This is a genomic window from Streptomyces sp. CB02980 (genome assembly GCF_014451325.2).
Taxonomy (GTDB): Bacteria; Actinomycetota; Actinomycetes; order Streptomycetales; family Streptomycetaceae; genus Streptomyces.
Genome location: NZ_JACSCH020000007.1, coordinates 124676 through 178543, shown reverse-complemented (window position 1 = coordinate 178543; position 53868 = coordinate 124676). Strand labels below are relative to the sequence as shown.

At 69.8% G+C, this 53868-nt stretch carries 68 protein-coding genes (2 of these 68 only partly in view); 9 read left to right on the top strand and 59 right to left on the bottom strand.

Annotated features, from left to right (window positions below; translation table 11 throughout):
* Positions 1-1008, top strand: partial view of a methyltransferase domain-containing protein gene (locus E0F75_RS17195; RefSeq protein ID WP_194481055.1) — the 3' portion only. 183 nt of this gene lie to the left of the window's left edge; only the last 1008 of its 1191 coding nucleotides appear in the window; the start codon falls outside the window, past its left edge; its stop codon occupies positions 1006-1008.
* 98 nt (positions 1009-1106) lie between these two features.
* Here the strand turns inward: E0F75_RS17195 and E0F75_RS17190 are convergent, their stop codons facing one another.
* The 8 genes from E0F75_RS17190 to tsaB form a co-directional block, all read right to left on the bottom strand.
* Positions 1107-1742 carry a hypothetical protein gene (locus E0F75_RS17190; RefSeq protein WP_187623383.1) on the bottom strand — a complete coding sequence of 212 codons (636 nt, stop codon included), beginning with the start codon at positions 1740-1742 and terminating at the stop codon, positions 1107-1109.
* 21 nt (positions 1743-1763) lie between these two features.
* Positions 1764-2969 (bottom strand): RNA polymerase sigma factor, encoded by a 1206-nt coding sequence (locus tag E0F75_RS17185; protein WP_187623540.1) that lies wholly within the window; start codon positions 2967-2969, stop codon positions 1764-1766.
* An 82-nt stretch (positions 2970-3051) separates the two neighbouring features.
* Positions 3052-3417, bottom strand: coding sequence for a YciI family protein (locus E0F75_RS17180; RefSeq protein ID WP_187623382.1), 366 nt, complete (start codon positions 3415-3417; stop codon positions 3052-3054).
* Positions 3418-3532: 115 nt separating this feature from the next.
* Complete coding sequence (locus tag E0F75_RS17175) at positions 3533-4381, bottom strand: polysaccharide deacetylase family protein (protein WP_187623381.1); 849 nt, start codon at positions 4379-4381, stop codon at positions 3533-3535.
* 65 nt (positions 4382-4446) lie between these two features.
* Positions 4447-4701, bottom strand: a complete 255-nt coding sequence (locus E0F75_RS17170) for a hypothetical protein (RefSeq protein ID WP_187623380.1) — start codon at positions 4699-4701, stop codon at positions 4447-4449.
* Positions 4698-5813 (bottom strand): tRNA (adenosine(37)-N6)-threonylcarbamoyltransferase complex transferase subunit TsaD, encoded by a 1116-nt coding sequence (gene tsaD / locus E0F75_RS17165; protein WP_030318603.1) that lies wholly within the window; start codon positions 5811-5813, stop codon positions 4698-4700. The genes E0F75_RS17170 and tsaD overlap by 4 nt, the downstream gene beginning before the upstream one ends.
* Positions 5803-6273, bottom strand: a complete 471-nt coding sequence (gene rimI / locus E0F75_RS17160) for a ribosomal protein S18-alanine N-acetyltransferase (protein ID WP_187623539.1) — start codon at positions 6271-6273, stop codon at positions 5803-5805. Before rimI ends, tsaD begins: the two co-directional genes overlap by 11 nt.
* Before the next feature lie 23 nt (positions 6274-6296).
* Complete coding sequence (gene tsaB / locus E0F75_RS17155; RefSeq protein ID WP_187623379.1) at positions 6297-6953, bottom strand: tRNA (adenosine(37)-N6)-threonylcarbamoyltransferase complex dimerization subunit type 1 TsaB; 657 nt, start codon at positions 6951-6953, stop codon at positions 6297-6299.
* A 120-nt stretch (positions 6954-7073) separates the two neighbouring features.
* Here tsaB and E0F75_RS17150 point away from each other — a divergent pair, with 120 nt between their 5' ends.
* Complete coding sequence (locus tag E0F75_RS17150; RefSeq protein WP_187623538.1) at positions 7074-7616, top strand: hypothetical protein; 543 nt, start codon at positions 7074-7076, stop codon at positions 7614-7616.
* Positions 7617-7644: 28 nt separating this feature from the next.
* Here E0F75_RS17150 and E0F75_RS17145 read toward each other — a convergent pair whose 3' ends face one another.
* The 6 genes from E0F75_RS17145 to E0F75_RS17120 form a co-directional block, all read right to left on the bottom strand.
* Positions 7645-7836, bottom strand: a complete 192-nt coding sequence (locus E0F75_RS17145) for a hypothetical protein (protein WP_187623378.1) — start codon at positions 7834-7836, stop codon at positions 7645-7647.
* A gap of 134 nt (positions 7837-7970) precedes the next feature.
* Complete coding sequence (tsaE, locus tag E0F75_RS17140) at positions 7971-8471, bottom strand: tRNA (adenosine(37)-N6)-threonylcarbamoyltransferase complex ATPase subunit type 1 TsaE (RefSeq protein ID WP_187623377.1); 501 nt, start codon at positions 8469-8471, stop codon at positions 7971-7973.
* Between the two features lie 10 nt (positions 8472-8481).
* Positions 8482-9672: an alpha/beta fold hydrolase gene (locus E0F75_RS17135; protein ID WP_187623376.1), complete on the bottom strand. Its 1191-nt coding sequence runs from the start codon at positions 9670-9672 to the stop codon at positions 8482-8484.
* A gap of 10 nt (positions 9673-9682) precedes the next feature.
* Positions 9683-10831, bottom strand: a complete 1149-nt coding sequence (alr, locus tag E0F75_RS17130) for an alanine racemase (RefSeq protein ID WP_187623375.1) — start codon at positions 10829-10831, stop codon at positions 9683-9685.
* A gap of 20 nt (positions 10832-10851) precedes the next feature.
* On the bottom strand, positions 10852-11556 hold the full coding sequence (locus tag E0F75_RS17125) for a L,D-transpeptidase family protein (RefSeq protein WP_374115406.1): 705 nt from the start codon (positions 11554-11556) through the stop codon (positions 10852-10854).
* A 373-nt stretch (positions 11557-11929) separates the two neighbouring features.
* On the bottom strand, positions 11930-13390 hold the full coding sequence (locus E0F75_RS17120; RefSeq protein WP_187623373.1) for an NAD(P)H-hydrate dehydratase: 1461 nt from the start codon (positions 13388-13390) through the stop codon (positions 11930-11932).
* Between the two features lie 170 nt (positions 13391-13560).
* Here E0F75_RS17120 and E0F75_RS17115 point away from each other — a divergent pair, with 170 nt between their 5' ends.
* Positions 13561-14118 carry a hypothetical protein gene (locus E0F75_RS17115; protein ID WP_187623372.1) on the top strand — a complete coding sequence of 186 codons (558 nt, stop codon included), beginning with the start codon at positions 13561-13563 and terminating at the stop codon, positions 14116-14118.
* Positions 14115-15626 carry a YncE family protein gene (locus E0F75_RS17110; protein ID WP_187623371.1) on the top strand — a complete coding sequence of 504 codons (1512 nt, stop codon included), beginning with the start codon at positions 14115-14117 and terminating at the stop codon, positions 15624-15626. Before E0F75_RS17115 ends, E0F75_RS17110 begins: the two co-directional genes overlap by 4 nt.
* Before the next feature lie 145 nt (positions 15627-15771).
* Here E0F75_RS17110 and E0F75_RS17105 read toward each other — a convergent pair whose 3' ends face one another.
* Genes E0F75_RS17105 through E0F75_RS17095 form a run of 3 tightly spaced genes read right to left on the bottom strand, consistent with a single transcriptional unit; the run spans position 15772 to position 18810 of the window.
* The gene (locus E0F75_RS17105) at positions 15772-16140 is read right to left on the bottom strand and encodes a holo-ACP synthase (protein ID WP_187623370.1); all 369 of its coding nucleotides are present in this window, start codon (positions 16138-16140) and stop codon (positions 15772-15774) included.
* A gap of 24 nt (positions 16141-16164) precedes the next feature.
* Complete coding sequence (gene glmS, locus E0F75_RS17100) at positions 16165-18012, bottom strand: glutamine--fructose-6-phosphate transaminase (isomerizing) (protein WP_187623369.1); 1848 nt, start codon at positions 18010-18012, stop codon at positions 16165-16167.
* A 39-nt stretch (positions 18013-18051) separates the two neighbouring features.
* Positions 18052-18810 carry a hypothetical protein gene (locus E0F75_RS17095; RefSeq protein ID WP_229312707.1) on the bottom strand — a complete coding sequence of 253 codons (759 nt, stop codon included), beginning with the start codon at positions 18808-18810 and terminating at the stop codon, positions 18052-18054.
* 210 nt (positions 18811-19020) lie between these two features.
* Here E0F75_RS17095 and coaA point away from each other — a divergent pair, with 210 nt between their 5' ends.
* Positions 19021-19989, top strand: coding sequence for a type I pantothenate kinase (gene coaA, locus E0F75_RS17090; protein WP_187623367.1), 969 nt, complete (start codon positions 19021-19023; stop codon positions 19987-19989).
* Positions 19990-19991: 2 nt separating this feature from the next.
* Positions 19992-20951 carry a DUF389 domain-containing protein gene (locus E0F75_RS17085; protein WP_187623366.1) on the top strand — a complete coding sequence of 320 codons (960 nt, stop codon included), beginning with the start codon at positions 19992-19994 and terminating at the stop codon, positions 20949-20951.
* 67 nt (positions 20952-21018) lie between these two features.
* Here E0F75_RS17085 and glmM read toward each other — a convergent pair whose 3' ends face one another.
* The 4 genes from glmM to E0F75_RS17065 form a co-directional block, all read right to left on the bottom strand.
* On the bottom strand, positions 21019-22377 hold the full coding sequence (gene glmM / locus E0F75_RS17080) for a phosphoglucosamine mutase (RefSeq protein WP_187623365.1): 1359 nt from the start codon (positions 22375-22377) through the stop codon (positions 21019-21021).
* A gap of 134 nt (positions 22378-22511) precedes the next feature.
* Positions 22512-23024: a 30S ribosomal protein S9 gene (gene rpsI, locus E0F75_RS17075; protein ID WP_015035601.1), complete on the bottom strand. Its 513-nt coding sequence runs from the start codon at positions 23022-23024 to the stop codon at positions 22512-22514.
* Between the two features lie 44 nt (positions 23025-23068).
* Complete coding sequence (rplM, locus tag E0F75_RS17070) at positions 23069-23512, bottom strand: 50S ribosomal protein L13 (RefSeq protein WP_030318630.1); 444 nt, start codon at positions 23510-23512, stop codon at positions 23069-23071.
* A gap of 393 nt (positions 23513-23905) precedes the next feature.
* Positions 23906-25528: an ABC-F family ATP-binding cassette domain-containing protein gene (locus tag E0F75_RS17065; protein WP_187623364.1), complete on the bottom strand. Its 1623-nt coding sequence runs from the start codon at positions 25526-25528 to the stop codon at positions 23906-23908.
* 56 nt (positions 25529-25584) lie between these two features.
* Between E0F75_RS17065 and E0F75_RS17060 the strand changes: the two genes are divergently transcribed.
* The gene (locus E0F75_RS17060) at positions 25585-26589 is read left to right on the top strand and encodes a hypothetical protein (protein WP_187623363.1); all 1005 of its coding nucleotides are present in this window, start codon (positions 25585-25587) and stop codon (positions 26587-26589) included.
* Here E0F75_RS17060 and truA read toward each other — a convergent pair.
* The 33 genes from truA to E0F75_RS16895 form a co-directional block, all read right to left on the bottom strand.
* On the bottom strand, positions 26560-27417 hold the full coding sequence (gene truA, locus E0F75_RS17055) for a tRNA pseudouridine(38-40) synthase TruA (protein ID WP_187623362.1): 858 nt from the start codon (positions 27415-27417) through the stop codon (positions 26560-26562). The genes E0F75_RS17060 and truA overlap by 30 nt on opposite strands.
* Positions 27418-27503: 86 nt before the next feature.
* Positions 27504-27968 carry a 50S ribosomal protein L17 gene (rplQ, locus tag E0F75_RS17050; protein ID WP_015035596.1) on the bottom strand — a complete coding sequence of 155 codons (465 nt, stop codon included), beginning with the start codon at positions 27966-27968 and terminating at the stop codon, positions 27504-27506.
* A gap of 142 nt (positions 27969-28110) precedes the next feature.
* Positions 28111-29133 (bottom strand): DNA-directed RNA polymerase subunit alpha, encoded by a 1023-nt coding sequence (locus E0F75_RS17045; RefSeq protein ID WP_003966937.1) that lies wholly within the window; start codon positions 29131-29133, stop codon positions 28111-28113.
* A gap of 127 nt (positions 29134-29260) precedes the next feature.
* A complete protein-coding gene (rpsK, locus tag E0F75_RS17040) occupies positions 29261-29665 on the bottom strand; it encodes a 30S ribosomal protein S11 (RefSeq protein ID WP_006376016.1) in 405 nt (134 codons plus the stop codon).
* 66 nt (positions 29666-29731) lie between these two features.
* Positions 29732-30112, bottom strand: a complete 381-nt coding sequence (gene rpsM, locus E0F75_RS17035; protein WP_015035595.1) for a 30S ribosomal protein S13 — start codon at positions 30110-30112, stop codon at positions 29732-29734.
* 191 nt (positions 30113-30303) lie between these two features.
* Positions 30304-30417 (bottom strand): 50S ribosomal protein L36, encoded by a 114-nt coding sequence (rpmJ, locus tag E0F75_RS17030; RefSeq protein WP_003956441.1) that lies wholly within the window; start codon positions 30415-30417, stop codon positions 30304-30306.
* A gap of 62 nt (positions 30418-30479) precedes the next feature.
* Entirely contained in the window at positions 30480-30701 is a 222-nt protein-coding gene (infA, locus tag E0F75_RS17025; protein ID WP_003956442.1) for a translation initiation factor IF-1, read from the bottom strand.
* Positions 30702-31044: 343 nt separating this feature from the next.
* Positions 31045-31896, bottom strand: coding sequence for a type I methionyl aminopeptidase (gene map, locus E0F75_RS17020; protein WP_030318640.1), 852 nt, complete (start codon positions 31894-31896; stop codon positions 31045-31047).
* Positions 31897-31992: 96 nt separating this feature from the next.
* Complete coding sequence (locus E0F75_RS17015; RefSeq protein ID WP_187623361.1) at positions 31993-32640, bottom strand: adenylate kinase; 648 nt, start codon at positions 32638-32640, stop codon at positions 31993-31995.
* Positions 32640-33959 (bottom strand): preprotein translocase subunit SecY, encoded by a 1320-nt coding sequence (gene secY / locus E0F75_RS17010; RefSeq protein ID WP_073910637.1) that lies wholly within the window; start codon positions 33957-33959, stop codon positions 32640-32642. The genes E0F75_RS17015 and secY overlap by 1 nt, the downstream gene beginning before the upstream one ends.
* Positions 33960-34172: 213 nt before the next feature.
* Positions 34173-34628, bottom strand: coding sequence for a 50S ribosomal protein L15 (gene rplO / locus E0F75_RS17005; protein ID WP_187623360.1), 456 nt, complete (start codon positions 34626-34628; stop codon positions 34173-34175).
* Position 34629: 1 nt separating this feature from the next.
* Positions 34630-34812, bottom strand: a complete 183-nt coding sequence (gene rpmD, locus E0F75_RS17000; RefSeq protein WP_015035589.1) for a 50S ribosomal protein L30 — start codon at positions 34810-34812, stop codon at positions 34630-34632.
* Positions 34812-35414 carry a 30S ribosomal protein S5 gene (rpsE, locus tag E0F75_RS16995; protein WP_017239585.1) on the bottom strand — a complete coding sequence of 201 codons (603 nt, stop codon included), beginning with the start codon at positions 35412-35414 and terminating at the stop codon, positions 34812-34814. The genes rpmD and rpsE overlap by 1 nt, the downstream gene beginning before the upstream one ends.
* Before the next feature lie 46 nt (positions 35415-35460).
* Positions 35461-35844, bottom strand: a complete 384-nt coding sequence (gene rplR / locus E0F75_RS16990; RefSeq protein ID WP_015035587.1) for a 50S ribosomal protein L18 — start codon at positions 35842-35844, stop codon at positions 35461-35463.
* Positions 35845-35847: 3 nt separating this feature from the next.
* Entirely contained in the window at positions 35848-36387 is a 540-nt protein-coding gene (rplF, locus tag E0F75_RS16985; RefSeq protein ID WP_187623359.1) for a 50S ribosomal protein L6, read from the bottom strand.
* 21 nt (positions 36388-36408) lie between these two features.
* A complete protein-coding gene (gene rpsH, locus E0F75_RS16980) occupies positions 36409-36807 on the bottom strand; it encodes a 30S ribosomal protein S8 (RefSeq protein ID WP_015035585.1) in 399 nt (132 codons plus the stop codon).
* Positions 36808-37013: 206 nt separating this feature from the next.
* Positions 37014-37199, bottom strand: a complete 186-nt coding sequence (locus tag E0F75_RS16975) for a type Z 30S ribosomal protein S14 (protein WP_003948630.1) — start codon at positions 37197-37199, stop codon at positions 37014-37016.
* Positions 37200-37204: 5 nt separating this feature from the next.
* Positions 37205-37762: a 50S ribosomal protein L5 gene (gene rplE / locus E0F75_RS16970; protein ID WP_106975815.1), complete on the bottom strand. Its 558-nt coding sequence runs from the start codon at positions 37760-37762 to the stop codon at positions 37205-37207.
* The gene (gene rplX / locus E0F75_RS16965; protein WP_024755412.1) at positions 37759-38070 is read right to left on the bottom strand and encodes a 50S ribosomal protein L24; all 312 of its coding nucleotides are present in this window, start codon (positions 38068-38070) and stop codon (positions 37759-37761) included. The genes rplE and rplX overlap by 4 nt, the downstream gene beginning before the upstream one ends.
* A gap of 2 nt (positions 38071-38072) precedes the next feature.
* On the bottom strand, positions 38073-38441 hold the full coding sequence (gene rplN, locus E0F75_RS16960; RefSeq protein ID WP_003956455.1) for a 50S ribosomal protein L14: 369 nt from the start codon (positions 38439-38441) through the stop codon (positions 38073-38075).
* Positions 38442-38577: 136 nt separating this feature from the next.
* Positions 38578-38859: a 30S ribosomal protein S17 gene (gene rpsQ / locus E0F75_RS16955; protein WP_015035582.1), complete on the bottom strand. Its 282-nt coding sequence runs from the start codon at positions 38857-38859 to the stop codon at positions 38578-38580.
* Positions 38859-39083, bottom strand: coding sequence for a 50S ribosomal protein L29 (gene rpmC / locus E0F75_RS16950; RefSeq protein WP_017239580.1), 225 nt, complete (start codon positions 39081-39083; stop codon positions 38859-38861). The genes rpsQ and rpmC overlap by 1 nt, the downstream gene beginning before the upstream one ends.
* Positions 39083-39502, bottom strand: a complete 420-nt coding sequence (gene rplP / locus E0F75_RS16945; RefSeq protein WP_015035580.1) for a 50S ribosomal protein L16 — start codon at positions 39500-39502, stop codon at positions 39083-39085. Before rplP ends, rpmC begins: the two co-directional genes overlap by 1 nt.
* Positions 39503-39507: 5 nt before the next feature.
* A complete protein-coding gene (gene rpsC / locus E0F75_RS16940) occupies positions 39508-40356 on the bottom strand; it encodes a 30S ribosomal protein S3 (RefSeq protein ID WP_017239578.1) in 849 nt (282 codons plus the stop codon).
* Positions 40356-40703, bottom strand: a complete 348-nt coding sequence (rplV, locus tag E0F75_RS16935; RefSeq protein WP_187623358.1) for a 50S ribosomal protein L22 — start codon at positions 40701-40703, stop codon at positions 40356-40358. The genes rpsC and rplV overlap by 1 nt, the downstream gene beginning before the upstream one ends.
* A 43-nt stretch (positions 40704-40746) precedes the next feature.
* Complete coding sequence (gene rpsS / locus E0F75_RS16930) at positions 40747-41028, bottom strand: 30S ribosomal protein S19 (protein WP_024755409.1); 282 nt, start codon at positions 41026-41028, stop codon at positions 40747-40749.
* Positions 41029-41040: 12 nt separating this feature from the next.
* Positions 41041-41877 (bottom strand): 50S ribosomal protein L2, encoded by an 837-nt coding sequence (rplB, locus tag E0F75_RS16925; protein ID WP_030318653.1) that lies wholly within the window; start codon positions 41875-41877, stop codon positions 41041-41043.
* Positions 41878-41917: 40 nt separating this feature from the next.
* A complete protein-coding gene (rplW, locus tag E0F75_RS16920) occupies positions 41918-42241 on the bottom strand; it encodes a 50S ribosomal protein L23 (protein WP_015035575.1) in 324 nt (107 codons plus the stop codon).
* Positions 42241-42891 (bottom strand): 50S ribosomal protein L4, encoded by a 651-nt coding sequence (gene rplD, locus E0F75_RS16915; RefSeq protein WP_187623357.1) that lies wholly within the window; start codon positions 42889-42891, stop codon positions 42241-42243. Before rplD ends, rplW begins: the two co-directional genes overlap by 1 nt.
* A 7-nt stretch (positions 42892-42898) precedes the next feature.
* Positions 42899-43543, bottom strand: coding sequence for a 50S ribosomal protein L3 (gene rplC, locus E0F75_RS16910; protein WP_024755405.1), 645 nt, complete (start codon positions 43541-43543; stop codon positions 42899-42901).
* A gap of 11 nt (positions 43544-43554) precedes the next feature.
* Positions 43555-43863: a 30S ribosomal protein S10 gene (gene rpsJ, locus E0F75_RS16905; protein ID WP_003948644.1), complete on the bottom strand. Its 309-nt coding sequence runs from the start codon at positions 43861-43863 to the stop codon at positions 43555-43557.
* Positions 43864-44308: 445 nt separating this feature from the next.
* Positions 44309-45550 (bottom strand): RNA polymerase sigma factor, encoded by a 1242-nt coding sequence (locus tag E0F75_RS16900; RefSeq protein ID WP_187623356.1) that lies wholly within the window; start codon positions 45548-45550, stop codon positions 44309-44311.
* Complete coding sequence (locus E0F75_RS16895; RefSeq protein WP_187623355.1) at positions 45547-45909, bottom strand: YciI family protein; 363 nt, start codon at positions 45907-45909, stop codon at positions 45547-45549. The genes E0F75_RS16900 and E0F75_RS16895 overlap by 4 nt, the downstream gene beginning before the upstream one ends.
* Before the next feature lie 231 nt (positions 45910-46140).
* On the opposite strand from E0F75_RS16895, the gene E0F75_RS16890 reads away from it, so the two are divergent.
* Positions 46141-48120, top strand: a complete 1980-nt coding sequence (locus tag E0F75_RS16890) for a PIG-L family deacetylase (RefSeq protein ID WP_187623354.1) — start codon at positions 46141-46143, stop codon at positions 48118-48120.
* An 86-nt stretch (positions 48121-48206) separates the two neighbouring features.
* On the opposite strand, the gene tuf is transcribed toward E0F75_RS16890, so the two are convergent.
* From tuf to E0F75_RS16865, 5 genes are all read right to left on the bottom strand, one after another.
* Entirely contained in the window at positions 48207-49400 is a 1194-nt protein-coding gene (gene tuf, locus E0F75_RS16885) for an elongation factor Tu (protein ID WP_030213992.1), read from the bottom strand.
* A gap of 150 nt (positions 49401-49550) precedes the next feature.
* The gene (gene fusA / locus E0F75_RS16880) at positions 49551-51680 is read right to left on the bottom strand and encodes an elongation factor G (protein WP_187623353.1); all 2130 of its coding nucleotides are present in this window, start codon (positions 51678-51680) and stop codon (positions 49551-49553) included.
* A 39-nt stretch (positions 51681-51719) separates the two neighbouring features.
* Positions 51720-52190 (bottom strand): 30S ribosomal protein S7, encoded by a 471-nt coding sequence (gene rpsG / locus E0F75_RS16875; protein ID WP_015035567.1) that lies wholly within the window; start codon positions 52188-52190, stop codon positions 51720-51722.
* Between the two features lie 2 nt (positions 52191-52192).
* Positions 52193-52564, bottom strand: coding sequence for a 30S ribosomal protein S12 (gene rpsL, locus E0F75_RS16870; RefSeq protein WP_003948652.1), 372 nt, complete (start codon positions 52562-52564; stop codon positions 52193-52195).
* A gap of 346 nt (positions 52565-52910) precedes the next feature.
* On the bottom strand, positions 52911-53360 hold the full coding sequence (locus E0F75_RS16865) for a helix-turn-helix transcriptional regulator (RefSeq protein ID WP_187623352.1): 450 nt from the start codon (positions 53358-53360) through the stop codon (positions 52911-52913).
* A gap of 235 nt (positions 53361-53595) precedes the next feature.
* On the opposite strand from E0F75_RS16865, the gene E0F75_RS16860 reads away from it, so the two are divergent.
* Positions 53596-53868 carry the 5' portion of a WhiB family transcriptional regulator gene (locus E0F75_RS16860; protein WP_229312706.1) on the top strand. It continues 27 nt past the right edge of the window, so the window shows 273 of its 300 coding nt (coding positions 1-273); it begins with the start codon at positions 53596-53598; its stop codon lies off the right edge, out of view.

Below are 53868 nucleotides of genomic sequence, written 5' to 3'. Positions count from 1 at the left end.
GCGGTGGCGAAGTTCGGCGCGGAGGACGCGTACCGGATGTACTTCACGCCGAACGGCGTCGAGCAGTCGACGCGCGCCTCGGTCGGCACCTACCGGGCCGGCCGGATGAAGGCGCTCGGGGTCCGGAGCGTCGCGGACCTCTGCTCCGGGATCGGCGGCGACGCGATCGCGCTCGCCCGCGCCGGGATCTCGGTCCTCGCCGTGGACCGCGACCCGCTGACGGCCGAGGTCGCCCGCGCCAACGCCGAGGCGCTCGGCCTCACGGAGCTCATCGAGGTGCGGTGCGCGGACGTCACCGAGATCGACACCGCTCCGTACGACGCGGTCTTCGTCGACCCGGCGCGGCGCGGCGGCCGGGGCAGGATCTTCGACCCCGAGGCGTACTCCCCGCCGCTCTCCTGGGCGGTCGAGGCGGCCCGCAAGGCCCCGCACGCGGCGCTCAAGGTGGCCCCGGGCATCCCGCACGAGGCGGTCCCGACGGAGGCCGAGGCCGAGTGGATCTCGGACGGCGGGGACGTCAAGGAGGCCGTCCTCTGGTTCGGCACGGAACCGGGCGCCCGCCGTGCCACCCTGCTCCCCTCCGGCGCCGGCCTCGTCGGCCGCGGCCTCCCCGACCCGGCGGTCCGCCCGGTCGGCCGCTACCTCTACGAGCCGGACGGCGCGGTCATCCGCGCGCACCTCGTCGCCGAGGTGGCGGAGGAGCTGGCCGGTGGCCTGATCGACGAGACGATCGCGTACATCACGGCGGACGGGCTGGTCCCGACGCCGTACGCCGCCGCGTACGAGATCACCGACGAACTCCCCTTCAACCTCAAGAAGTTGAAGGCCCTGCTGAGGGAGCGCGAGGTCGGCACCCTGACGGTGAAGAAGCGCGGCTCGGCGGTCGAACCCGAGGAGATCCGCCGCAAGGTGAAGCCGAAGGGCCCGAACGCGGCGACGGTCCTGCTCACCCGGGTCGCGGGAGCCCCGACGATGCTGATCGGCCGCCCGGCGGGCGGCGGGCGCTGACCCCACCGCTCACCCCCGCCCGGGACGAGGCCGGCAGGCCGCCCGCGGCCCCGCTCAGGACGCGCCGCGCGGCGGCCGGGGCGTCCGGGACGACCTGCTCAGGAAGCGGCTGACGGCCCGCGGCCCGTCAGCCGCACCGCGAAGCGGTAGTGCCCTATGGCCTTCACCAGACCCGTCAGGCCGGTGACCCAGAGGATCAGGGCGACGCCCATGCCGTAGGCGACCAGGCCGTAGCCGTCGTTGCGGCTGACGCCCGCCGGGACCGCGAAGCCCATCCAGAGGCCGAAGCCGCTCATCGCGAAGGACAGCAGCAGCCAGCAGGCGCTCAGGACGGGGGCGCGCAGCCGGGCGTCCGTCGGGCCGTGCCGGTCCAGCTCCGCCCACTGCACGAGACGCTCGCGGACCGTCCGGTCGAGCCGCAGGCTGCGGATCGTCAGCCACACGACCGGGACGAGGACCCCGATGCCGAGGACCGCCGTGACGAGCCCGGTCATCAGCATCAGCAGGTCGGGGACGGGCTGTCCCATCGAGGTGAGCAGGACGCCGACCAGCCCCCAGCCCAGCTGGAGCAGGAAGAACCAGAGCAGGAACATCGCGAGCCGCGCGCCCCCGAGCAGCCGCCTGCCGAGCTCGTCCAGGGCCCGCGCCCGGTCGGCGAGCCGCGCGTCCCGGTCGGGCCAGCTCCGGATCTCGGCGGGCGGGGGCGGCGGGGGCAACGGGTTACGCGGGGACATGCCAAGCACCCTAAGGGCGCGTCACGTCACGTCCAACTCCCGCGCCTTCCCCCGCAGCAGCGCCCGTTCGCTCTCGTTGCGGGTGAGGTCCGCCGCCCGCTCGAACTCCGCCCGCGCCTCCTCCGCCCGTCCGAGGCGGGCCAGCAGGTCGCCGCGGACGCTCGGCAGCAAGTGGTAGCGGGCCAGGTCCGGTTCGGCGGCGAGGGCGTCGACGATCGGCAGGGCCGCCGCGGGGCCCTCGGCCATCGACACGGCGACCGCGCGGTTCAGCTCGACGACCGGCGAGGGGGCCAGGGCGCCCAGCTTCCCGTACAGCGCGGCGATCGTCGCCCAGTCCGTCTCCTCGTACGAGGCGGCCCGCGCGTGGAGGGCGGCGATCGCGGCCTGGAGGGCGTACGGCCCGTACGAGCGCCCGTCCCCGGCGCGTTCGAGCGCGGCGTATCCGCGCCGGATGAGGAGCCGGTTCCAGCGCCGCCGGTCCTGCGCGGCGAGCAGCACCGGCCGCCCGTCGGGCCCGGTCCTGGCCGCCGTCCGGGAGGCCTGGAGCTCCAACAGGGCGACGAGCCCCTGCGCTTCGCCCTCCTGCGGGACGAGCGCGGCGAGGACGCGGGCGAGCCGCAGCGCGTCCTCGCAGAGGCCCGGCCGCAGCAGGTCGTCGCCGGCGGTCGCCGCGTACCCCTCGTTGAAGATCAGGTAGACGACCTCCAGGACGGAGCCGAGCCGGGCCGCCCGGTCCTCTCCGTACGGCACCTCGAACTCCACGCCCGCCTTCGCGAGCGCCCGCTTGGCGCGGGTGATCCGGGCCGCGACGGTCGCCTCCGGCACGAGGAAGGCGCGGGCGATCTCGTCCGTCCGGAGCCCGCCGACGAGCCGCAGGGTGAGGGCGGCGCGGGCCTCCGCGGAGAGCACCGGGTGGCAGGCGGTGAAGATCAGCCGCAGCACGTCGTCGTCGATGTCCCCGGGGCCCGAGGGCTCGGGATCGTACGACTCCTCCGTGAGCGTGCGGCCGACCTCCGCGAGCTTCCGCGCGTACGTCTCGCGTCGCCGCACCAGGTCGACGGCCCGGTGCTTGGCGGCGGCCGTCAGCCAGGCTCCCGGCCGCTCCGGGACGCCTGTCCGCGGCCACTGCTCGAGCGCGGCGACGAGCGCGTCCTGGGCGATCTCCTCGGCGATGCCGACGTCGCGGACGATCCGCGCCACCGTGGCGATGATCCGCGCCGACTCCATCCGGAAGACCGTCTCCAGCGTCTCCTCGACCGTCTGTGCCGTCACGTCTCACATGACAGCACAGGTACGGCTCCGGAAGCGGTCAGCCCTCCGGCATCTCCTCGACCTCGCGGACCTCGAGCCCGACCTTCCACTGCGGCGGGTGCACGGCGAGGAACCGCTTCCCCCACTCGACGGCCTCGGCCATGTCCTTGCACTGGAGCATCGCGTAGCCGCCGACGACCTCCTTGGTCTCGGTGAACGGTCCGTCGGTGAACGACAGCTTCCCGTCCGACCAGGTGATCCGGGTGGACTCGGAGGTCGGCCTGAGCCCGGCGGTGTCCACCATGGCCCCGGCCTTGGTGATCTCCTCGAACAGCGCGCCCATCCGCTCCTCGAAGCCGGGGTCGGCGCTCTCCATGTCGATGGTGTTCTCCTCGATGCGAACGAGGGACAGGAAGCGGGGCATGACGACTCCTCGATGATGCGGTGGCGGGGCCGTTCCCCGCCTTCCACACATACGTCGAACGGGAGAAGCCCGCATCGACCGACTCGCGAGAAAATCTCTTCCCGACGTGGTCGGCTCAGACGTAGTCCTCCAGGCGCGCCACCGTGAAGCCCTGCTCCTGGATGCGTCGGAGCATCGTCGCCGTCATCTCGGTCATCGTCCGGCCCTTGAGCTCGGACGGGCCGCGGAAGTGGGCCAGGATGATGTCGCCGGGGTGCAGCTTCTTGTCGGCGCGCTGGTACTGCATGTTCTTGATCTGCATGGACTCGCGCCACAGCACGATCGCGTCGACGCCGCACGTGCCCGCCGCCGCGCGCGTCGCCTCGTTCCAGTTGCCGTAGGGCGGGCGGAAGAGGCGCGGGGTCGTGCCGTACCGCTTCGCGAGCTTCGTCTGCTGGCCGCATATCTCCCGGCGCTGGGCGTCCTGGGAGAGGGTGTGCAGGTCGGGGTGGGTGAGGGTGTGGTTGGCGAGCCCGTGGCCCTGGGCGACGAGCGGGGTGAAGTACCCGTAGTCGGCGCGGACGACCGAGTCCGTGAGGAACATCGTGACCGGGATCCCGAGGTCCTTCATCATCCGCACGAACGCGGGGTCCTTCTCCGCGCCGTCGTCGATCGTGATGAAGACGATCTTCTCGGTGGTGGGTATGTCGCTGATGACGGGGACCGGGCCGCCCGGCTTGCGCGTCACCGGCTTGACCGCCGGTGGGGCGGGCGGGGCCGGGAAGGGCTTGAGGCCCCAGCGGCGGTACGCGGCGGCGGCCGCGACCCCGGGCGCCTCGGGCGCCCTGTGCCCGGCGGACGGGTCGGCCGCGGGTGCGTTCGTCTTCGCCGGGGCGGCGGCGGGACCGGGCTGCTCCGCCCCGCAGCCGGTCACCAGGAGAGCGGCGGCGGTCAGCGCCGCCCACAGCGCGATCGTCTTCTTCACGCGCTGTGGGATGCCGGATTCGATCGAAAGGTTGCTCTACTTTCGATCGCGTGTCGCCTCTTCGGCTATTCGACCGCTTCGAAGCGCCAGCGGTGGACCGGACGGGCGATCAGTTCCGCGTCCGGCTCCGGCAGCTCGGGCAGCTCGGCGTCGAAGGTCTCCGCCTCCCACCAGGTGAGGACGAGGACCCGGTCCTGCGGGGCCCGGAAGACCTCCCGGCGGACCGGCTCCCGGGCGAGGACCCGCGCCCGGGCCCATTCCAGGAGCTCGGCGCCCCGGCCCTGCGCGGCCCGCGCCTCCCACATGAGGGTGAGCCTCATGAGTACAGGTTCTCCTTGCTGACCTCGTGCACATGATCGTGGTCGTGGGAGTGGCCGTGCGCGTGCGCGCCCGGCACGTGCGGGTCCGTCACCGGCAGCGACGAGTCCGCCGACAGCTCCAGGTCGGAGGCGGGCCGGTTGCGTGCCACCATCTCGGAGCCGAGGGCCGCGACCATCGCACCGTTGTCGGTGCACAGTCCGGGCCGGGGCACCCGCAGCCGGATCCCGGCCCGCTCGCAGCGCTCCTGGGCGAGGGCCCGGAGCCGCGAGTTGGCGGCGACGCCACCGCCGATCATCAGGTGGTCGACGCCCTCGTCCTTGCAGGCCCGGACCGCCTTGCGGGTGAGGACGTCCACGACCGCCTCCTGGAAGGACGCGGCGACGTCCCGGACCGGCACGTCCTCGCCGGCCGCCCTCTTGGCCTCGATCCAGCGGGCCACGGCGGTCTTGAGGCCGGAGAAGGAGAAGTCGTACGCGGGGTCGCGGGAGCCGCTCAGACCGCGCGGGAACGCGATGGCGGCCGGGTCGCCCTCCTTGGCGAGCCGGTCGATGACCGGTCCGCCGGGGAAGCCGAGGTCGAGGACCCGGGCGATCTTGTCGAAGGCCTCGCCCGCCGCGTCGTCGATGGTGGCGCCCATCGGCCGCACGTCGGAGGTGATGTCGGAGGAGAGCAGCAGCGAGGAGTGGCCGCCGGAGACGAGCAGCGCCATCGTCGGCTCGGGCAGTTTGCCGTGCTCCAGCTGGTCGACGCAGATGTGCGAGGCGAGGTGGTTGACGCCGTAGAGCGGCTTGCCGAGGGCGTACGCGTAGGCCTTGGCCGCCGAGACGCCGACGAGCAGCGCGCCCGCGAGGCCGGGGCCGGCCGTGACGGCGATGCCGTCGAGGTCCTTCGCTGAGATCCCGGCCGTCTTGAGGGCGCGCTCGATCGTCGGGACCATCGCCTCCAGGTGGGCGCGGGAGGCGATCTCGGGCACGACGCCGCCGAAGCGGGCGTGGGTGTCGACGCTGGACGCGACGGCGTCCGCGAGGAGCGTGGTCCCGTGGACGATGCCGACGCCGGTCTCGTCGCAGGAGGTCTCGATGCCGAGTACGAGCGGTTCGTCAGCAGCCATCAGAATCAGTCTCAGTTCCTTGAACGGTCAGTCGCATCACGAGCGCGTCCACGTTTCCGGGCTGGTAGTAGCCGCGCCGGAAACCGATGGGCTCGAAGCCGAAGCGCTCGTAGAGCTTCTGGGCCCGGGTGTTGTCCACGCGCACTTCGAGGAGCACCTCTTCGCACTCGAAGGCGGTGGCGTGGTGGAGCAGGTCGGTGAGGAGCCGGGCGCCGAGCCCCGTACCCCACTGGTCGCGGGCGGCGGCGATCGTCTGCACGTCGCCGAGTCCGCCGGCCGCGGCGAGGCCGGCGTACCCGACGAGCCTGCCCTCGGCGGTCTCCGCCACGACGTAGCGGCGGGTGGCCCGCGGCCCGCGCGCGTGCGCGAGCTCCGACCAGAACATCCCCGCCGACCAGGCGTCCTCGGGGAACAGCTCGTCCTCGAGGGCCAGCACCGGTGCGATGTCCCACCAGCGCATCTCGCGCAGTTCCACGGCGCCGGTCACTTGGGGGTGACCACCTTGTAGTTCTTCGGCACCTGCGCGTCGGGCCGGCGCAGATACATCGGCAGCGGGTCGAGGAAGCCGCCCTCGCCGGCCGCGAGCCGCTCCGCCGCGAGCGCCGCGAGCGCGGCCGCCGACTGGTGCTCGGGGTCACGGGCGTCGGGGAAGGCCTCGGGGTAGAGGCGGGAGCCCGCGCCGACGACGGGGAGTCCTGCGAGCCGCTCGGCGATCTCGGCGGGCCGGTCGACGGCCGCGTCGGTCACCCGCGTACGGGAGTCCTCGTACCGCGCCCAGTAGACCTCCTTGCGGCGCGCGTCCGTGGCGACGGCGAACGGCTCGTCGATCCCGGAGGCGTACGCGAGGCCGTCGAGGGTGCACAGGCCGTGCACCGGCACACCGAGCGCGGAGGAGAAGGCCGCGGCCGTGACGAGACCGACCCGGAGGCCGGTGTACGGACCGGGGCCGACGCCGACGACGATCCCGGTGACCGCGTCGAGCTTCAGCCCGGCCTCCTTGAGGACCCGGTCGACGGCGGGCAGCAGCAGCTCCCCGTGACGGCGGGCGTCGACCTGACTCGACGAGGCGACGACGGCCTCGCCGTCGTGGAGGGCGACGGTGACGGCGGGGGTGGCGGTATCCATGGCGAGCAACAGCACGCGAACAGCCTACGGCTCCCGGGCACGGTGCCCCGCCCCTCGCTCCCCCGGCTGCTACCGTCACCCTTCGATACGTTCGTACGAGAGGTGGGCACGGTGGCACGGAGCAGCTCGGGATTCGTGGCCGGGCTCACGGCGGCTGCCGTCGCCGCGGTCTGCTTCCTGGCGTACCAGGCCTCGGCGAACGCTCCCGCCGATCTCGCGGTCAAGCCCCGGACCCCCGGCACCTCCGTCCCGTCGATCTCGCCGAGCGGCGGGCCGAAGCAGCCGGCGAAGGACCCCCTCGCCGTGCCGGCGGCCTCCGGCAGCGGCGAGCGCGTCGTGTACTCCCTCGCCGACCGCCGGGTGTGGCTGGTCGACGCGAAGAGCAAGGCGACCCGGACGTTCACGGTGATGCCGAGCACGGTGCACCCGGCGCCGGGCGCGTACAGCGTGACCTCCCGCTCGGGCTCGGTCCGCGGCTCGGACGGCGTGCAGATCGAGCACGTGGTGCGGTTCGCGACGGCCCAGGACGTGGCGATCGGCTTCAGCGCGGCGGTGGACGGCTCGACGCCGAGCCCGGACCCGACGAAGAAGACCGGCGGCATCCGCATGAAGCGGGCCGACGGGGACGCGCTGTGGACGTTCGCGGTGATCGGCGCGAAGGTCGTCGTCGTCGCATAGGGCGGGCCGCTCCGGCCCCGCCCCCGGGCTACGCCGCTCTGCCGCGCACGACCCGCACGATCCGCTCGACCTGCCCGGCCCTCGCCCCGCACTCCTCGTCCGCCCGGTCGGGGCGCCCGCCCGGCGGGGTCGACACGGCGCGGGCGGCCGCGCAGGATGTCAGCAGCTCACTCATCGAGACGTGGTCCCGGACGGGTTCCGCGCGCTTCGGCGTCGCCATGCATGCCTCCCGTAGGTTAGGTTCACCTAACCAGCTTGTGCATCCATGTCACCACGGCACGTAGGAACGACGCAACACCTTCCCGACACGTTGTCGGAAACTACGTACGACCGTGGGGCTGCCCGTACGGCCGGTCAGAGCACGCCCAGGTCCTCGTCGGCCCAGCGCGTGCCGATCCCGCGCAGCACGACCGTGCGCCGGTCGTCGTCGGTGTCGCCGGTCACCCGGTGGATCAGCAGGTGCAGCCGGTCGTCCGTCAGCTCCTCGACCTTCCCGTCACCCCATTCGACGACCACGACCGAATCGGGCAGCGAGACGTCGAGGTCCAGGTCCTCCATCTCGTCGAGACCGCCGCCGAGGCGGTACGCGTCCACGTGCACCAGCGCGGGGCCGCCGACCAGGGACGGGTGGACACGGGCGATGACGAAGGTCGGGGAGGTGACCGCGCCGCGCACGCCGAGGCCCTCGCCGAGGCCCCGCGTGAGGGTGGTCTTCCCGGCGCCGAGTTCACCGGTGAGCATGACGAGGTCGCCGGGGCGGAGGATCTTCGCGAGGCGGCGGCCGAGCTCCTGCATCTGCTGGGGGGAGTCGACGGAGAGAGTGGCGCCGGAGACGGGCGGGTGCGCTGCTTCCATACCCGCCAACTTAACCGTTGCCGGTCTCCGGCCTCACCGTGACGGTCTCCGCCGTCGTCTCCGGGACGGCTCCCACCCGGACGAGCAGGTCGGCGAGCCGGTCGGTGACCGCCTCCGGGTGCTCCAGCATCACCAGATGGCCACCGTCCGGCACGATGACGAGTTCCGCGTCCGGGAGGAGATCGGCGATGGCCTCGGTGTGGGAGCTGGGGGTGACCAGATCGTGGTCCCCGGCGAGCGCGAGCACCGGGAGGTCGCGGAGGACGGGCAGCGCGGCGGCCTTGTCGTGCTCGGCGAAGGCCGGGTAGAAGGCGGCGACGACGTCGATGGGGGTGGACTCGATCATCCGCTCGGCGAAGCGGGCGACGGCGGGGTCCACGTCCCTCGATGCGAACGAGTACTTCTTGATGAGCCCGGCGAACAGGTCCGCGGTCGCCCGCCGGCCCCGCTCGACCAGCTCGGCCTGGGAGCCGAGCGCCCGCAGCACACCGGGCAGGACCCGCCGGACGGCGTTGACGCCGGCGATCGGAAGGCCGTACGAGACCTCCCCGAGCCTCCCGGCGGACGTACCGACGAAGGCGACGCCGACGACCCGGTCGCGGACGAACTCCGGGTACCGGTCCGCGAGCGCCATGATCGTCATGCCGCCCATCGAGTGCCCGACGAGGACGAGCGGGCCCTCGGGCGCGGCGACGTCGAGGACGGCCTTGAGGTCGCGGCCCAGCTGATCGATGGTGACGGGCACGCCGTCGGCGCCGGACTGGGCGACGCCCTGACCCGAACGGCCGTGGCTGCGCTGGTCCCAGTGGACGGTACGGACGAGACCGCGCAGCGCGGCCCGCTGGAAGTGCCAGGAGTCCTGGTTGAGGCAGTAGCCGTGGCTGAAGACGACGGTCACGGGGGCGGGCTCCTTGCGCCCGAAGAGCCGCCGCCGACGGGCGGGCGGGGTGTCCGTCGCCACCTCGTCGACCTCGTAGTACAGGACGGTCGAGTCGTCGGCGAGGGCCCGGCCCGAGGTCCCGCGCAGCCCGCCGTACGGGCCGGTGGAGTCGAGGGCGAGCCGCGCCTTCTGCCGTACGGACCGGCCGACGGTGAGGCGCTCGACGGCCACCCCGGCCGCGGCTCCCGCCGCGAGGACGCCTATCGCGGCGCCGGCGAATCCGGCGCGGCGCCAGGTACCGGTGCTGCTGGACTCGCCCATGGGCCCCCCTTTATTCGCCCAGGTACACGCGCGGGACGCGCGCGCCGATCCGGGTGACGATCTCGTACGCGATGGTGTCGGCGGCCACCGCCCAGTCCTCGGCGGTCGGTTCGCCCCGGTCGCCGGGTCCGAACAGCACGGCCTCGGTGCCCGGCGCGGGGACGTCCCCGCCCAGGTCGACGACGAACTGGTCCATGGCGACGCGTCCGGCGACGGTGCGGACGGTGCCGTCGACGAGGACCGGGCCGCGGCCGGAGGCGTGCCGCGGGACGCCGTCGGCGTAGCCGAGCGGGACGAGCCCGAGGGTCGTCTCGGCGTCGGTGACGTAGTGGTGGCCGTAGCTGACGCCGTGGCCGGCCGGGACCCGCTTGACGAGGGCGACGCTCGCCTTGAGCGACATCACCGGCCGCAGCCCCAGCTCGGCGGAGGTGCCCAACTCCGGGCTCGGCGACACGCCGTACATGGCGATACCGGGACGGACCAGGTCGAAGTGGGCCTCGGGCAGGGTGAGGGTGGCCGGCGAGTTGGCGATGTGCCGGACCTCGGGCTCGACGCCGGCCTTCTCGGCGTGGTCGAGCATCGAGCGGAAGACGTCGAGCTGGACGGCGATGGAGGGGTGGTGCGGCTCGTCGGCGCAGGCGAGGTGCGACCAGAGCCCGGTGACCTTGACGAGCCCGTCGGCCTCGGCCTTCAGGGCCGCTCCGACCAGCTCGGGCCAGTCGGCGGGCTGACAGCCGTTGCGCCCGAGCCCGGTGTCGGCCTTGAGCTGTACGCGCGCGGTGCCGCCGGTCCTCCTGGCCGCCTCGACGACCTCCTCCAGGGCCCACATCCCGCTCACGGACATGTCGAGACCGGCCTCGATGCCCTGGTCCCAGGGGTCGCCGGGGGTCCAGAGCCAGCACATGACCGGCACGTCCGTGATCCCGGCGGCGCGCAGCGCGAGCGCCTCGTGCGGGGTCGCCGTGCCGAGCCAGTCCGCGCCCGCCTCCAGGGCGGCGCGGGCACAGCGCACCGCGCCGTGTCCGTACGCGTCGGCCTTGACCACGGCCATGATCCGGACGTGGGGGGCGACGCGGGCGCGCAGCGTGCGGACGTTCGCACGCAGCGCACCGAGGTCGATCTCGGCGCGGGCTCTGCGGGGCGGCGGTGTCTCAGTCATCGCGCCCAGTCTCTCAGGTGTCAGCTCCCGGGCCGCTTTCCCCAGATGTAGACCCGGTCACCCTTGCGCAGCACGTCCCAGAGTTTCTGGGCGTGGCGGTAGCTGAGATTGACGCAGCCGCGGCTTCCGGTGGGCGTGGCGAGCTGCCCGTAGACGGCGTGGAAGGCCTGACCGCCGCTGAAGAACTGGGAGTAGGGCATGGGGGTGTTGTAGATGGTGGACCAGTGGTCCTTGTGGCGCCAGTAGACGGAGTGCCATCCGGTCCGGGTGGCGTACCCCTTGCGTCCGCTCCGCATGTTGACGACGGGGAAGGTCACCTTCTTGTCCTTCCGCACCCACATGAGCTGCCGGTCGAGATCGACACAGGCGACGGCGTACTTCTTCACGGGGCAGCGCCGCCCGGGATCCAGGTTCTTCCGGGCGGCGAGCAGTTCGGCCCTGGCCCAGGTGACGGGGCCGGCGTAGCCGTTGGCGGGCTTGATCTTCTCTCTGACCTGGAAGGCGCGGATGGCCCGGCAGTCGGCGGCGGACTGTCTCCCGTCGACGGTGAGCTTCAGCAGCCGTTCGACCCGCCGCTGATGGGTACCGGTGGCGGCGGTGCAGGAGGCCGCCACGGCACTCCGGGGCATGTACTCGACCAGCTCGTCCACGTCCTCCTCGGGCGCGGGCACGGGCACGTCGCCCTCGGGCTGCAGGGGCGGCAGCACCTGATCGGGCGTATCCATCGGATACTCGGCCTGCCCGCCCCCGACCACCCCGGGCACGAGCCCGTCCCCGGGCTCGGGAGCATCGGCAACGGCCCCACCTCCGGCCAAGGGCACGAGCAGGACCCCAAGAAGAACGAACAACGACACGACACGACTTCTCGATCTGATCACCCACCCACCCAATCCCCGGGCGCCCGGCAGAGCGCGCCGGGAGAGGCGGCCGGCGCAGCGGGTTCAGCCGACCGGGGGCCGAAGCCCGCGGCCCGGGGTGGGGTGGGGGAATCCACACGGTGGGGGAATCCACCCCCCTGCAGCCGTCCCGGGGCGAGGTGGGGGGAATCCACCCCGCTACAGCAGCCCCGGGGTGGGGTGGGGGGGTATCCACGCCCCCCTACAGCCGCCCCGCCGTCACATCCCGCCACGCGCCCCCCAACGCCCCCGCCACCTCCCCGGCCGTCACCGGCCCGCCCCCCGACGCCCGCCGCGCCGCAAGACCGTGCAGGTACGCCGCGCACGACGCCGCGTCCACCGGGCGCAGCCCCGCCGCGAGCAGCGAGCCCGCGAGGCCCGACAGGACGTCCCCGCTTCCCGCCGTCGCCAGCCACCCCGTCCCCGTCGGGTTCACCCGCACCGCGCCACCGGCAGCCGCCCCCGCCCCGCACACCAGCGTGGTCGACCCCTTGAGCAGCACCGTCGCTCCGAACCGCGCCGCCAGTTCCCGTACCGCCGCGAGCCGCCCCGCCTCCACTTCCTCCCGGGTCGTGCCGAGCAGCGCCGCCGCCTCCCCCGCGTGCGGGGTGAGCAGGGTCGGCGCGCTGCGGGCCCGTACGAGCGCAGGTTCGATCCCCCGCAGCCCGTCCGCGTCCACGAGCACCGGCACGTCCGAGGCGAGGACCTCCGCGACGCCCGGCTCGTCGCCGAGCCCCGGCCCGACCACCCATGCCTGCACCCGCCCGGCGCGGTCCGGCGGCCCCGGGTGGACCAAAGTCTCCGGGTGCGCCGCGATCACCGCGTCCGCCGCCGGCCCGACGTACCGCACCGCCCCCGCACCGCCCCGCAGGGCCCCCTCGACGGCGAGCACCGCCGCCCCCGGATAGCGCGCGGACCCGGCGACGACGCCGAGCACCCCGCGCCGGTACTTGTCGCTCTCGGTGCCCGGTACGGGCAGCAGCCGCGCCACGTCCTGGTGCTGGAGCGCCTCCAGGTCGGCCACGCCCGGCAGTTCGCCGCCGAGCCCGATGTCGACGAGCCGCAGCGCGCCCGCGTAGGACCGCGCCGGGTCGACGAGCAGGCCCGGCTTGTACGTCCCGAAGGTCACCGTCACGTCCGCCCGCAGCGCCTCCCCCGTCACCTCCCCCGTGTCCGCGTCGACGCCGCTCGGCAGGTCGACGGCGACGACGACGGCGTCGGAGCCGCGCGCGGCGCGGGCGACGGGCACGGCGTCGGGCCGGAGCCCGCCCCGTCCGCCGATGCCGGTGATGCCGTCGAGGACGAGATCGGCTGCGGCGAGCGGTTCGAAGGGGTCGTCGTGGGCGCTGTCCACGACCCGGCCCCCCGCCGCCCGCAGCGCCGCGAGCCCGCCCTCGTGCGCGCGGTCGCCGAGGAGGACGGCGGTGACTCCGGCGCCGCGCCGGGCGAGCCGGGCGCCGGCGTAGAGGGCGTCGCCGCCGTTGTCGCCGCTGCCGACGAGGAGGACGACCCTCGCCCCGTACACCCGCCCCTTCCCGAGGAGCGAGCAGCAGGCGGCGGCGAGTCCGGCGGCGGCGCGTTGCATGAGCGCGTCTTCGGGGAGTCGGGCCATGAGGGCGGCTTCGGCGGCCCGTACGGTCTCCACGCGGTAAGCGGTACGCATGGTCGCAGTCTGCCGCAGCCCCCGGGCGCCTGCCCGCCGCCGCCGCGCCGTCGCTCCCAAGCCCCGGCCCGGCGGCGCGGGTTGACGCCCCTTCATCGATCAACTTAGGTTTGCCTTACCTAAGTAGTCGGTATCTGTCGGTACCCGTCTCCCGGAAGGCCAGCTTCGCCATGCGCACCGTCACCCGCTCCGCCCTCGCCCTCGCCTCCGCCGCCGCCCTCACCCTCGGCCTCGCCTCCACCGCCTCCGCCGCCACCACGAACCGCACCGTCACCGAGGGCACCCGCACCTACAACCTCTCCCTCACCGCCCCGAACACCGCCTCCGCCGCCGGCGCCAACGTCACCGTGACCGGCTCCGGATACAACCCCGACCAGGGCGTCTACGTGGGCCTCTGCGCGATACCCACGGGGGTGAACACCACCGACCCCGGCACCTGGAACAGCAAGCCCACCCCCTGCCTCGGCGGCCAGGACGAGACCGGCACGACCGGCGCCTCCCACTGGGTGAACAGCGACTGGTACTGGATGTCCCCGTCCAACTCCTCCCCGTTCACGGAGTCCGGCGGCCTCGGCTCCTTCTCCGTCCAGATCCACGTCAAGGCGAAGATCTCCGACACGGTCACCTGCGGCCAGTCGGGTGTGACCTGCGCGATCGTCACCCGCGCCGACCACTTCGACAGCTCCGACCGGAAGTACGACGTGTACGTGCCGGTGACCTTCCAGTGAGGACCGCCCTCCTGACGACCGCCGCCGTGCTCGCCCTCGCGGGCACGGCGGCGGTCGTGCCGGCCGCCACCACGGCAGCGGCCCCGGCCCCGCTCCACGAGAACCTCCGCACCCTCACCCCGCTGGGCGCAGCCCTTGACGCCGAGGTCGACCCGGCCGCCGACCGCCTGTACGTCAGCAGCAGCGACGGCACGGCCCACCGCCTGACGGTCTACGACACGACCACCGGCGCCCCCGTCGGAGAGCCGGTCGAACTCCCCGCCCCGGCCACGGTGATGGCCCTCGGCGCCGCCGGCACCCTCTACCTCGGCCTGTCCACCCGTATCGCCGTCTACGACACCGCGACCCGCACCGTCACCGACGACCGGCTGCCCGTCGAGGGCAGCGTCAGCCTTCTCGCCGCCGACCCGGGACAGGGACGGCTGTACGTCGGCAACCAGGCCGCCAGATCCGTCACCGTCCACGACACCGGGAACGGCGCGGTCGTCGGCACGCCCGTCGTCCTGCCCTTCCACCCGGCCGGACTCGCCGTGGACACCACGAGCCACACGGGATACGCGACCTACGTCGGCGGCGCCGTCGAGAACGGCTCCGTCGTCTACCGGAACATCCTCAACGCCGTCGACGGCACCACCGGCCGCCTCACCGGCACCGTCAGCCTCGGGACCACCGCCCTCGGCAGCATGGGCGTCACCGTCGACCCGGCCGGCCGCACGGGATACGTGGCCAACCTGGCCGCCGGAACGGTCTCGGTCGTCGACCTGGCCGCACTCGAGGTCACCGGCACCCTCACCGTCGACGGCAACCCGAAGGCCCTCGCGTACGACCCGGGGACGACGACCCTGTACGCGGCCCGCACCGGCGCCTCCTCCGTGGCGGTCGTCGACCCGAAGGCGGGCACGGTGACGGAGACGATCACGACGGGCGAACGCCCGGCGGCCCTGGCCCTGGACCCCGCGGAGCACACGCTCTACACGGTGGCGGGCGGCGCGGTGACCCAGACGGTACGGAAGACCCCGACGCCCACGGAACCGACGCCGACCCAAGGACCGACGGACCCGACGCCGACCGGCCCGACGTCCACGGCCCCGACGCCGACTCCGACTCCGACCGACCCGACCTCGACCGGCCCGACACCCACCGCGACCACGCCCACAACCGAGCCTCCGACCCAGGAGCCGACGGCCCCGGCCCCGACCCGGACCGACGCCTCACCGACGTCGACCGCCCCGGCCCCCGAACCGACCCCGACGGACTCGACTTCCCCGGACGGCACCACGGGAAGCACCACCGGCGGCGGAGGCGGCGGCACCGGAAGCGACGCCGGCGGCACCGGCCCCGGCACCCCCGACGGAACGGGCCCCACCGGCGGACTCGCCGCCACCGGCGGCGGCAGCACCCTCCCCGTCGCCCTCACCGCGGCGAGCCTCGCCGCCCTCGGCGGCGCGGCCCTGATCCTGACCCGCCGCCGAGCGGCACAGGAAGGCACCGGCGGCACCACCCCCTAGGGGGGGGTGTCCTGCCGATCAGGCCGCACCACCCCCTGGACGCGCGCGGCACTCACACCCGACGCCGGCCCTGGCAGCCGCGCGCACACGGCCAGGGGCCCGACCGTCCTCCGACGGCCGGGCCCCTGGTCCGTACATCCCGCGTCTACGCCTCCGCGATCACCACGGCGGACGCCACCCCCGCGTCATGACTCAGCGACACGTGCCAGTGCTTGACGCCCAGCTCGGACGCCCGCGCCGCCACCGTCCCGCTCACCCGCAGCCGTGGCTGCCCGGTGTCCTCGACGTACACCTCGGCGTCCGTCCAGTGCAGCCCGCCCGGCGCGCCCAGCGCCTTCGCGAGGGCCTCCTTCGCGGCGAACCGCACCGCGAGGGAGGCGGGCCCGCGCCGTTCGCCGCTGGGGAGCAGCAGTTCACGCTCGACGAAGAGGCGCTGGAGCAGCCCCGGTGTCCGTTCGATCGACGCGGCGAACCGGTCGATCTCGGCCACGTCGATCCCCACCCCGATGATCATCTGCTCACCTTCACACGCACACACTCACTCCACGGTCACGGACTTGGCCAGGTTGCGCGGCTGGTCGACCTCGTTGCCCCGCGCGGTGGCGAGCTCGCAGGCGAAGACCTGGAGCGGCACCGTGGAGACCAGCGGCTGGAGCAGCGTAGGCGTGGCCGGGATGCGGACGAGGTGGTCGGCGTACGGGACGACGGCCTCGTCGCCCTCCTCGGCGATCACGATGGTGCGGGCGCCGCGGGCCCGGATCTCCTGGATGTTGGAGACGATCTTGTCGTGGAGCACGGAGCGGCCCTTGGGAGAGGGCACGACCACGACGACCGGCAGGTCCTCCTCGATGAGCGCGATCGGCCCGTGCTTCAGCTCTCCGGCGGCGAAGCCCTCGGCGTGCATGTACGCCAGTTCCTTGAGCTTCAGGGCGCCTTCGAGGGCGACGGGATAGCCGACGTGCCGGCCGAGGAAGAGGACGGTGTCCTTGTGGGCGAGGGAGCGGGCGAGGGCCCGGACGGGCTCCATGGTCTCCAGGACCCGCTCGACCTCGTCGCCGATCCGGGCGAGCTCGCGGACGACGGCGTGGATCTCGTCGCCCCACTTGGTGCCGCGCACCTGACCGAGGTAGAGCGCGAGGAGGTAGCAGGCGACGAGCTGGGTGAGGAAGGCCTTGGTGGAGGCGACGGCGACCTCGGGCCCCGCATGGGTGTACAGCACGGCGTCGGACTCGCGCGGGATCGTCGAGCCGTTCGTGTTGCAGACGGCGAGCACCTTCGCGCCCTGCTCCCGCGCGTGCCGCAGCGCCATCAGCGTGTCCATCGTCTCGCCCGACTGCGAGATGGCGATGACGAGGGTGCGCTGGCCGAGGATCGGGTCGCGGTAGCGGAACTCGCTGGCGAGCTCGACCTCGCAGGGGATGCGGGTCCAGTGCTCGATGGCGTACTTGGCGATGAGACCGGCGTGGAAGGCGGTGCCGCACGCGATGATGACGATCTTGTCGGCCTCGCGGAGCACGGCGTCGGGGATACGCACCTCGTCGAGGGTGAGCCGGCCTGCGCCGTCGATCCGGCCGAGGAGGGTGTCGGCGACGGCCTTGGGCTGCTCGGCGATCTCCTTGAGCATGAAGTAGTCGTAGCCGCCCTTCTCGGCGGCGGAGGCGTCCCAGTCCACGTGGAAGGCACGGACGTCGGCGGGCGCCCCGTCGAAGTCGGTGACCGTGACGCCGTCCCTGGTCAGCTCGACGACCTGGTCCTGGCCGAGTTCGATGGCCGACCGGGTGTGGGCGATGAACGCGGACACGTCGGAGGCGAGGAAGTTCTCGCCCTCGCCGACACCGACGACGAGCGGCGAGTTCCGGCGGGCGCCGACGACCACGTCCGGCTGGTCGGCGTGCACGGCGACCAGGGTGAAGGCCCCGTCGAGCCGCCTGCACACCAGCCGCATGGCCTCCGCGAGGTCCCCTGCGGAGGAGAACTCCTCGGCGATGAGGTGGGCCACGACCTCGGTGTCCGTCTCGGACAGCAGGTCGTGGCCGCGCTCGGCGAGCTCGTCCCGGAGGGGGGCGAAGTTCTCGATGATGCCGTTGTGGACGACGGCGACGCGCCCGGCGTTGTCCAGATGCGGATGCGCGTTGGCGTCGGTCGGCCCGCCGTGGGTGGCCCAGCGGGTGTGTCCGATGCCCACGGACCCGCCGGCGAGCGGCCGGTCCACGAGCTCCTTCTCCAGGTTGACGAGCTTGCCCGCCTTCTTGGCCGCGGCGAGCCCTCCGTCGGAGAGCACCGCGACACCGGCCGAGTCGTAGCCCCGGTATTCGAGCCTCTTGAGGCCCGCGACCACCACATCAAGCGCCGACTGCCCGCCGACGTATCCCACGATTCCGCACATGACGGCAGCCTACGGCGGAAGGCGCCCGGAGGACCGGAGTCAGGACAGCTTGGCGGCCTGCGCGTCGATGACGGCCTGCGGCAGCGTCTTGACCCCGCCGGGAACGAGGCTGATGGTCGAGAACGACGCGAGCGTGTTGCCCTGGCGGAAGACGACGAGCTTGCTGACGAACGGCTCGCCCTCCATGTCGGTGGTGACGGTGAAGGCGACGGCCTCCTCACCGGCGGTGACGGTCTCCGGGGCGACCTTGGCGACCTTCGTCTTCTCCTTGAGGTGGACGACGTGGAAGCCGCCGGCGCACTCCGCGCCGGCCTTCTTCACCGAGGCGAAGGCCTCCTGCGCGCCCTGTCCGTCGTACGAGCCGAGCGTCACCGCCGTGACCTGGGCGCCCAGCCCGCCGAGGAGCGCGTCCTCGGGCGAGGCCGACGCGTCCTTCTTCGGCTCTTCGAGGACCTTGCGCTCCGCCGACGCGGCGGGCGAGCCGGGCGAGAGGAAGGACATGGCGTGGGCGATCGGCGCACAGACGGCCTTGTCGGCGGTGACCGAGGCCGCCGAGACGACGTCCCCGGCCTCGGTCTTCTGCACCTGGTAGCCCTTGAGGTCGGCCCGCTCGACGATCGCCTTCTCCAGCTCGGCGTCCGACAGCGTCTTGGCGGCGGGCGCGCTCGTGGCGGAGGCGCTGGGCGCACCGGTGCCACCGGCCTTGTCGCCCTTGCCGTCGCTCTTCTCCCCGCCACCGCAGGCGGTGACGAGCAGGGCGAGGGAGACGGCGGTGGCGGCGACGGCGGCGCTTCTCATGGACGTACGCATCTGAGGTGGCTCTCTGTTTCTCTTCGTGTTCACAAGCCGCCCGAAAGGACGGCTCCCCCCCGCGCGAAGTCGTGAAGCATCGGATCCAGGAGCCCACGCGGCATCAAAGGATCACCCTAGGCCGACGGTCGGACAACGCATTTCCCGCGTGACCCACCCCACCCCCCACACCCCCCGCCGACCCGCGACAATGGCGGGGTGATCACTTCGCCGCCACGAAGCGCCAACGGCACGACGCCCTACGTCGACCTCACCCGCGCGGAGTGGAGCGCCCTGCGCGACAAGACCCCGCTCCCCCTCACCGCCGAGGAGGTCGAGCGGCTCCGCGGTTTCGGTGACGTCATCGACCTCGACGAGGTACGGGACGTCTACCTCCCGCTGTCCCGGCTGCTCAACCTGTACGTGCAGGCCACCAGCGGACTGCGGGGCGCCCTCAACACCTTCCTCGGCGAGAGCGCCGAGCAGCGCGGCACCCCGTTCGTCATAGGAGTCGCCGGCTCGGTCGCCGTCGGGAAGTCGACGGTCTCCCGTCTGCTCCAGGCCCTCCTCGCCCGCTGGCCGGAGCACCCGCGCGTGGAGCTGGTCACCACGGACGCCTTCCTCTACCCGATGGAGGAGCTGAAGGCCCGCGGCCTCATGTCCCGCAAGGGCTTCCCCGAGTCGTACGACCGCCGGGCCCTGACCCGGTTCGTCGCGGACATCAAGGCGGGCAAGGACGAGGTCACGGCCCCGGTCTACTCGCACCTCATCTACGACCGCGTCCCCGGCGAGCGCCTCGTCGTCCGCCGCCCGGACATCCTCATCGTCGAGGGCCTGAACGTCCTCCAGCCGGCCCTGCCCGGCAAGGACGGCCGCACCCGCGTCGGCCTCGCCGACTACTTCGACTTCTCGGTGTACGTGGACGCGCGCGCCGAGGACATCGAGCGCTGGTACCTCAACCGCTTCCGCAAGCTGCGCGACACCGCCTTCCAGGACCCCGACTCGTACTTCCAGCGCTACACCCAGGTCTCCGAGGACGAGGCCCTCGACTACGCGCGCACCATGTGGCGGACCATCAACAAGGTGAACCTCCTGGAGAACGTGGCCCCGACGCGCGGCCGGGCGACTCTCGTCGTCCGCAAGGGCTCGGACCACAAGGTGCAGAGGCTGAGTCTCCGTAAGCTCTGAGGATGCTGCATCTCCGGATGATCGTGCCGCCCGACCGCACCAAGGCCGCGGTCGAGGTGATCGAGTCGACCGTCGGCACCACCCACCTGGTGGTGCTCCCGGGCGCGGCACGGGTCCCGGCCGGTGATGTGGTCATGTGCGACGTGGCCCGCGAGGCGGGCGACGAACTCCTCAAGGGACTGCGCGGGCTGAGGATCGATCAGGACGGCTCCATCGCCGTCGAGAACATCGACTTCTCCCTCTCCACACGCGCCGACACCGCCGAGAAGGAGGCTCCGGGCGAGCCGGCGGACGCGGTGATCTGGGAGCAGTTGGAGGGGGCCACGCACGAGGAGTCGACGCTCTCGATCACGTACAGCGCGTTCATGATCCTGGCGACGATGATCGCGGCCTGCGGTGTCGTCCTGGACAACGCGATCCTGATCGTGGGCGCCATGGCGGTCGGCCCGGAGTTCGGCCCGCTCGCAGGCGTCTGTACGGCGGTGGTGCGGCGCGAGCCGCGGCTGGCGGCACGCTCGCTGATCGCGCTGCTCGTCGGCTTCGCGGCGGCCATCGTGGCGACGACGGTGTTCAGTCTGGGGATGGACGCACTCGACCTGTTCAGCGAGAGCCGCCTCGACGGTGACCGCCCCAACACCAGCTTCATCTGGCAGCCGGACCCGTTCTCGTTCGTCGTGGCCCTGCTCGCGGGTGTGGCGGGCATGCTCTCCCTGACCTCGGCCAAGTCCGGGGCCCTGGTGGGCGTCGCGATCTCGGTGACGACGGTCCCTGCGGGTGCGAACGCGGCGGTCGCGCTCAGCTACGGCGACTTCGGCCAGATGTGGGGCTCGGTCGAGCAGCTGATGCTGAACCTGTTCGGCATCATGCTGGCCGGGGTGCTGACGCTGTACGGGCAGAAACTCCTCTGGCGCACCCAGCGCGGCCACTGGCGCCGCGCGCCCGGGGCCCGGAAGGACAGCTGAAAAGGGCCCCGCCGCACCCGATACGGGTGCGGCGGGGCCCTCAACGCATGACGGCGCCTCAGAAAGACTAGCCCAGCGCCGACTTCACCACGTCCGCGAGCCGCTGCGCCACCGCGCGCGCCTGCTCGATGTCGGCGGCCTCGACCATGACGCGGACCAGCGGCTCGGTGCCGGAGGGGCGCAGCAGGACGCGGCCGGTGGAGCCGAGCTCCTGCTCGGCGGCGATGACCGCGGCGGCGAGGTCGCCGGAGGTCTTCACCCGGGACTTGTCGACGTCGGGGACGTTGATGAGGATCTGCGGCAGCCGCTCCATCACGCCGGCCAGGTCCGCGAGCGACTTGCCGGTGGCGGCCACCCGGGCGGCCAGCATCAGACCGGTGAGGGTGCCGTCGCCGGTGGTGGCGTGGTCGAGCACGATGACGTGCCCGGACTGCTCGCCGCCGAGCGCGAAGCCGTGCTCCTTCATGGACTCCAGGACGTAACGGTCGCCGACCGCCGTCTGGACGAGGTTCAGGCCCTCGCGCTCCATGGCGAGCTTGAAGCCCAGGTTGGACATGACGGTCGCGACGACGGTGTCCCCGCGCAGCGCACCGGCCTCGCGCATGGCGAGGGCGAGCACGGCGAGGATCTGGTCGCCGTCGACCTCGTTGCCCGCGGCGTCCACCGCGAGGCAGCGGTCGGCGTCGCCGTCGTGCGCGATGCCCAGGTCGGCGCCGTGCTCGACGACGGCGGCCTTGAGCAGCCCGAGGTGGGTGGAGCCGCAGCCGTCGTTGATGTTGAGGCCGTCCGGCTCTGCACCGATGGTGACGACCTGGGCGCCGGCCCGGGTGAAGGCCTCGGGCGAGACGCGGGCGGCGGCGCCGTGGGCCTCGTCGAGGACGACCTTGAGACCGTCGAGACGGTTCGGGAGGACGGCGAGGAGGTGGGCGACGTAGGTCTCGAAGCCCTCGTCGTAGTCACGGACCCGGCCGACACCGGAACCGGTCGGACGCTCCCAGGGGGCGCCCGTGCGGTGCTCCTCGTACACGCCCTCGATCTTGTCCTCGAGCTCGTCGGCGAGCTTGTGGCCGCCGCGCGCGAAGAACTTGATGCCGTTGTCGGGCATGGCGTTGTGGCTGGCGGAGAGCATCACGCCGAGGTCGGCGCCGAGGATGCCGGTGAGGTGGGCCACGGCCGGGGTGGGCAGCACGCCGACGCGCAGCACGTCGACGCCGGCACTGGCGAGCCCCGCCACGACGGCGGCTTCGAGGAACTCTCCGGACGCGCGGGGGTCACGTCCGACCACCGCGGTCGGCCGATGGCCCTCGAAGGTGCCCGCCTCGGCGAGCACGTGCGCCGCCGCGACCGACAGGCCGAGCGCGAGCTCCGCCGTCAGGTCCGCGTTGGCCACACCGCGCACGCCATCCGTGCCGAAGAGTCGTCCCACAGCTGTCCTCCGAGAAATACGTGCCCAAGCTGATGAAAGAGAAAGGCGAAAGGTGAAAGGGTCTATGAAAAAACGTACGCCCCGACGGCACGTGCAGTGCCGCCGGGGCGTACGAAAGCAGACCGAGCAGGCGATTAACGCTTGCTGTACTGCGGAGCCTTACGGGCCTTCTTGAGACCGGCCTTCTTGCGCTCGACCGCACGGTCGTCGCGGGAGAGGAAGCCGGCCTTCTTCAGCGCCGGGCGGTTGTTCTCGACGTCCGCCTCGTTCAGCGCACGGGCCACGCCGAGGCGCAGGGCGCCGGCCTGACCGGAGACACCGCCACCCGCGATGCGGGCGATGACGTCGTAGCGGTTGTCGAGCTCGAGCACCTTGAAGGGCTCGTTGACTTCCTGCTGGTGCACCTTGTTGGGGAAGTAGTCCTCAAGGGTGCGACCGTTGATCTTCCACTTGCCGGTGCCCGGAACGATCCGGACGCGGGCGATGGCGTTCTTGCGACGGCCCAGGCCGGCGGCCGGCTGCGGGTCGCCGAAGCGGGACGCGAGCGACTCGGAGGTGTACTCACCCTCGACGAGCTCGGTCTCGGTGGTGTATTCCTCAACGCCCTCGAACTCGTCGACGGGGGTCTCGGGGGTGGTCTCGGCCACGATGCTCCTCAGATTTCTTTCGTTCTTAGGGGGTGTGGCCGGAACTACTGCGCGACCTGGGTGATCTCGAACGGGACCGGCTGCTGCGCAGCGTGCGGGTGGTTCTCGCCCGCGTAGACCTTCAGCTTCGAGATCATCTGACGGCCCAGGGTGTTCTTGGGGATCATGCCCTTGATGGCCTTCTCGACGGCCTTCTCGGGGTTCTTGGAGAGCAGCTCGTCGTAACGGACGGAGCGCAGACCACCCGGGAAGCCGGAGTGGCGGTAAGCCAGCTTCTGGGTCTTCTTGTTGCCGGACAGGTGGACCTTGTCAGCATTGATGATGATGACGAAGTCGCCCATGTCCATGTGGGGGGCGTAGACCGGCTTGTGCTTGCCTCGGAGGAGGTTCGCAGCCGTGGTCGCCAGACGGCCCAGGACGATGTCCTGCGCGTCGATGATGTGCCACTGGCGAGTGACATCGCCGGGCTTGGGGCTGTACGTACGCACTTCGTAGCCTTCGCTTCTTCAGTGGATGGAGTCCAGACACACCTGAAGCGATCATGCAGCTGGGGCCTGCACTGCCGGGAACACTGCCCGTATGCGAGCCACTGGTAACTGCTCCAGGGAACCTGCGTAAAGGCCCTTCGTATGAGAACGACGAAGCCAATACGCATAACAAACCGCAACACTACCCGCGCTACCCCTGACGGGTCAAAACGCCGCGAGACACCAGGTCACCGCGCCCGCTCGACCCGTCGCTCGTCCCACACCGGCTCCGTCGACCCCTCCCCCACGCCGCCCTCGCACGACTCGGCCCCAAGGGGCCTCCCCGGCTTCGCCCGGCTGCGCCGGACTCCGTCCGTCGGCCGGGGCCCGAGGCCCGTCGCCGACCGCCCGAGGTCACCGCGCCCGCTCGACCCGTCGCTCGTCCCACACCGGCTCCGTCGTTTCCCGCACCACGCCGTCGGACCCGAACACCAGGAACCGGTCGAAGGACTTTGCGAACCACCGGTCGTGCGTGACGGCCAGCACCGTCCCGTCGTACGACTCCAGGCCGTCCTGCAGGGCCTCCGCCGACTCCAGGTCCAGGTTGTCCGTCGGCTCGTCGAGGAGCAGCGCCGTCGTGCCCGCCAGCTCCATCAGCAGGATCTGGAACCGCGCCTGCTGCCCGCCCGAGAGCTTGTCGAACGGCTGGTCGCCCTGCCGCTCCAGCTCGTACCGCCGCAGCATCGACATCGCACCGCCCCGGTCCTTGGCGTGCTCCGTCCACAGGATGTCGACGAGCGGCCGCCCGGTCAGCTCCGGGTGCGCGTGGGTCTGGGCGAAGTGCCCCGGCACCACCCGCGCGCCCAGCTTCCACGCACCCGTGTGGGCGACGGACGGGTCCCCCGCGAGCAGCCGCAGGAAGTGTGACTTACCCGACCCGTTCGAGCCGAGGACGCCGACCCGCTCGCCGTAGAAGATCTCCAGCGAGAAGGGCTTCATCAGCCCGGTCAACTCAAGGTTCTCGCAGGTCACAGCGCGTACACCGGTGCGGCCACCGCGCAGCCGCATCTTGATGTCCTGCTCGCGCGGCGGCTCCGGCGGCGGCCCCGCCTCCTCGAACTTCCGCAGCCGGGTCTGCGCCGCCGCGTACCGCGAGGCCATGTCGTGGCTGACCGCGGCCGCCTGCCGCAGGTTGAGGACGAGCTTCTTCAGCTGGGCGTGCTTCTCCTCCCAGCGCCGCTTCAGCTCCTCGAAGCGCGCGAACCGCTCCCGGCGCGCCTCGTGGAAGGTGTCGAACCCGCCACCGTGCACCCACACGTCCGAGCCGGCCGGGCCGGGCTCGACCGCGACGATCTTCTGCGCGCCCCGGGACAGCAGCTCCCGGTCGTGAGAGATGAACAACACGGTCTTACGGGTCTCCCGCAGCCGCTCCTCCAGCCACCGCTTGCCGGGGACGTCGAGATAGTTGTCCGGCTCGTCGAGGAGCAGCACCTCGTCGGAGCCGCGCAGCAGCGACTCCAGGACGAGCCGCTTCTGCTCACCGCCGGAGAGCGTCCTGACCTCCCGGAACTGCGCCTTCTCGTACGGGACGCCGAGCGCGGCCATCGTGCACATGTCCCAGAGGGTCTCGGCCTCGTACCCCTGCACCTCGGCCCAGTCGCTGAGGGCCTGCGCGTACTTCATCTGCGCGGCCTCGTCGTCGACGGTCATGATCAGGTGCTCGGCCTCGTCGACGGCCTTCGCGGCCTCCCGGATCCGGGGCTGCGCCACCGAGACCAGCAGGTCACGCACGGTGGACGCGTCACGCACGGAGCCGACGAACTGCGGCATCACGCCGAGGCCGCCGCTGACCCTGACGGTGCCGCCGTGCGGCTGGAGCTCTCCGGAGATCAGCCGGAGCAGTGTGGTCTTGCCGGCGCCGTTGGCCCCGACGAGGGCGACGACGGCGCCCTCCCCGACCCGGAAGGAGGCGTCCCCGAGGAGGATCCTCCCGTCGGGCAGGTAGTACTCAAGATGCGCGGCCTCGACATGTCCCATGAGGTGCATTGTCGCCGCCCGCGTCGCCGGGGCCCAACCGGTTTAGGATGCGCGGCATGAGCTTTGGGGGACCGCAGTGGCCGCAAGAGCCGCAGCAGGGCGGGCAGCAGGGGCACGGACAGCAGCCGCAGCAGGAGTACGGACAGCAGGGCTACGGACAGCCTCAGGGGTACGGGCAGCAGGAGTACGGGCAGCCTCAGGGGTACGGGCAGCAGCCCGGCCAGGGGCAGGCACCCGACCCCTTCCCGGGTGCCCAGAGCGGCGGGCCGACCCCCGACTGGGGCGCCCTGGCCGACGCCTCGGCCTCCCGTAACCGCCGCAAGCGCTGGCTGATCATCGGCGGCGGCGCGGTGGCCGCCCTGGTCGTCGGCGCGATCGTCGCCACCGCCGTGGTGGCCTCCGGCAAGAAGAACGACGAGGCCGAGAACGGCGGGGTGCCCACCGGCACGGCCTCCCCCACCACGGCCCCGACCCCCGAGCCGACCTTCTCGTCGGTGGCGCCGCCGCCCCCGCCGAACCCGAAGGACTACATCTCGGACCCGAAGAAGGACAAGGCCCCGCTCTCCGCGGAGGGCCTCTTCCCGGGCAAGAAGCTGTCGATGAACAAGCGCCCGTACACCAAGGGCGCGACCTCGGCGACGACCGACTGCGCGGCCGTCACCCAGGGCGGCCTCGGCGCCGTCCTGAAGAAGAACGGCTGCCAGCGGGTGCTCCGCGCCACCTATGTGAAGGACGGCGTGGCGATCACCGTCGGCGTCGCCGTCTTCCCCTCCGAGGCCGCGGCCCTGAAGGCGAAGAACCAGGCCACCGGCGGCATCGCCCCGCTGGTCGGCGCGGGCGTACGTGACTTCTGCCACGCCACGGTCTGCCTGCGCCGCTCGAACTCGGTCGGCCGCTACGCCTACTTCACCCAGGCCGGCTTCTCCAACGGCAAGAAGGTCACCAAGGCCGACAAGCCGATCTTCCAGGCCAGCGACGACCTCGGCACCTTCGCCTTCAACCAGATCTACGCCCGCGGCCGCTCCCAGGCCTCAGCAGCAGCCGGCGCTCCCGGGGAGTGACCGCTTGTTCCTGGCCTCCAGATTGCGGGCGGCCAGGAGCTCGTCGGCCGGGTAGCCGACCTCTTCGAGGGTGAGGCCGTGCGGCCGTACGACATGCACGGCCGAGTCCCGCACGCCGGCCGCGAGCACCTTGCCCGGCCAGTCCACGGGCCGGTGCCCGTCGCCGACGAAGAGCAGGGCGCCGACCAGCGAGCGGACCATGTTGTGGCAGAAGGCGTCCGCCTTCACGGTGGCTTCCATCACACCGTCGGGGCGGCGCTCCCAGCGCAGCTCCTGGAGCGTGCGGATGGTGGTGGCCCCCTCGCGCCGCTTGCAGTACGCGGCGAAGTCGTGCTCGCCGACGAGCGCCGCGGCGGCCTCGTTCATGGCGTCCATGTCGAGGGCCCAGTCGTGCCACAGGACGTGCCCGCGCTGCAGCGGGTCGACCCCGCCGGGGTTGTCGGTGACCCGGTACGCGTAACGGCGCCAGACGGCGGAGAAACGCGCGTTGAAGCCGCTGGGGGCCTCGGTCAGGGACCAGACCCGCACATCGTGCGAGAGGCGCCCCGCGAGCCGCCTGAGCAGCTTGTCGCGGTGCTCGGCCCACAGCTCGACGGGCAGGTCGACATGCGCGACCTGGCCGCGCGCGTGCACCCCGGAGTCGGTCCGGCCGGCCACGGTCAGCTCGTACGTCTCCGCCGACCGGGTCACGGTCCGCAGCGCGGCCTCGATGTCCCCCTGCACGGTCCGCTGCCCCTGGGACTGCTTGGCCCAGCCGGAGAAGTCCTTGCCGTCGTACGACAGGTCAAGCCGAACCCGTACGAACCCGTCCTGCACGTCATCGCTCACGCGGAAATCCTCTCGAAACCATCGAACACGGCAACGGGCCCGCACCCCAAGGGGTACGGGCCCGCACACGAGAAACGTCGGAACGCTTACGCGTCCTTCGACTCCTCGGCCGGAGCCTCGGCGGCCGCGTCGGCCTCCTTGACGGCGCGCACGGTGGCGGCCTCGGCCTCGGCGACGGTCGCCTTCTTGGCGATCTCGCCCTCGACCAGCTCGATCACGGCCATCGGGGCGTTGTCGCCACGACGGTTGCCGATCTTGGTGATACGGGTGTAGCCACCCGGGCGCTCGGAGTAGCGCGGGGCGATCTCGGTGAAGAGGGTGTGGACGATGCCCTTGTCGGTGATCGTCTGCAGCACCAGGCGACGGTTGTGGATGTCGCCCTTCTTCGCCTTGGTGATCAGGCGCTCGGCGACCGGACGCAGGCGACGGGCCTTGGCCTCGGTGGTGGTGATGCGGCCGTGCTCGAAGAGCGACTTCGCCAGGTTGGCGAGGAGCAGCTTCTCGTGCGCGGCGGAACCGCCGAGGCGGGCACCCTTCGCGGGACGCGGCATGGTGTTTCTCCTTGATGTCTGCCTCGGCCGTATCAGGTACCGAGGTCAGTATCCGAGCGGGCGGTCGCCCGTCGAAGACCCGCGCCCCGTAAGGGGCGCGGGGAACTGCGCGACCGGCCGAAGCCGGCCCGCAGACGATCTACTAGTACTGCTCGGTCTCGACGAAACCGGCGTCCGCGTCGTCGTCGGCGCCGAAGGCGTCGGCGGCGGCGGTCGGGTCGAATCCGGGCGGCGAGTCCTTCAGCGCGAGGCCCATACCGGCCAGCTTCGCCTTGACCTCGTCGATCGACTTCGCACCGAAGTTGCGGATGTCGAGCAGGTCCGCCTCGGAGCGCGCCACGAGCTCACCCACGGAGTGGATGCCCTCACGCTTGAGGCAGTTGTACGAACGAACGGTGAGCTCGAGCTCCTCGATCGGCAGCGCCAGGTCGGCGGCGAGGGCGGCGTCCGTGGGGGACGGGCCCATGTCGATGCCCTCGGCGTCGATGTTGAGCTCGCGCGCCAGACCGAACAGCTCGACCAGGGTCTTGCCGGCGGACGCCATGGCGTCACGCGGGCGCATGGCCTGCTTGGTCTCGACGTCGACGATCAGCTTGTCGAAGTCGGTGCGCTGCTCGACACGGGTCGCCTCGACCTTGTACGTGACCTTGAGCACCGGGGAGTAGATGGAGTCGACCGGGATACGACCGATCTCCTGGCCCACCTGCTTGTTCTGCACGGCGGAGACGTAGCCGCGACCGCGCTCGACGGTCAGCTCCATCTCCAGCTTGCCCTTGCCGTTGAGCGTGGCGAGGACGAGGTCGGGGTTGTGCACCTCGACACCGGCCGGGGGCGCGATGTCGGCGGCGGTGACCAGACCCGGGCCCTGCTTGCGCAGGTACATCACGACCGGCTCGTCGTGCTCCGAGGAGACGACCAGCTGCTTGATGTTGAGGATGAGGTCGGTCACGTCCTCCTTGACGCCCGGCACGGTGGTGAACTCGTGCAGGACGCCGTCGATGCGGATGCTGGTGACAGCGGCACCCGGGATCGAGGACAGGAGGGTACGGCGGAGGGAGTTGCCGAGGGTGTAGCCGAAGCCCGGCTCCAGCGGCTCGATCACGAACCGGGAGCGGAACTCGTCGACGACCTCTTCGGTCAGCGAAGGACGCTGAGCGATAAGCATGTGTTCAATCCTTCAGTCGTGGACGCCCACTATTTGACGCCCGACGGAGTGCTGCGTACTGCAAGGGTACGGGCGGCACGGTCCGAAGAGCCGTACCGCCCGAAGTCCTGAATCAAGCAGCCGTGCGTCAGACGCGGCGGCGCTTGGGGGGACGGCAGCCGTTGTGCGGCGTGGGGGTGACGTCCTGGATCGAACCGACCTCGAGGCCCGTGGCCTGGAGGGAACGGATCGCGGTCTCGCGGCCGGAGCCCGGACCCTTGACGAAGACGTCAACCTTGCGCATGCCGTGCTCCTGCGCGCGGCGAGCGGCCGACTCGGCGGCCATCTGCGCGGCGAACGGGGTCGACTTGCGCGAGCCCTTGAAGCCGACGTGGCCGGCGGAGGCCCAGGAGATCACGTTGCCCGCGGGGTCCGTGATCGAGACGATCGTGTTGTTGAACGTGCTCTTGATGTGCGCGTGGCCGTGAGCGACGTTCTTCTTTTCCTTGCGGCGCACCTTCTTGGCAGCGCCCTGACGACCCTTGGGGGGCATCTATAACTCCTACGGGAGGTGGTCGGTCCTACAGCGAAGACCGCTTGGTCAAGCGTCCGCTGAGGACTACTTCTTGCCCGGCTTCTTCTTGCCGGCGATGGCGCGACGCGGGCCCTTGCGGGTACGAGCGTTCGTGCTGGTGCGCTGGCCGCGGACGGGCAGGCCACGACGGTGGCGCAGGCCCTGGTAGCAGCCGATCTCGACCTTGCGGCGGATGTCGGCGGCGATCTCGCGACGGAGGTCACCCTCGGTCTGGAGGTTGGCGTCCACGTACTCGCGGATCTTGACGAGGTCTTCCTCGGCAAGGTCGCGGACACGGGTGGACGGGTTCACGCCGGTCGCGGCGAGAATCTCCTCGGACCGGGTACGCCCGATGCCGAAGACGTAGGTGAGTGCGACCACCACACGCTTTTCGCGCGGGATGTCAACACCGGAAACGCGTGCCATTCAATGGCTCCTGTGTTCTCGGGGGTCTGCTGCAGAACCGTTCCCGGCTGCCGTATGAGGTACAGGTCGGGTCCCCGGCCCCCGCCGGAGGTGCCGTCAACCGTGCGAACACGGCCCGACGGGCTCTGCGTATGTACGTATTGCTATGCGTCGCGCGAAGAACTGCGAAATTGCAGGTCGGTCGGCGTGCTTCAGCCCTGGCGCTGCTTGTGGCGCAGGTTGTCGCAGATGACCATGACCCGGCCGTGACGGCGGATCACCTTGCACTTGTCGCAGATCTTCTTGACGCTCGGCTTGACCTTCATGGGTGTGAGGTTCTCCGGGTCAGTGCCACCACCCGCGCGCGGAGGCGGGGTGCGGGCAAGATCTACTTGTACCGGTAGACGATCCGGCCACGCGTCAGGTCGTACGGAGAGAGCTCCACCACGACCCGGTCGTCCGGAAGGATTCGGATGTAGTGCATCCGCATCTTGCCGGAGATGTGCGCGAGGACCTTGTGACCGTTCTGGAGTTCCACCTTGAACATGGCGTTCGGGAGGGACTCGATCACGGTGCCCTCGATTTCGATGGCACCTTGCTTCTTGGCCACGCTTCGCCTTTCGAATCGGCTACCTTGATCGACTCTCGCCGCCGTATGCGGACACACGGGTACACGAGAGCCGACGCATCAGTCTACGTCAGGCCCCAGGAAAAGACGAATCGGGAAGTCTGCCCACCCGAACTGATCCTTACGCAAGGCACCACGCCGTAGAAAACTCAAAGCTACTCCTGCACGAACGGAAACGCGCCGACCCGATCCCCGACGCGGACCTCGCGGGCTCGGCGCCCGGGGGCGCCTCACAAGCTTCGGCCCGCTGCGCCGGCCTCCGACCGGCGAACCGGGGGGCAGGTGCCCGACCGGTGAACCGGCGCGGGTGCGGGAAGGGCGTCCGCTACGCCAGCGGGTCCGGCGCCGCCGTCACACCCAGCTCCGCCAGCTTCGCCTTGCCGCCGTCGACCGCCGTCAGGACCAGGGGGCCCTCCTCGGTCAGGGCGATCGAGTGCTCCCAGTGGGAGGACCAGGTGCCGTCGGTCGTGATGACCGTCCAGTCGTCCTTCAGGACCTCCGTCTGCGGGGTGCCCAGGGAGACCATCGGCTCGATCGCCAGGCACAGGCCGGGGACCAGCTTCGGGCCCTTGCCGCGCTTGCGGGAGACGTAGTTCAGCAGGTGCGGGTCCATGTGCATCTCGGTGCCGATGCCGTGGCCGCCGTAGTCCTCGATGATCCCGTACCGGCCCAGGCTGTGGTCGCCGACGGCCGGACGCGGCTGGCGCTTGATGTACGTCTCGATCGCCTTCGAGATGTCCACCAGACGGTTGCCGAGCCGCATGGCCGCGATGCCGGCCCACATCGACTCCTCCGTGACCCGGGAGAGCTCCACGAGCTCGGGCGCGTGCCCGGTGCCCACGAAGGCCGTGTAGGCCGCGTCACCGTGCCAGCCGTCCACGATCGCGCCCGCGTCGATGGAGATGATGTCGCCGTCCTTGAGGACGGTCTTGTCGTCGGGGATGCCGTGGACGACGACCTCGTTCACCGAGGTGCAGATCGTCGCGGGGAACCCGCCGTACCCGAGGAAGTTCGACTTCGCCCCGTGGTCGGCGATGACCTTCCGCGCGACCTCGTCCAGGTCCTTCGTCGTGGCGCCCGGCACGGCGGCCTCACGGGTCGCCGCGTGAATGGCGGCGACGACCAGCCCCGCCTCGCGCATCTTCGCGATCTGCTCGGGGGTCTTGATCTGCACCATCGTGGCCGCGGCCTTTCCATCGAGTACGGGGAACAGAACAACGATACGGCCGCGGCGCCCCTGAGGGGCACCGCGGCCGTATCGGACGAACCAGGGTTACTTCTTGAGCGCGGCCATCGCCTTCGCCGTGACCTCGTCCACCTTGCCGAGCGCCGAGATCGTCACGACCAGGTTCTGCGCCCGGTAGTAGTCGATGATCGGCTCGGTCTGCGTGTGGTAGACCTCCAGGCGCTTGCGGACCGTCTCCTCGGAGTCGTCCGCACGCTGGTACAGCTCGCCGCCGCAGGCGTCGCAGACGCCCTCGGTCTTCGGCGCGTTGTACTCCACGTGGAAGACGTGCGCGCTGTCGTTGCGGCAGATGCGGCGACCCGCGATCCGCTTCACGACCTCGTCCTCGGGGACCTCCAGGTCCAGCACCGCGTCGAGCTGCATGTCCTCGGCCTTCAGGACCACGTCCAGAGCCTCGGCCTGAGCCACGTTGCGGGGGAACCCGTCCAGCAGGAAGCCGTTGACGGCGTCCTGCTGCTCCATCCGGTCCTTGGCCATCCCGATGGTCACCTCGTCGGGCACCAGGTCGCCGGCGTCCATGAACGCCTTGGCCTTGAGACCCAGCTCCGTGCCCTGAGAGATGTTGGCGCGGAACAGGTCGCCCGTGGAGATGTGCGGGATGTCCAGGTTCTTGGCAAGGAACGCAGCCTGCGTTCCCTTGCCGGCACCGGGCGGTCCGACGAGGACGATTCGCATCAGCGGAGGAACCCTTCGTAATTGCGCTGCTGGAGCTGGCTCTCGATCTGCTTCACGGTCTCCAGCCCCACACCCACGATGATGAGGATGCTCGTCCCACCGAAGGGGAAGTTGGCATTGGCGCCACCGAAGCCTGCCAACGCCATCGTCGGCACAAGAGCGATCAGACCCAAGTACAGCGAGCCCGGCCAAGTGATCCGGTTGAGCACGTAGCTCAGATACTCGGCAGTAGGTCGACCAGCCCGGATACCCGGGATGAAGCCACCATACTTCTTCATGTTGTCCGCGACTTCCTCGGGGTTGAACGAGATCGCCACATAGAAGAAGGCGAAGAACACGATCAGGAGGAAGTACGTCGCGATGTAGTAGGGGTGGTCACCCTTGACGAAGTGGGCTTCGATCCAGGTCTTCCACCCTGCGGTGGAGTTCGAGAACTGCGCGATCAAGGCCGGGATGTAGAGCAGCGACGACGCGAAGATGACAGGAATCACACCCGCCTGGTTCACCTTCAGCGGGATGTACGTGGACGTACCGCCGTAGGAGCGCCGGCCGATCATGCGCTTCGCGTACTGCACCGGGATCCGGCGCTGGGCCTGCTCGACGAAGACCACGAGGGCCACCATCACGAAGCCGATGAGGATGACGGTGCCGAACTCGATCCAGCCCTTGGCGAGCTTGCCGCTCTCCTTGATGGCCCACAGGGCGCCCGGGAAGCCGGCGGCGATCGAGATGAACATCAGGATCGACATGCCGTTGCCGATGCCGCGGTCGGTGATGAGCTCGCCGAGCCACATGACGATGCAGGTACCGGCGGTCATCGTGAGGACCATCGTGGCGATGGTGAAGATCGACGGGTCGGGCACGACCTGGTCGGCGACGCGGCAGCCACTGAACAGCGCACCGCTCTTGGCGGTGGCGACGAGACCGGTGCCCTGCAGCACGGCGAGGGCGACCGTCAGGTACCGGGTGTACTGCGTGATCTTGGCAGTACCCGACTGGCCCTCCTTCTTGAGGGCTTCGAGACGCGGGATCACGACGGTCAGCAGCTGCAGGATGATGCTGGCCGTGATGTACGGCATGATGCCGAGCGCGAAGATGGTGATCTGCAGCAGCGCTCCGCCACTGAACATGTTGACCAGGCCGAAGAGGCTGTTGTTGCCCTCGCTGGCCTGCTTGACACACTGCTGGACGGCCTCGTAGCTGACGCCGGGGACCGGGATGTGGGCCCCGAGGCGGTACAGCACGATGATGGCGAGCGTGAAGAGCAGCTTCTTGCGCAGGTCGGGCGTCTTGAACGCCCGGGCGAACGCGGTGAGCACGGTGCCTCCTGCGACCCCCGCGCTAGGCGTCAAGGGTGACGGTCTTGAGGTTCGACGAATAGGTATCGGTCATCAATCCCGTGCGGGCATACCGCACGGAGCCTAGACAGTGCACGCCACCTTACCGGCGACCATGCCCCCCTAGGAACGACCAATCGGGGATGCCCCTTTTGGGAGGCATCCCCGATCGGATGTTCAAGCCATCGAGTCGTCTTAGACGAGCTCGGTGACGGTGCCGCCGGCGGCGGTGATCTTCTCCTTGGCGGAGCCGGAGACGGCGTCAACCGAAACCTGCAGCGCCACGGTGATCTCGCCGGTGCCGAGCACCTTGACGAGCTGGTTCTTGCGAACCGCGCCCTTGGCGACCAGGTCGGCCACCGTGACCTCTCCACCCTCGGGGTAGAGAGCGCCGAGCTTGTCCAGGTTCACGACCTGGAACTCGGTGCGGAACGGGTTCTTGAAGCCCTTGAGCTTCGGCAGACGCATGTGGAGGGGCATCTGCCCACCCTCGAAGCGCTGCGGAACCTGGTAACGGGCCTTCGTACCCTTGGTACCACGACCGGCCGTCTTACCCTTCGACGCCTCACCACGACCGACACGGGTCTTCGCGGTCTTGGCACCGGGGGCGGGACGGAGGTTGTGGGCCTTCAGCGGGCTGTTCTCCGCCATGTCAGTCAACCTCCTCGACCGTCACGAGGTGGCGGACGGTGTGCACCATGCCGCGGAACTCGGGACGATCCTCCTTGACAACCACGTCGTTGACCTTCTTGAGGCCGAGCGAACGCAGGGTGTCGCGGTGGTTCTGCTTGCTGCCGATGTACGACTTCGTCTGCGTGACCTTGAGGCGAGCCATTACGCACCCGCCCCAGCACGTGCACGGAGCAGAGCCGCGGGGGCGACGTCCTCGAGGGGCAGACCACGGCGAGCCGCGATCTCCTCGGGACGCTGCAGGCCCTTGAGGGCCGCCACGGTCGCGTGCACGATGTTGATCGCGTTGTCGGAGCCGAGCGACTTCGACAGGATGTCGTGAACGCCGGCGCACTCGAGCACGGCGCGCACCGGGCCACCGGCGATAACACCGGTACCGGGGGAAGCCGGCTTGAGCAGGACGACGCCCGCAGCCTTCTCGCCCTGGATCGGGTGAGGGATGGTGCCCTGGATGCGCGGAACCTTGAAGAAGTTCTTCTTGGCTTCCTCGACACCCTTGGCGATGGCCGCGGGAACTTCCTTGGCCTTGCCGTAACCGACACCTACGGTGCCGTCACCGTCGCCCACCACGACCAGCGCGGTGAAGCTGAAGCGGCGACCACCCTTGACAACCTTGGCGACGCGGTTGATCGCGACAACGCGCTCAACGTACGCGGTCTTCTCGGCGGCAGCGCCACCGTCGCGGCCCTTCCGGTCCCGCCGCTCGCCGCCACCGGCACCGCTTCCGCGGCGCTGGGGTCCAGCCATTGGATTTACCTCTCTCTGTTACGTCCGTTAGTCCCGGAACCGGGGCTTAGAACTTCAGCCCGGCTTCGCGGGCGGCGTCAGCCAGAGCGGCAATGCGCCCGGCGTACCTGTTGCCACCACGGTCGAACACGACAGCCTCGACGCCAGCGGCCTTGGCGCGCTCGGCGACGAGAGCTCCGACCTGCTTGGCCTGCGCGGACTTGTCACCCTCGCCACCGCGGATCGACGCGTCCAGGTTCGACGCAGACGCAAGGGTGTGACCCTTGAGGTCGTCGATGACCTGAGCGGTGATGCCGCGGTTCGAACGCGTCACGACGAGGCGCGGACGCTCCGCCGTACCCGACACGTTCTTGCGGATGCGGATGTGGCGGCGCGCCTTGGCGGCACGCTTGTAAGCGTCGCCCTTGGCGATCTTCACACCGTATGCCATGGCTTACTTACCAGCCTTTCCGACCTTGCGGCGGATGACCTCGCCGGCGTACTTGACGCCCTTGGCCTTGTACGGGTCGGGCTTCCGCAGCTTGCGGATGTTCGCCGCGACCTCGCCGACCTTCTGCTTGTCGATGCCCTCGACCGAAAACTTGGTCGGCGACTCGACCTTGAACGAGATGCCCTCGGGCGCCTCGACCAGGATCGGGTGGCTGTAGCCGAGCTGGAACTCCAGGTTGGAGCCCTTCGCGGCCACGCGGTAACCGACACCGCTGATCTCGAGCGCCTTCACGTAACCCTGGGTCACACCGGTGATCATGTTGGCCACCAGCGTGCGGGACAGGCCGTGAAGGGCCTTGTTCTGACGCTCGTCGTTCGGACGAGAGACGTTCAGAACGCCCTCCTCGCCCTTAACGATCTCGATCGGAGCGGCAACGGTGTGGCTCAGGGTGCCCTTGGAACCCTTCACCGTGACCGTGCGGCCATCGATGGTGACGTCCACGCCGGCGGGAACCGGGATAGGCAGCTTGCCAATACGCGACATGAGCTTTCCTTCCTTTCCCGACTACCAGACGTAGGCGAGGACTTCCCCACCTACGCCCTTCTTGCCTGCCTGCTGGCCGGTCAGGAGACCGTGGGACGTGGAGATGATCGCCACGCCCAGGCCGCCGAGGACCTTCGGCAGGTTGGTGGACTTCGCGTAAACCCGGAGACCGGGCTTCGAGATCCGCTTGATGCCCGCGATGGAGCGCTCACGGTTCGGACCGAACTTGAGCTCGAGGACGAGGTTCTTGCCGACCTCGGCGTCCTCGACCTTCCAGCCCGTGATGAAGCCCTCCTGCTGGAGGATTTCCGCGATGTGAGACTTGATCTTGCTGTGCGGCATCGTCACGGAGTCGTGGTATGCCGAGTTCGCGTTACGCAGACGAGTCAGCATGTCCGCGATCGGATCAGTCATGGTCATGAATTGGCCTTCGGCCTCTCTCGCCGGGGTTTCCAGTGCGCCATCCCTCTCCCCACACAGGGGCGGGACGGGTGCGGCGCGGGGACCTACGGCGTAGTAAGTCGTACGGGCGACGGACGCCCAACCCTCCTAGCCTAAGCCATGGAGCGATGGGCATCCGACAACCCAGTGCTTACCGAGAGACTCCGGTCATCCCAAGTAAGGGATTACCAGGAGCTCTTGGTCACGCCCGGCAGCTCGCCACGGTGAGCCATCTCACGAAGGCACACGCGGCACAGGCCGAACTTGCGGTACACGGAGTGGGGACGACCACAGCGCTGGCAGCGCGTGTAGCCACGCACGCCGAACTTGGGCTTGCGAGCAGCCTTCGCGATGAGAGCCTTCTTCGCCATCTCGCTTACGCCTCCTTGAACGGGAAGCCGAGGTGACGCAGAAGGGCACGGCCCTCGTCGTCGTTGGTCGCCGTGGTCACCACGGTGATGTCCATACCCCGGACACGGTCGATCTTGTCCTGGTCGATCTCGTGGAACATGACCTGCTCCGTGAGACCGAAGGTGTAGTTGCCACGCCCGTCGAACTGCTTGGGGGACAGACCACGGAAGTCGCGGATGCGCGGAAGCGCGAGCGACAGGGTGCGGTCCAGGAACTCCCACATGCGGTCGCCACGGAGGGTGACGTGCGCACCGATCGGCTGTCCTTCGCGAAGCTTGAACTGCGCGATGGACTTGCGGGCCTTGGTGACGGCCGGCTTCTGACCGGTGATGGTGGTCAGGTCACGGACGGCACCGTCCATGAGCTTCGAGTCACGGGCGGCGTCGCCGACACCCATGTTGACCACGATCTTCACGAGGCCGGGAACCTGCATGACGTTCTCGTAGGAGAACTCCTCACGCAGCTTGCCCGCGATCTCCTCGCGGTACTTCGTCTTGAGACGCGGAGTGGTGGTAGCCATCAGATGTCCTCACCCGTCCGCTTGGCAACGCGGATCTTGTTGCCCTCGTCGTCGAAGCGGAATCCGACACGCGTGACGACCTTCTTGCCGTCCTTCTCCACGACCAGCTGGACGTTGGAGACGTGGACCGGAGCCTCGGTCGTGACGATGCCACCGGCCTGCGACGGGCCGGCCTTCGTGTGCTTCTTGACCCGGTTGACACCCTCGACGAGGACGCGGTTCTCGCGGGGGAAGGCCGTGATGACCTTGCCCTGCTTGCCCTTGTCCTTACCGGTGATGACCTGGACCAGGTCGCCCTTCTTGATCTTCATGCTTACAGCACCTCCGGCGCGAGCGAGATGATCTTCATGAACTTCTTCTCGCGCAGCTCACGGCCGACCGGGCCGAAGATACGGGTGCCACGAGGGTCGCCGTCGTTCTTGAGAATGACAGCGGCGTTCTCGTCGAAGCGGATGTACGAGCCGTCCTGGCGGCGGCGCTCCTTGACGGTGCGAACGATGACCGCCTTGACGACGTCACCCTTCTTCACGTTGCCACCGGGGATCGCGTCCTTGACGGTGGCGACGATGACGTCACCGATGCCCGCGTAGCGGCGACCCGAGCCACCGAGAACACGGATGCAAAGGATCTCCTTGGCACCAGTGTTGTCGGCGACACGCAGTCGCGACTCCTGCTGGATCACGTCTATCTCCTGATTTGTCTGCCGGTTCCCGGCGGGGTTGCGCTAAGCGATCAGCGCAACCCCACCGAGCCTGGCGGAACTGACCTGCGGGAAACCCCTCAGGCTGAACATGTGGATTTCCCTTGCGGGAAATTCCTTACTTGGCCTTCTCGAGGATCTCGATGACGCGCCAGTGCTTCGTGGCGGACAGCTTCCGGGTCTCCATCAGGAGGACGCGGTCGCCGATGCCGGCAGCGTTCTGCTCGTCATGAGCCTTGAGCTTGTTCGTACGGCGGATGACCTTGCCGTACAGCGCGTGCTTGACGCGGTCCTCGACAGCGACGACGACGGTCTTGTCCATCTTGTCGCTGACGACCAGGCCCTCGCGGACCTTGCGAGCGTTGCGCTCGGTCTTCTCAGTCACGTTGCTCTCGCTCATCAGGCGTTCTCCACCGTCTCGATGCCCAGCTCGCGCTCACGCATCAGGGTGTAGATCCGGGCGATGTCCTTACGGACGGACTTGAGCCGGCCGTGGTTCTCGAGCTGACCCGTCGCCGCCTGGAAGCGGAGGTTGAACAGCTCTTCCTTGGCCTCGCGGAGCTTGTTGAGAAGCTCCTCGTTGCCCAGCTCGCGCAGCTCGGACGCCTTGGTACCGGCCGACATCACAGCTCACCTGCTTCGCGCTTAACGATCTTGCACTTCATCGGCAGCTTGTGGGCCGCACGGGTCAGGGCCTCGCGCGCGATCTTCTCGTTCGGGTAGGACAGTTCGAACATCACCCGACCCGGCTTGACGTTCGCGATCCACCACTCCGGAGAACCCTTACCGGAACCCATGCGGGTCTCGGCAGGCTTCTTCGTCAGGGGGCGGTCCGGGTAGATGTTGATCCAGACCTTGCCGCCACGCTTGATGTGGCGGGTCATCGCGATACGAGCAGCCTCGATCTGGCGGTTCGTCACGTACGCCGGCGTGAGGGCCTGAATGCCGTACTCGCCGAACGCAACCTGCGTACCACCCTTGCTCATACCCGAGCGCTTGGGGTGGTGCTGCTTGCGGTGCTTGACCCTACGGGGGATCAGCATTTCGGTCAGGCCTCCGTTCCGGTGCTCTCAGCCGGAGCGGCAGCGGCGGCGGGAGCGTCGGCCTTGGGGGCCTCGGCAGCCGGCGCGGACTGCTGCTGCGGCTTGCGGCCGCGGCCGCCACGCTCGCCACCACGGCCACCACGGCCGGCCGGGCGGTCGCCAGCGCCGGCACCACGGGCCGGGCGGTTACCCGCACGGGCCGCAGCGTTCTCGGCGCGGACCTCGGCGATGTTCTTGACGTCGCCCTTGTAGATCCAGACCTTGACGCCAATGCGACCGAAGGTCGTCTTGGCCTCGAAGAAGCCGTAGTCCACGTTCGCGCGGAGCGTGTGCAGCGGCACACGACCCTCGCGGTAGAACTCGGAGCGGGACATCTCGGCGCCGCCGAGACGACCGCCACACTGGATCTTGATGCCCTTGGCGCCGGCCTTCATCGTGCCCTGCATGCTCTTACGCATGGCGCGACGGAAGGAGACGCGGGAGGAGAGCTGCTCGGCAACGGCCTGAGCAACCAGCTGAGCGTCCATCTCGGGGTTCTTGACCTCGAGGATGTTCAGCTGGACCTGCTTGCCCGTGAGCTTCTCGAGGTCGCCGCGGATGCGGTCGGCCTCGGCGCCACGGCGGCCGATGACGATGCCGGGACGCGCGGTGTGGATGTCCACCCGCACGCGGTCACGGGTGCGCTCGATCTCAACCTTCGAGATGCCGGCGCGCTCCATGCCGGACGTCATCATCCGACGGATGGCGACGTCTTCCTTGACGTAGTCCTTGTACAGCTTGTCGGCGTACCAACGGGACTTGAAGTCCGTGGTGATGCCGAGCCGGAACCCATGCGGGTTAACCTTCTGGCCCATTACCGGGTTCCTTCCTTGCTGCTGACGACCACGGTGATGTGGCTGGTCCGCTTACGGATCCGGTAGGCACGGCCCTGAGCACGCGGACGGAACCGCTTCAGGGTCGGGCCCTCATCCACAAACGCCTCGCTGATGATCAGCGAAGAGGCGTCCGTGTGGTCGTAGTTGTGTGCAGCGTTGGCAATGGCGCTGTCCAGCACCTTGCCAACCGGCACGCTCGCGGCCTGCGGGGCGAAACGCAGGACCGCCTGAGCCTCCGTGGCGTCCATGCCACGGATAAGGTCCACCACTCGGCGGGCCTTCATGGGCGTGACGCGGATGTACCGCGCCTGGGCCCTGGCTTCCATGGTTGTCCTTCCAGTGTCTGTCATGGTCGATTCCACCCCGCTACTAGCGGCGCTTCGACTTCCGGTCGTCCTTCACGTGACCCCGGAAGGTGCGCGTCGGCGAGAACTCGCCGAGCTTGTGGCCGACCATCGACTCGGTGACAAACACCGGAATGTGGGTCTTGCCGTTGTGCACCGCGATCGTGTGGCCGAGCATGGCCGGGATGATCATCGAGCGACGGGACCAGGTCTTGATGACGTTCTTGGTACCGGCTTCGTTCTGTACGTCCACCTTCTTTACGAGGTGTCCGTCGACGAAGGGTCCCTTCTTGAGACTGCGCGGCATCTAAACCCGCTCCTAGCGCTTCTTGTTCGTCTTGCGGCGGCGGACGATGTACTTGCTCGAAGCCTTCTTCGGCGAGCGAGTACGACCCTCCTTCTGACCCCACGGGGAGACCGGGTGGCGACCACCGGAGGTCTTACCCTCACCACCACCGTGCGGGTGGTCAACCGGGTTCATCGCCACACCGCGGACGGTCGGGCGGACGCCCAGCCAGCGCTTACGGCCGGCCTTGCCCCAGTTGATGTTCGACTGCTCGGCGTTGCCGACCTCGCCGATCGTGGCGCGGCAGCGGGCGTCGACGAGACGGATCTCACCGGACGGCATACGAAGGTGGGCCATCGTGCCCTCCTTCGCCAGCAGCTGCACAGAGGCACCAGCGGAGCGTGCGAACTTGGCGCCGCCACCGGGACGGAGCTCGATCGCGTGGATCGTGGTACCGACCGGGATGTTGCGGAGCGCCAGGTTGTTGCCGGGCTTGATGTCCGCGCCGGGGCCGTTCTCGACGCGGTCACCCTGCGTCAGACCCTTGGGGGCGATGATGTAGCGCTTCTCGCCGTCCACGTAGTGGAGCAGCGCGATGCGCGCGGTGCGGTTGGGGTCGTACTCGATGTGAGCGACCTTGGCCGGCACGCCGTCCTTGTCGTGACGACGGAAGTCGATCACACGGTAGGCGCGCTTGTGTCCACCACCCTGGTGGCGAACGGTGATCCGACCGGTGTTGTTACGGCCGCCCTTGCTGTGCAGGGGGCGAACCAGCGACTTCTCCGGCGTGGACCGCGTGATCTCGACGAAGTCGGCAACGGAGGAGCCACGGCGGCCCGGCGTTGTCGGCTTGTACTTGCGGATTCCCATTTCTCAGTCCTCGTCCGATTCCGGACGATCCAGACCGCCGTTAGGCGGTCGGACCGCCGAAGATGTCGATACGGTTGCCCTCAGCAAGGGTCACGATGGCGCGCTTGGTGTCCTTGCGCTTACCGAAACCGGCCTTGGTGCGCTTGCGCTTGCCCTGGCGGTTGATCGTGTTGACCCCGGTGACCTTGACCGAGAAGACCGCCTCGACGGCCTGCTTGATCTGGGTCTTGTTGGAGCCAGGCGCGACGATGAACGTGTACTTGTTCTCGTCCAGCAGGGCGTAGCTCTTCTCCGAGACGACCGGCTTGATCAGGATGTCGCGCGGGTCCGAGAAGGTCTTGCTGGTGACGACGGCCTCAGTCATCAGGCGTCGCTCCCTTCGGTCTCAGCGGTCTGGGGGCCAGACACGAAGGACTCGAGGGCGGCCTTGGTGAAGACCACGTCGTCGGAGACGATCACGTCGTACGTGTTGAGCTGGCCCGGCTCCAGGATGTGCACCTGGGGCAGGTTACGAGCGGACAGCCACGCGGCCTCGTCGGAGCGCTCGACGACCAGGAGCAGGTTCTTGCGCTCCGAGATCTTGCCGAACAGCGTCTTCGCGGCCTTGGTGGAGACGTCACCCTCGACCACGCCGGTCACGACGTGGATGCGGGAGTGGGTGGCCCGGTCCGAGAGGGCACCGCGGAGGGCGGCGACCTTCATCTTCTTCGGGGTCCGCTGCGAGTAGTCACGCGGCTGCGGGCCGTGGACGACGCCACCGCCGACGAACTGCGGGGCGCGGGTCGAACCCTGGCGAGCGCGGCCGGTGCCCTTCTGGCGGTAAGGCTTCTTGCCACCACCACGGACTTCGCCACGACGCTTGGTCTTGTGCGTGCCCTGACGGGCCGCGGCCAGCTGCGCGACGACGACCTGGTGGATCAGCGGAACGCTGACCTTGGCGCCGAAGATCTCCTCGGGGAGCTCGACGGTCCCGGTCTTGTCGCCTGCCGGCGAAAGGATGTCAATGGTGCTCATCGGTTCCTCAAACCCCCTTGGCCGCAGTGCGGACCAGGACGAGGCCACCGTTAGGGCCGGGAACGGCGCCCTTGATGAGCAGCAGACCCTTCTCGGCGTCAACGGCGTGGACGGTCAGGTTCTGGGTGGTCACACGCTCGTTGCCCATGCGACCGGCCATCTTCATGCCCTTGAAGACACGACCCGGGGTGGCGCAGCCACCGATGGAGCCGGGCTTACGGTGCACGCGGTGGGCACCGTGCGACGCCTTGCCACCACGGAAGTTGTGGCGCTTCATGACACCGGCGAAGCCCTTGCCCTTGCTCTTACCGGTGACGTCGACCTTCACGCCGGCCTCGAAGAGCTCGGCGGTGATCTCCTGGCCGAGCGTGTACTCGGAGGCGTCAGCGGTGCGGAGCTCCACCAGGTGGCGGCGCGGGGTGACGTCAGCCTTGGCGAAGTGACCCTTGAGGGGCTTGTTCACCTTGCGAGGGTCGATCTCGCCGAAGGCGATCTGGACCGACTCGTAGCCGTCGACGTCGTTCGTACGGACCTGGGTCACGACATTCGGGCCGGCCTTGACGACGGTGACCGGGACAACCCGGTTGTTCTCGTCCCAGACCTGCGTCATGCCGAGCTTCTCGCCCAGGATGCCCTTGATGTTCTTAGCCATCTCGCGCGCCCTCAGAGCTTGATCTCGATGTCAACGCCCGCCGGGAGGTCGAGACGCATGAGCGAGTCAACCGTCTTCGGCGTGGGGTCGAGGATGTCGATGAGGCGCTTGTGCGTGCGCATCTCGAAGTGCTCGCGCGAGTCCTTGTACTTGTGCGGCGACTTGATGACGCAGTACACGTTCTTCTCAGTGGGCAGCGGCACCGGGCCTGCGACCGACGCACCAGTGCGGGTCACCGTCTCGACGATCTTCTTCGCCGAGGAGTCGATGACCTCGTGGTCGTAGGCCTTGAGCCGGATGCGGATCTTCTGTCCCGCCATGGCTACTAGTAGTCCTTTGTCTCGTAACGCTCTGGAACCCGATCGGCTTCGCTTACTGAAAAGCGTTGTCGTATCTCCGACCCACGCGGTCGGGCGTGTCGCACTCCCTCTACGCAGAAATCCCTGAGGATTTCCCAACCAAGGGGGCACGGTCGCCATGACCGCAGGCCGGGGGCAAAACACCCACCGGGCGCCTGGTCTGCACCCCGCTGACGCTTCCCAGAAGATTCCCGTACGTCCGCCCCTGACAAGGGACGACGAGTACTGTGGGACTCGCTTCCGGTCCTCCCGACGGGAGGCGCGCAGCATCGGCACTCAACCGAGCAACCCCGACAGTCTGCCATACGGGGCCATCCGACCGCCAATCGGGAGCGAAGACTGTACCCCACGTCACGTACGGCCATGCGCCGGGGCGCACGCGCGGGGCTCGACCGCCCTCTCCGCCTCACCCCAAGCGCCGTGCCCGCGCGGTGAGATGACGGCGTTCGGGGGCACTGGTCGTACGGCGTGCCGCCTCCCGGTACGCCTCCGCCGCGGTCTCCTTGTCGCCGAGGAGTTCGAGCAGATGGGCCCTGGTGGCGAGCAGCCGGTGGTGCCGGGCCAGTCGCTTGTCCCGCGCGAGTTCGTCCAGGAGCGCGAGCCCGGCCGCGGGGCCCTCGACCATCGCGACGGCCACCGCGCGGTTGAGGGTGACCATCGGATTCGGCCCTGTCCGCTCCAGGAGCTCGTAGAGCGCGAGGATCTGCGGCCAGTCGGTGACCCCGGCGGTCTCCGCCTCGTCGTGCACGGCCGCGATCGCCGCCTGCAGCTGGTACGGGCCGACCTGGCCCCGGGGCAGGGTGCGGCTGATCAGCTCGACACCCTCCGCGACGAGCCGGCCGTCCCACCTCCCCCGGTCCTGCTCCGCGAGCGGCACCAGTTCGCCGTGCGGGCCCGTGCGGGCCGGTCTGCGGGCGTCGGTGAGCAGCATCAGGGCGAGCAGACCCGCCGTCTCGGTGTCCTCGGGCAGCAGCCGGTGGAGCAGCCGCGCGAGCCGGATCGCCTCGGTGGACAGCTCGGGCGCGGTCAGCTCCTCGCCGACGCTCGCCGTGTAGCCCTCGTTGAAGATCAGGTAGAGCACGTGCCGGACCTCGGCGAGCCGGGCCGTACGGTCCTCGCCCGGTGGGAGCGCGAGCGAGCCGCCCGCCGCCCTGATCGTCTGCTTGGCCCGGCTGATGCGCTGCGCCATCGTCGACTCGGGCACCAGGAACGCGGCGGCGATCTGCGCGGTGGTGAGACCGCCGACGGCGCGCAGGGTGAGCGCGATCCGGCTGGGCGGGGACAGCTCCGGGTGACAGCAGAGGAAGAGCAGGGAGAGCGAGTCGTCCCGGTCGCTGCCGGGAGCCTCGTCCGCGGCGCGGGCGAGGAGCTCGGAGTCCGGGGTGGCCAGGGCCACGGCGTCCTCGCGGCGCCTGCGGGCGGCCTCGCTGCGCACCAGGTCGACGAACCTGCGGGTGGCTACGGTGACCAGCCAGCCGCGGGGGTTGTCGGGCACGCCGTCCGCGGGCCACTGCCGGGCGGCGGCGATCAGCGCCTCCTGGACGGCGTCCTCGCAGAGGTCGAAGGTGCCGTACCGGCGCACGAGCGCGCCGAGGACCTGCGGCGCGTACGTCCGCAGCAGGCCCTCGACCTCGACGGAGTCGCTCACACGTCCGCCGCGGACTCGTGCAGGACCGGCCACAGCTCGACGGGGTCGGTGTCCGCGAAGGGCATGTCCGCGGCGATCTCCTGGGCCCGCTCCCGGCTGTCGCAGTCGAGCAGGTAGAAGCTGGCCGGGTATTCCTCGGTCCCCAGGTACGGGCCGTCGGTGACCGCGGGGGCGCCGCCCTCACGCCGTACGAGCTGGGCGGCGGCCGCGTCGGCGAGTCCGTACGCGCCGATCAGCTCGCCGCTCTCGCAGTACTTCCTGGTGAAGGCCTCCTGGCGGGCGATCGCCTCGGGCCAGGCCTCGGCGGGGAAGGCGTCCCACTTGGCCTGGTTGCCGTAGATCATCGCGACGTACTTCATCGTGGTCGTCCTCCCCGTCCCGCCCGCCCCTGCGGCGCGCTGTCACCCCTTGGTCGGAGCCGGCGGCCGGGCCTCGACGTGATCGACGTGATCGACGTGATCGACGGCGATCTTCGAAGATCCCTTTCCGGTGGCCGAATCCTGCCAGGCGGGGATCGGTCCGCACACAACCACCGGCATCGAACATCCGTCTTACGGGGGACCGCACTGCCCAGGGGACGGACCGCGAACGTGACCACAGCACCCCGCCGGCGGGCGGTTCTCGCCGCCGCCCTCGCCGTCACCTCGGCCGTCGCCGGGTGTTCCGTACCGGAGCCGCGCAGGGCCGCGCCGACCGTCGACCCCGCGCCCGGCAAGCCGATCGCCTCTGCACGGACCCGGCGGGCGCTGCTCCTGCAGGTCGCCGCACACCCCGACGACGACCTGTACTTCATGAACCCGGACACCCAGCGCCTCCTCGACGCCGGGGTCCCGCTCGTCTCCGTGTACGTGACCGCGGGCGAGCACACCGGCCGGAACCGGATCAAGGGAATGCCGGACACTCCCCCGGACCGCGCCGCCTACTCCTCGGCACGCCACCAGGGCCTGCGCCAGTCGTACGCGGCGGCGCTCGGCCTGCCGATGTTCACGCCCTGGCAGCGCGAGGCGCTCACGCTCCCCGGCGGCCGACGGGCGGAGATCGACACCCTCGTCCACGGCCGGAACCGGATCGAGCTGGTCTTCCTCAACCTGCCGATGCACACGAACCGTCGCTACATGGCCCTGCCGGCCCTCTGGCACGACCGCGCCCTGGAGCTGCGGACCCATCTGTCGACCGGTTCGCCCGTCACCCGTTCGGACACCTACGACTACGACCAGCTGGTCGGCGTCCTCGTCGGACTGCTCGGCCGCTACCGGCCCACCGTCGTGCACACCCTGGACCCCGACCCGGACATCCAGCTCAGCGACGAGGCCACCCGCAAGCGGGACTCGGAGCAGCCCGGCTACTCGGACCACGGCGACCACACGGCCGTCGCCTCCTTCACCTGGGCCGCGCTGAGCCGCTGGGTCTCGGACGCGGTCCGGGACGGCGAACCCATACCGGCGTTCACGACGACCGCCTTCCGCGGCTACTACAACCGGCACTGGCCGAAGAACCTCCCGCCCCAGGTGCTCAAGGCGAAGGCCGCCCGCCTCGTCCCGTACGGCGGTGACCCCTCCTGGGAGTGCGGCAACCCCTCGGGCTGCGGCGACTACGGCGTCGGCGGCGAACGGCCGCTCACCAACCGCAAGGGCTGGGTCCGCTCCACCCACCACCGCTGGCCCACCGCGGGCCCGGCGCTCGCCGAGCGGCCGGACGGCCGCCTCGACGCCTACGGGGTGCTCGGCCTGCGCGCGGTCCGCTGGCAGGAGACGACGCCCGGCGTCTGGGGCGAGCCGAAGGACCTCGGCGGCGGCCCGCTCGCCCCCGCGCTCGGCTCTGCGGTACTGGGCGACGGCCGGGTGCTGCTCTTCGGGGTGCGGTTCTCCGCCGTCGACGGACACGGCGGGCGGAACCGGCGCGAGCTGGTGCTCCTGGAGCAGCGCTCCCCCGGTGGCCCGTTCCTGGCCTGGCGCGGGCTCGGGAATCCGGAGCGCACGGACGACCGGGGGCGCCGGGTCGGTGCGCCGGTGGCGGTCGCGGCGCCCGACGGCCGGGTGCATCTCTTCGTACGGAACGCGGACAAGAACGTCTCGACCCGGGTGCGGGCGGCGAGCGGGGCGTGGGGCCCGTGGCGGACGCTCCCCGGGGCGGCGGAGGTCCAGGACGGACTCGCCGTGTCGCTCGACGCGACGGGCCGGGTGCACCTCCACGCGGCGGGACGGGAGTCCGTACGGCACTGGGTGGACGGAGTCGAGCAGACGGAGCCGCTGCCGCTCTCCGGATCCACGGTGGCGTCGGCGGGCGGCGAGCTCTACTACCGGCGCCCGGCGACCGGGGAACTCCTCGGGCCCGGGGGCGACACCGGTCTGGACGGCTACGGGGGTGTGGTCGCCGCGCGCTCCGCGGCGCTGGGGACCGTGCTCCTGGGCACGGATCCGGACGGCCGGCTGCGGGTGCGGGCCGGGGACCGGGTGCGGACCCGTCCGACGGGGGCGCCGGCGGTGTCGGCGGCGCTGCACCTGCGCGCGGGCCGGGCGACCGTGGTGGGCCTGGGCGCGGACGGACACCCGTGGAGCTGGCGGCCGTAACTCCTCCGGACATGCGAGAAGGCCCCGCACCGAAAGGTGCGGGGCCTTCTCCTGCAGCTCGTGGAGCTACCAGGTCAGATCACCAATTACTCGGTGATCGAGACGACCTGGCCGGCGCCGACGGTCCGGCCACCCTCACGGATGGCGAACTTGAGGCCCTCCTCCATGGCGATGGGCTGGATCAGCTCAACGCTCATGGCGGTGTTGTCGCCCGGCATGACCATCTCGGTGCCCTCGGGGAGGGTCACGACGCCGGTCACGTCCGTGGTACGGAAGTAGAACTGCGGGCGGTAGTTGTTGAAGAACGGGGTGTGACGGCCACCCTCGTCCTTCGACAGGATGTAGGCCTGGGCCTCGAACTTGGTGTGCGGCGTGACCGAGCCCGGCTTGATGATGACCTGGCCGCGCTCGACGTCCTCGCGCTTGATGCCACGGAGGAGCAGACCGACGTTCTCGCCGGCCTGGCCCTCGTCGAGCAGCTTGCGGAACATCTCGATACCGGTGACCGTGGTGGTGGTCTTCTCGGTCTTGATGCCGATGATGTCGACGGTCTCGTTGACCTTGAGGATACCGCGCTCGATACGACCGGTGACGACGGTGCCACGACCGGTGATCGTGAAGACGTCCTCGATCGGCATCAGGAACGGCTTGTCGACGTCACGCTCGGGCTGCGGGATGGACTCGTCGACAGCCTTCATCAGGCCGAGGAGCTTGTCCGCCCACTCCTTGTCGCCCTCGAGGGCCTTGAGCGCCGAGACACGGACGACCGGAAGGTCGTCGCCCGGGAACTCGTACTCGGAGAGGAGCTCACGGACCTCGAGCTCGACGAGCTCCAGGATCTCCTCGTCGTCCACCATGTCGGCCTTGTTCAGGGCGACGACGATGTACGGAACGCCGACCTGGCGGGCCAGGAGCACGTGCTCCTTGGTCTGCGGCATCGGGCCGTCGGTGGCGGCGACCACGAGGATGGCGCCGTCCATCTGCGCGGCACCCGTGATCATGTTCTTGATGTAGTCAGCGTGACCCGGGCAGTCGACGTGCGCGTAGTGACGCGACTCCGTCTGGTACTCGACGTGCGCGATCGAGATCGTGATACCGCGCTGGCGCTCCTCGGGAGCCTTGTCGATCTGGTCGAAGGCCGAGGCCTCGTTCAGGTCCGGGTACGCGTCGTGCAGCACCTTGGTAATGGCGGCCGTGAGGGTCGTCTTACCGTGGTCAATGTGACCGATGGTGCCGATGTTGACGTGCGGCTTAGTCCGCTCGAACTTTGCCTTCGCCACTGAATCCTCCTGCGGAGTGGTTCTGTACGCCTTGCTCATCGGCGCCAGGTGATCTTTGCTGGGATGCCATCCGCCGGGACCCGAACCCTCGGGTTTCGGGGGCTGAGCCCCGGCGACTGGTGTCAAGCCTAAAGCGTGAACTCGGAAGAGTTACTCGCCCTTGGCCTTCGCGATGATCTCCTCGGCGACGTTCCGCGGAACCTCGGCGTAGGAGTCGAACTGCATCGAGTAGCTTGCGCGACCCGAGGTCTTGCTGCGGAGGTCGCCGACGTAGCCGAACATCTCCGAAAGGGGCACGAGGCCCTTCACGACGCGAGCGCCGCTGCGCTCCTCCATGGCCTGAATCTGACCACGGCGGGAGTTGATGTCGCCGATGACCTCACCCATGTAGTCCTCGGGCGTGGTGACCTCGACGGACATCATGGGCTCGAGGATGACCGGCGAAGCCTTCCGCGCGGCCTCCTTGAAGGCCTGCGAACCGGCGATCTTGAACGCGAGCTCGGAGGAGTCGACCTCGTGGTAGCCACCGTCGAGAAGGATGACGCGGACGCCAGTCATCTCGTAGCCGGCCAGGATGCCGAACTGCATGGCCTCCTGCGCACCCGCGTCGACCGAAGGGATGTACTCCTTCGGGATGCGGCCACCGGTGACCTTGTTCACGAACTCGTACGAGGCGTCGCCCTCGGTGATCGGCTCGATCGCGATCTGCACCTTGGCGAACTGACCGGTACCACCGGTCTGCTTCTTGTGGGTGTAGTCCACGCGCTCGACGGTCTTGCGGATCGTCTCGCGGTACGCGACCTGCGGCTTGCCGACGTTCGCCTCGACCTTGAACTCGCGACGCATGCGGTCGACGAGGATGTCGAGGTGAAGCTCGCCCATACCACCGATGATGGTCTGGCCGGTCTCCTCGTCCGAGTGCACCTGGAAGGAGGGGTCCTCCTCCGCGAGACGCTGGATGGCGACACCCAGCTTCTCCTGGTCACCCTTGGACTTGGGCTCGATGGCGACCTGAATGACCGGCGCCGGGAAGTCCATGGACTCCAGCACGACCGGGTTCTTGTCGTCACACAGCGTCTCACCGGTGGTGGTCTGCTTGAGGCCCATGACGGCGACGATGTCGCCGGCGCCCACCGAGTCGATCTCCTCACGCTTGTTCGCGTGCATGCGGTAGATCTTGCCGATGCGCTCCTTCTTGCCCTTGACGGAGTTCAGCACCGCGGTGCCGGCCTCCAGGCGACCGGAGTAGATCCGGACGAAGGTGAGCTTGCCGAGGTGCGGGTCGCTCGCGATCTTGAACGCGAGGGCCGACAGCGGCTCGTCGTCGGACGGCTTGCGCTTGACGACAAGCTCGGCGTCCTTGACGTCGTGGCCCTCGATGGCCTCGACGTCCAGGGGCGACGGCAGGTAACGGACGACAGCGTCGAGCAGGGGCTGAACGCCCTTGTTCTTGAACGCGGTGCCACAGAAGACGGGGGTGACCGTCTTCTCGCCGTTGCCCTTGCCGGAAGCGATGGTGATACGACGGACAGCCGCGTACAGCTGCTCCTCGGTGGGCTCGACGCCCTCGAGGAAGAGCTCCATGAGCTCCTCGTCGTTCTCCGCGACGGTCTCGACCAGCTTGGCGCGCCATTCCTCGGCGAGCTCGGTGTGCGAGGCCGGGATGTCGACGACGTCGTACATCTCGCCCTTGGTCGCCTCGGCGGACCAGACGAGCGCCTTCATACGGACGAGGTCGACAACACCCTGGAAGTCCATCTCGGAACCGATGGGGAGCTGCATGACGATCGGGACGGCGCCGAGGCGGTCCACGATCATGTCGACGCAACGAAGGAACTCGGCGCCCGTACGGTCGAGCTTGTTGACGAAGCAGATACGCGGAACCCCGTAGCGGTCCGCCTGACGCCAGACAGTCTCGGACTGGGGCTCGACGCCGGCCACACCGTCGAACACGGTGACAGCACCATCGAGCACGCGCAGCGAACGCTCCACCTCGACGGTGAAGTCGACGTGACCCGGCGTGTCGATGATGTTGATCGTGTGATCGACATTCTCGAGCGGCCAGTGGCAGGTCGTCGCGGCAGACGTGATCGTGATGCCGCGCTCCTGCTCCTGCTCCATCCAGTCCATCGTGGCAGCGCCGTCGTGGACTTCACCGATCTTGTACGAGACACCGGTGTAGAACAGGATCCGCTCGGTGGTGGTCGTCTTGCCCGCGTCGATGTGAGCCATGATGCCGATGTTGCGCACCTTGGCAAGGTCAAGCGAAGTGGTAGCCATATCGGCTCAGTCTTCTCTCGGTCTCGATGTGGGTTGCGACTACCAGCGGTAGTGCGCGAAGGCCTTGTTGGACTCGGCCATCTTGTGCGTGTCCTCACGCTTCTTGACGGCCGCACCGAGGCCGTTCGAGGCGTCGAGGAGCTCGTTCATGAGGCGCTCGGTCATGGTCTTCTCGCGACGGGCGCGGGAGTAACCGACGAGCCAGCGGAGGGCCAGCGTGGACGCGCGGCCCGGCTTGACCTCGATCGGCACCTGGTAGGTGGCGCCACCGACACGGCGGGACTTGACCTCGAGGGCCGGCTTGACGTTCTCGAGAGCGCGCTTCAGCGTGATGACCGGGTCCTGGCCGGTCTTCTCACGAAGACCCTCCATGGCGCCGTACACGATGCGCTCGGCGGTGGAACGCTTGCCGTCCAGCAGGATCTTGTTGATCAGCGAGGTGACAAGAGGAGAGCTGTAGACCGGGTCGATGATGACCGGGCGCTTCGGGGCGGGGCCCTTACGAGGCATTCTTACTTCTCCTTCTTGGCGCCGTAGCGGCTGCGAGCCTGCTTACGGTTCTTGACGCCCTGCGTGTCGAGGGAACCGCGGATGATCTTGTAGCGAACACCCGGCAGGTCCTTCACGCGGCCACCACGCACGAGCACGATGGAGTGCTCCTGCAGGTTGTGACCCTCACCCGGGATGTAGGCCGTGACCTCGATGCCGGAGGTCAGACGCACACGCGCGACCTTACGGAGGGCCGAGTTCGGCTTCTTCGGGGTGGTCGTGAACACACGCGTGCAGACGCCGCGACGCTGAGGGGAACCCTCGAGTGCGGGCGTCTTGTTCTTCTCGACCTTGTCCTGCCGGCCCTTCCGGACCAGCTGCTGGATCGTAGGCACTACTTCTCCGGTTTCTGTGTGCCGTCGGTGAAACTAACCTGGAACATTCGCCGACCCACGCGGTCGGGTGTGTCGAATCTCGCGGCCCTCTCCGCCAAGGCAGAAAGGCGCGGATCACGGTGGCCGATATATGACTCGCCTTGCGGTTGAGGACACGCACGCGAGCCCAGGCACACCCCAGGCACAAGGCTTGAGCGTACCTATCGCATGGACTCCGGTCAAAACAAATGCCCACGCGCACGTGGCCCCGGCCGAGGAAGGCCGGGACCAGGCAAGATCGCTTCGGGCCGGGCCCGGTCCGGGGCGGGACCGGGCGGAACCGGGTCGGTCCCGGGCGGGACCGGGGTCAGTCCCGGGCCGTGCGGCGGGGTTCGGGGGCCCCGGCGGGCCCCTCCGCCTCCGCGTCGGGCTCCAGGAACTGGTTCACGACCTTGACGAAGACGCCCATACGGTCGTCGGGGACGCCCAGCCAGCGCGCGAAGTCCTCCATCGACGGCTGCCAGTCGCTCGGCGGCAGCAGATCCGCCGCCATCGGGAGCTCCTCCGGGCTCACGCGGCCGGACCGGATCAGCATGTCGCGGACCGAGACCCCGAGCAGCGGGGCGATCCTGCGCATGGTCTCCAGGTCGGGCATGCTCTGCCGCTGCAGCAGGCGCGTGACGGCGGCCCGGTGCACCCCGGCCTCGTCCGCGATCCGGGACTTGCCGCCGCCGCGCGGGCTGTCGATGTCGTAGCCGCGCTGTCGCATCAGGCCTTCGACCCAGCCTGCGAACTCATCCAGCCCACGAGTGGTCATGTACAGCTCCTCACTCCACTCCTCCAGGCGCTCAACTCTAGCGTGCTTGCGCGCACAGAATTACTTGGTTTCGGGTACGCAACGTGTCGAAACGATGAAGGTCACTCCAGGGGTACCCCACACAAAGTTGTTGCGCGCCCGCACGCAACATGTAAGTCTGGCTCGCCGCCGCACTCGTCGGCCCCCCGAGCCCCAAGGGCCCCATCGGTCCCATGGGTTCGGGGAGCCCCGGACCGTGGAGAACCTCTTGTTCCAGCCCGACCCCACCCCTTGGCAGGCCGACGCCGCGTGCGCCGACCTCTCCCCGTCCGTCGTCTTCGCCCGCCGCGCCAAGGAGGCGGCCCCGGCGCTGCGCGCCTGCGCCGGCTGCCCCGTCCGCCGCGAGTGCGAGACGGCGGTGGCCCCCGCCGAGAGCTACTTCGACGGCGTCTGCGCGGGCCGCCTCTGGCGCAACGGGCGTCCGGCGGACGCGGCCCGCGTGGCGAAGGCGGTCGCCCTCACCCCGACG

Bases quoted from the DNA above. Each gene is read 5' to 3' on its own strand.
- rpsK (WP_006376016.1), bottom strand. From the start codon at position 29,665: ATGCCCCCCAAGGGTCGTCAGGGCGCTGCCAAGAAGGTGCGCCGCAAG.
- E0F75_RS17135 (WP_187623376.1), bottom strand. From the start codon at position 9,672: ATGGGCGAGTCCAGCAGCACCGGTACCTGGCGCCGCGCCGGATTCGCC.
- rplF (WP_187623359.1), bottom strand. From the start codon at position 36,387: ATGTCGCGTATTGGCAAGCTGCCTATCCCGGTTCCCGCCGGCGTGGAC.
- E0F75_RS17095 (WP_229312707.1), bottom strand. From the start codon at position 18,810: ATGAGAAGCGCCGCCGTCGCCGCCACCGCCGTCTCCCTCGCCCTGCTC.
- rplV (WP_187623358.1), bottom strand. From the start codon at position 40,703: ATGGAAGCCAGGGCCCAGGCGCGGTACATCCGCGTCACGCCCATGAAG.
- alr (WP_187623375.1), bottom strand. From the start codon at position 10,831: ATGACTGAGACACCGCCGCCCCGCAGAGCCCGCGCCGAGATCGACCTC.
- rpsJ (WP_003948644.1), bottom strand. From the start codon at position 43,863: ATGGCGGGACAGAAGATCCGCATCCGGCTCAAGGCCTACGACCACGAG.
- E0F75_RS17085 (WP_187623366.1), top strand. From the start codon at position 19,992: ATGCTGCATCTCCGGATGATCGTGCCGCCCGACCGCACCAAGGCCGCG.
- E0F75_RS17065 (WP_187623364.1), bottom strand. From the start codon at position 25,528: ATGGGACATGTCGAGGCCGCGCATCTTGAGTACTACCTGCCCGACGGG.
- E0F75_RS16865 (WP_187623352.1), bottom strand. From the start codon at position 53,360: ATGACCACTCGTGGGCTGGATGAGTTCGCAGGCTGGGTCGAAGGCCTG.
- fusA (WP_187623353.1), bottom strand. From the start codon at position 51,680: ATGGCTACCACTTCGCTTGACCTTGCCAAGGTGCGCAACATCGGCATC.
- rpsS (WP_024755409.1), bottom strand. From the start codon at position 41,028: ATGCCGCGCAGTCTCAAGAAGGGACCCTTCGTCGACGGACACCTCGTA.
- rimI (WP_187623539.1), bottom strand. From the start codon at position 6,273: ATGCGCTGGTGGGACATCGCACCGGTGCTGGCCCTCGAGGACGAGCTG.
- rplX (WP_024755412.1), bottom strand. From the start codon at position 38,070: ATGAAGATCAAGAAGGGCGACCTGGTCCAGGTCATCACCGGTAAGGAC.
- rplD (WP_187623357.1), bottom strand. From the start codon at position 42,891: ATGAGCACCATTGACATCCTTTCGCCGGCAGGCGACAAGACCGGGACC.
- rplB (WP_030318653.1), bottom strand. From the start codon at position 41,877: ATGGGAATCCGCAAGTACAAGCCGACAACGCCGGGCCGCCGTGGCTCC.
- E0F75_RS16895 (WP_187623355.1), bottom strand. From the start codon at position 45,909: ATGAAGTACGTCGCGATGATCTACGGCAACCAGGCCAAGTGGGACGCC.
- rpsM (WP_015035595.1), bottom strand. From the start codon at position 30,112: ATGGCACGCGTTTCCGGTGTTGACATCCCGCGCGAAAAGCGTGTGGTG.
- E0F75_RS17060 (WP_187623363.1), top strand. From the start codon at position 25,585: ATGAGCTTTGGGGGACCGCAGTGGCCGCAAGAGCCGCAGCAGGGCGGG.
- rplP (WP_015035580.1), bottom strand. From the start codon at position 39,502: ATGCTGATCCCCCGTAGGGTCAAGCACCGCAAGCAGCACCACCCCAAG.
- tsaE (WP_187623377.1), bottom strand. From the start codon at position 8,471: ATGGAAGCAGCGCACCCGCCCGTCTCCGGCGCCACTCTCTCCGTCGAC.
- rpmD (WP_015035589.1), bottom strand. From the start codon at position 34,812: ATGGCTCGCCTCAAGGTCACGCAGACGAAGTCGTACATCGGCAGCAAG.
- E0F75_RS17170 (WP_187623380.1), bottom strand. From the start codon at position 4,701: ATGAGGCTCACCCTCATGTGGGAGGCGCGGGCCGCGCAGGGCCGGGGC.
- rplQ (WP_015035596.1), bottom strand. From the start codon at position 27,968: ATGCCGCGTCCCGCGAAGGGTGCCCGCCTCGGCGGTTCCGCCGCGCAC.
- E0F75_RS17125 (WP_374115406.1), bottom strand. From the start codon at position 11,556: ATGGATACGCCCGATCAGGTGCTGCCGCCCCTGCAGCCCGAGGGCGAC.
- tsaD (WP_030318603.1), bottom strand. From the start codon at position 5,813: ATGGCTGCTGACGAACCGCTCGTACTCGGCATCGAGACCTCCTGCGAC.
- E0F75_RS16975 (WP_003948630.1), bottom strand. From the start codon at position 37,199: ATGGCGAAGAAGGCTCTCATCGCGAAGGCTGCTCGCAAGCCCAAGTTC.
- E0F75_RS17015 (WP_187623361.1), bottom strand. From the start codon at position 32,640: ATGCGAATCGTCCTCGTCGGACCGCCCGGTGCCGGCAAGGGAACGCAG.
- rpsQ (WP_015035582.1), bottom strand. From the start codon at position 38,859: ATGAGCGAGAGCAACGTGACTGAGAAGACCGAGCGCAACGCTCGCAAG.
- rpsG (WP_015035567.1), bottom strand. From the start codon at position 52,190: ATGCCTCGTAAGGGCCCCGCCCCGAAGCGCCCGGTCATCATCGACCCG.
- E0F75_RS17105 (WP_187623370.1), bottom strand. From the start codon at position 16,140: ATGATCATCGGGGTGGGGATCGACGTGGCCGAGATCGACCGGTTCGCC.
- rpmJ (WP_003956441.1), bottom strand. From the start codon at position 30,417: ATGAAGGTCAAGCCGAGCGTCAAGAAGATCTGCGACAAGTGCAAGGTG.
- rplR (WP_015035587.1), bottom strand. From the start codon at position 35,844: ATGGCATACGGTGTGAAGATCGCCAAGGGCGACGCTTACAAGCGTGCC.
- E0F75_RS17185 (WP_187623540.1), bottom strand. From the start codon at position 2,969: ATGGAGTCGGCGCGGATCATCGCCACGGTGGCGCGGATCGTCCGCGAC.
- rpsC (WP_017239578.1), bottom strand. From the start codon at position 40,356: ATGGGCCAGAAGGTTAACCCGCATGGGTTCCGGCTCGGCATCACCACG.
- map (WP_030318640.1), bottom strand. From the start codon at position 31,896: ATGGTGCAGATCAAGACCCCCGAGCAGATCGCGAAGATGCGCGAGGCG.
- rplC (WP_024755405.1), bottom strand. From the start codon at position 43,543: ATGGCTAAGAACATCAAGGGCATCCTGGGCGAGAAGCTCGGCATGACG.
- rpmC (WP_017239580.1), bottom strand. From the start codon at position 39,083: ATGTCGGCCGGTACCAAGGCGTCCGAGCTGCGCGAGCTGGGCAACGAG.
- rpsE (WP_017239585.1), bottom strand. From the start codon at position 35,414: ATGGCTGGACCCCAGCGCCGCGGAAGCGGTGCCGGTGGCGGCGAGCGG.
- E0F75_RS17190 (WP_187623383.1), bottom strand. From the start codon at position 1,742: ATGTCCCCGCGTAACCCGTTGCCCCCGCCGCCCCCGCCCGCCGAGATC.
- rplW (WP_015035575.1), bottom strand. From the start codon at position 42,241: ATGACTGAGGCCGTCGTCACCAGCAAGACCTTCTCGGACCCGCGCGAC.
- E0F75_RS17180 (WP_187623382.1), bottom strand. From the start codon at position 3,417: ATGCCCCGCTTCCTGTCCCTCGTTCGCATCGAGGAGAACACCATCGAC.
- E0F75_RS17045 (WP_003966937.1), bottom strand. From the start codon at position 29,133: ATGCTTATCGCTCAGCGTCCTTCGCTGACCGAAGAGGTCGTCGACGAG.
- rpsH (WP_015035585.1), bottom strand. From the start codon at position 36,807: ATGACCATGACTGATCCGATCGCGGACATGCTGACTCGTCTGCGTAAC.
- rplO (WP_187623360.1), bottom strand. From the start codon at position 34,628: ATGGCGGAGAACAGCCCGCTGAAGGCCCACAACCTCCGTCCCGCCCCC.
- E0F75_RS17145 (WP_187623378.1), bottom strand. From the start codon at position 7,836: ATGGCGACGCCGAAGCGCGCGGAACCCGTCCGGGACCACGTCTCGATG.
- E0F75_RS17120 (WP_187623373.1), bottom strand. From the start codon at position 13,390: ATGCGTACCGCTTACCGCGTGGAGACCGTACGGGCCGCCGAAGCCGCC.
- glmS (WP_187623369.1), bottom strand. From the start codon at position 18,012: ATGTGCGGAATCGTGGGATACGTCGGCGGGCAGTCGGCGCTTGATGTG.
- E0F75_RS17115 (WP_187623372.1), top strand. From the start codon at position 13,561: ATGCGCACCGTCACCCGCTCCGCCCTCGCCCTCGCCTCCGCCGCCGCC.